We start from the raw sequence: 57671 nt of genomic DNA, 5'->3' as shown, positions 1-57671 counted from the left end.
TTACTTTTGACTGGCTATTTACGGTGTTTTTTGTTGCTTTTTAGCAACACGTAAACCACCTATAAAATATAGTTTATAAAAATCAATTGATTAGGTTTAATAGAAAAGACACAGATCAGTACTTACAGTGTTCGTATTTATATTTTTATAGGCAAGAAAAGTGACAGGCACTGAAATTAACCAGCTGAAAACTAGCAACTGAAATAAATAAAAAATCTATGTTACTGATAATTAATAACAATAAAAATAAATTTAGAGTTCTTTAAGGTAGGTTACGGTATATCCGCTATTTTGTCGCAAAACAGCGAATATGCACAAATTTACACCAGCGGCTCAAGCACTGTAAGGTCAATAAAGTGGTCTTTCATGAAAATTTTCATCTCGTCTTCACTTGCCGTTAGTTGAATACCAAACTGCGCGCTAGTGGCATGGCTTTTAACACTGCATATTTGTCCGCTAAACTCAGTAACACCTTTATTATTTTTATCGAGCATAATATGACACTGAGTATTTTTTAATTCACTGAGATCAGCTTTGCTTTTTACATCAAACATCACCCCAGTTACTGAGATATCTTTAATAACTCCTTGCATCTCGCGTTCGTCATTAAACTTTATTTTTGCAGCTAATAATGTGGGAATACGAGTTTGTGATCGTAAACTAAATAATTGCACTTCAGTTGGGAAATTTAAATAAATAAGCCGTGCCGGGTGCGACGACACTGACATAACCTGCTGACGAAATGCTATAACTTGCCCACCACCGCTTTCAAGCACCGCTCTGACGATCACCACAACACCATCTTTTAAATATTCCCCCGCGTTACCTAAACGCTTTGCTGAGGGGTAATTTAAGATCACAAAACGCTCATGCAATAAACCAACAAATTCAGTTTTAACTCGTTTGCTGGCTGTGGGTGTTAAGATTTCGACATCAACTACGCTACCAGCACTAATATAGGCAAGGTTGTCTAAGTTTAACTGTTGTCTTGTTTTTGCCATTTCCTTTCCAACTATAAATAACCTTGTACAAGTAATCGCTTTTATACAAATTAACCACGCCAGAAGGTCGGTGTAAACAATACTAATAAGGTGAATATTTCTAATCGCCCAAACACCATCGCAATGGTTAATAGCCATTTAGCGCCATCACTAATAGCGCCATAATGCGACGCAACATCCCCCAAACCAGGGCCGAGGTTATTTAAGCAAGCTGCGGTGGCTGAGAACGCCGTTATGTTATCCATACCGGTGCCCATTAACGCTAACATAATAATGACAAATACCAACGCATAAGCAGAGAAAAATCCCCATACGGCTTCAACTACTTTATCTGGTAATGCCTTACGACCAAGTTTAATAGAGTAAATAGCACGAGGATGCACTAACCGATTAAGCTCACGTATTCCTTGCAGATAAAGTAAAAACACCCGAACTACTTTCATACCGCCGCCGGTTGAACCCGCACAACCACCAATAAAGCTCGAAAATATCAGTAAAATAGGCAAGAACAACGGCCATGCTGAAAAATTATCGGTGGCAAAACCCGCAGTAGTACTAATTGATACCGCTTGAAATAATGCCTGATCGAGCGTTTCGTCACCGTTTGCATATATATTATTGGACGACAGTACCGTAAAACACACAATCACCAGCGCTAGTTGAATAAACAAAAACACTTTAAACTCAGGGTCGCGGATATACACCCTGAGATTTCGACTCGAAACAGCCGCGTAATGCAAGGTGAAATTAACGGCAGCGATGATTAGAAATATCACGCAAATAAAGTTGATTAATGGACTGTCAAAGTGTCCCATAGAAGCATCGTAAGTAGAGAATCCGCCTATTGCAACTGTAGAAAATGAATGACAAATGGCATCAAACCAATTCATTCCGGCAGCCCAATATGCCAAAGTACACGCCGTAGTTAACGACACATAAATATACCAAAGATGTTTTGCGGTATCGGCAATACGTGGCGTCATTTTGGAGTCTTTAACAGGCCCGGGAATTTCAGCTCGATACAGCTGCATACCACCCACACCAAGCATGGGTAGTATCGCAACCGCAAGTACGATTATCCCCATACCGCCAAACCATTGTAATTGCTGACGATAAAATAATACCGATTTAGGAAGATACTCAATGCCCGTGAGTACAGTTGCTCCTGTCGTCGTTAAACCTGAGAACGCTTCAAATACCGCATCTGCTAAGGATAAATTAGGTTCTTGTAAAAAAATCAGCGGTAAAGATGCGAATGCCCCTAGAACTAACCAAAATAGCACCACAATTAAAAAGCCTTCGCGTGCTTTCAAATCCCCATGCTCATGGCGGTTAGGGTAGTAAGCAATTAAGCCAATAATTACACTGAATATAAATGCGAGGACAAATGGCACACCACCACCATCTTTATAAATGAGCGATACAATTGCCGGCGGCACCATAGTGATACTAAACAGTACAACCAATTGGCCGAGAATTTTTATGATGGTACGAAATTGCATTGAGCTATCGCTTTTTTATTAAGTAATGATTAGTGCGTGAATGCTATTGTCTTACTCTTTAATACTTAACTCAACCGCGCCATGACTCAAATCATAAATATCTTTTATGGCTTGTGTGGCTTGGCGGCTATCTATAGTGATAACCCATTCAATATTAGCAGTAAATTGCTTTTCTATGTTAAGTACTTGATATTGCGTTTTTAGTAACTGCTCTATCGCTCCTTGCGTGCTGTAATCACTACAGCCCACCAGCTCAACACTAGGAACTTTTAATGTGGTTGTTAAATGTGCCAAGGCATTATTTAGCGAGCCACCATATGCTCTGACTAATCCGCCAGTGCCTAATTTTATACCGCCAAAGTAACGAGTAACCACAGCAGTGATTTCTCCAAGCCCAGAGCCCATTAACACATTAAGCATAGGCTTTCCTGCCGTACCATTTGGTTCACCATCATCAGAGAAACCATAAACATGACTACCACCTGGATTGCCTGCAACATGCGCCCAACAGTTATGACGAGCATCACTGTATTTACTTTCAATCTCACGGATAAACGCTTTTGCCGAGGCTAAATCTGGCGTATGAGCGATATGCACAATAAAGGTGCTTTTTTTTATTTCTTCTTGATGAAAAACGGTTGCTGCTGGGTACTTATATTCTGACATTCTTTAATAAACCCAAATAATGAAGCAAAAAATGGGGCCATATGGCCCCAACTTTTAACACCTGATAATTAATCTAACGATAAATCACGGGTCATATTTTCTAAGCTATCTTCGTGAACAATAATATTGTCCTCGATACGAATACCACCAAATGATTTAAACGCTTCAACCTTTTCCCAGTTAATAAACTGTTTATTGTCAGTTTGCGCTAAATCGCCAAGTAATGAATCGATAAAGTACAAACCAGGTTCAATCGTGAATACTTGGTTTTTCTCAATCAAGCGCGTGCAACGCAAGAATGGATGACCTTCAGGTGGGGCTTGATGTGTACCCTTTTCATCAGCCATAAAACCACCCATATCATGTACTTGTAAACCAAGATGATGACCAAGTCCATGCGGGAAGAAAGTCGACGTAATACCGCGCTCAACGATCTCAGCAGCTGGTAACTTAACAATATTAAAATCACTAAGCACCTGAGCAATACGTTGATGGCAATCTAAGTGCAGTTCACCGTATAACAAGCCTGGTTTCAATGCTTTACCCAATGCAATTTGGTGTTGTGTCATTGCGGCAATTAATTCGGCAAACTCGCCCGACTTTTTAAAATCATAAGTACGAGTTATATCTGCAGCATAACCATGAAAGTTAGCGCCAGCATCAATTAAGAACGAATGATGTGCCTTTGGGGCTTGAGGCTCAAAATGAGTGTAGTGCAAAATAGCGCAATTTTCGTTAAGCGCAACAATATTGCCATACGGCATTTCGTTTTCGCTTTGGCGAGTAGCCATTAAATACGCTTGCTGAATATCAAATTCAGAGCCACCGTTAAAAAAGGTATCACGCGCCGCTTTATGGCCATCAACCGCAATACGGTTAGCTTGGCGTAAGCATTCAAGTTCGTATTGAGTTTTATAAGCGCGGTGGTAATTAAAGTAATTGAGCACCGGCTCTGGATTCATAATGCTAAAGCCTAGCGCTTGGGCTACTTCTAGGTATTCTCCGATATAAGCGTACTTCGCTTTATCGTACGGTAATAGTTTTTCAACTTGATCAGGCTGTAATAATAGCTCGATATCAAAGTAATCAGCCCAAAAATCTCGTGGCTCATCTGGCACTTTGTGCCAAAAGTCGACTGGGCGATAAAAAATTAGTTTTGGCTTATCACTGCCATTTACAACAATCCAACAATGTGGATTATCGATGACCGGTAACCAAGCTTTAAAATGCGGGTTAACTTTAAACGGATAATACATATCGTCTAAAAACTGACGTTTAGCTTGTCCAGAATGGATCACTAAACCTTCTAATCCTTCACGTTCAATAATAGTACGAGTACGCTGCTGCAGTGTTGCAATATGTTCGGCATATAAAACGGCTAATTTATCCATAGAAAACCCATCTGTTAAATTTAACTTATTTCAAGTCTAACATAGACCCTGTTTAACCCCAATGCAGATGCGCTAAAGCACTTGTGCCTTAGCCACCCATCTTCATATCCAATATTGGTGCCAATATATTTCCTTCGCGCCCTAAACGCGTGTGATAAACCTGACGATATGCAAATACATTTTTTACGTACTCCCGAGTTTCACGATACGGGATAAGCTCAATCCATAATTCAGCAGGCATGGCTTCATCTGGTAGCCACTTTCTGATTCTATGGTAACCGGCGTTATACGAGGCTGTAGCTAGTATTTCGTTGCCATGGTTTTTCTTTTTTAAGTATTCTAAATACTCTGTACCTAAACGTATATTGGTCTTAGGTTGACTTAAACGGTTTCCTGAAACAGTACTTTTATTTACATACTTTGCTGTACTTGGTAATAGCTGCATTAAGCCACGCGCATTAGCATGAGAACGTGCATCAGGTGCAAAAGAGCTTTCACGGCGCGAAATAGCAATGCTCCAAGTAACATCTATATGATTACGTTTACTATAACGTTCAAATAAATCTTGAAAAGCAAATGGGAAACGTAACTCTACATAATCCCATGCCTTAATTTGCGCTAAAGTATAAATAGTACTGTCGTACCAATCTAATTCTGCTGCGAGTTTTGAAGCCGCGAGCTTTTCTTCATCGCTAGAAGTGCTTGTTAAATAATTCCATTCGCGACGAGCAGAAGTAAACCGCTCAAGTTCATACATCGCTTTAGCACGTTTAAAACCAGGGGCATTAGCCACCTCATGCATTAATTTGTCGCTCACTAACAATGGTTGATTATTGAGCTCAATAGGTAAACCCAACCGCGCAGCAGCCAAAAATCCATAATAATCACGCTCTTTTGCGACTATTTGCCAAATAGCTTTAGCACGCTGTGTATCACCTCGTTGTTCTAAACTATACGCTAACCAATATTGCTGACCCAGACTAAGATTTTCTTTACCTGTAAAAAACGCCACAATGCCCGACCAATCTTGGGTTTTTAGCATATTGCCTAACTGCCATTGCATTAATTTACGATCTTGGCGATCTTTGGGCACTTTACTCAACCAAAAACGCGCCTCAGGGTGGCCACTTGATGCCAGCGATAAAGCAAAACTATAATAAACATCAGCCTTTTGCTCGTCAGAATAGTTAAACATTTTGTCTAACTTTTCCCATGCCTTAAGCGCCAAGGTTTTATCTCGCCAAATTAAGCGTTTAATTCCATAGTGTGCAATTTCACTTTCTTTAACTGTTTTATGCTTATAGCGGTACATTCCTGCTACTGCACTGGGATCACTGCGAACTTTTCGGTAAAAGTCAGCCAAGTATTGCTCATTTTTCGGTAATAAGGTTTTTAAGTATGGCAGTAAGCTTTGCGAGCCACCTTGTGCCGATAACGTAATGCGTTGCCATATTTGCTCTTGGCTCATATAACCTTTTTTACGCCAAACATTAAATAGTGAATCGCATTCTTCTGGCTGTGATTTCCCGACAGTCCATAAATTTGTTACTTGACTCATTATCGCTTGTTCCGGCGCCCCTAAATCAAGCTGATACTGCAGGTAAGTGCAAGTCAGCTCACTATTTGTAGTCTCGCGATAATTATTAATAAAAGCAGCTTTGCGGTTTTGCTTTTGTAAATTCTGCAGCCATGCTTTGCGCACCGGCCACTCTAAAGGCGTACTTTGATAAATAGTTAAATAACGCTCTATTTCAGATTGATGCTCAATATCAGGATGGCGCTGCCAATAGAGTTGCTCTACATAAGGCTTTAATGGATGGTCTAGCTGTGCAACGACTTCCTTAAACTCTTGATAACTAGCATATTTGACTTTTTTTTCAGCATCTAAAAATGCGTCATGCTCCGTATTAGCGTAGGCAGAAAATAAAGGAAATAATAATGCTGCTGCCGTTACACTTAAAAATTGTTTTTTCATGATGACCTTAAATATTCAAAGGTAAATAAAAGACAAACACTTCGCCTACACCTTAGCACCAAACAAGCTATATTTTAACCAGTAGTAAGACACCACAGTAAATTTTTCGTTGCATTTTTAATTTAAAGCAAGCACACTGATTGAAATGCAAACTCATCGTACCAGTCTTAGTTCACTAACTAGGGAGAATAATAATGTTATATAAAAGCGATTCCTTTGAAGTTGCTTTCATCAAGGATAATATCGCCGAGTTCAAATTTTGTGTTGCAGGTTCTGTAAACACTTTGTCTCAGCAAACCTTGAAAGATTGCGCCTCTGCATTAAAAGAATTAGCCGCAAACAGTGATATCAAAGGCATGATTTTTACCAGTGATAAAGAACACTTTATTATTGGCGCCGATATTTTCGAATTTTTACCTACCTTTACTAAACCAGAAGCTGAATTAGTAACGTGGATCAAAGATGCCACTGATGTTTTTGACGCGCTAGAAGATTTACCATTCCCAACTTTAAGCGCTATAAATGGCTTAGCACTTGGTGGTGGTTGTGAGTGGGTACTCGCTACCGATTATCGTGTTGCTAGCACTGATGCTAAAATTGGCCTACCAGAAGTAAAACTTGGCATCATGCCTGGATTTGGCGGCACAGTTCGCTTACCACGCATTGTTGGTGCTGATAATGCGATGCTTTGGATCACCTCTGGTGCCGAAAACCGCGCAGCTGATGCTTTAAAAGTAGGTGCTGTTGACGCAGTAGTTAGTACTGACAAACTTATAGAGTCAGGAATTTCAACACTTGAATTAGCAATCTCTGGAAAACTAGATTGGCAAGCTAAGCGACAAGTAAAATTACAACCACTTAAATTGAACCGTGTTGAGCAAGGTATGAGCTTTGCAATGGCTGAAGGTATGGTTATGGGTAAAACCAAAGGCCACTATCCTGCTCCTATTATGGCAGTTCGCACTATTAAAGCAGCAGCAAACTGTGAACGCGCCGAAGCAATGGCAATTGAAAATGCCAACTTTGCTAAATTAGCACGCACCCCAGAAGCGGCAGCCCAAACGGGTATTTTCTTAGCAGATCAATACATCAAGGGGAAAGCGCGCAAGCAAGCTAAAACCAGTGATGTAGTAATTAAACAAGCTGCAGTACTTGGTGCTGGCATTATGGGTGGCGGTATCGCTTACCAGTCAGCTTATAAAGGAACACCTATTATAATGAAAGACATCCAACAGGATGCGCTTGATTTAGGTATGGGTGAAGCATCTAAGCTATTAGGTCAAAAAGTTCAACGCGGCCATATGGCGATGGACAAAATGGTAGCAACGTTAGGTAAAATCAAACCAACTCTTAATGATAGCGATTTACAAAGCGCTGATATCATTGTTGAAGCAGTTGTTGAAAATCCTAAAGTTAAACAAGCCGTTTTAGCAGGTCTTGAAAAAGACATGCCTGCAGGCACTATCTTAACGTCTAACACATCAACTATTCGTATTGATGAATTAGCCACGGCTCTTGAAAAACCTGAAAATTTCTGTGGTATGCACTTCTTTAACCCAGTGCCAAAAATGCCACTAGTAGAAATTATTCGCGGTGAGAAAACCTCAGAGCAAACTATTAACGCCGTTGTTGATTACGCCTTAAAGTTAGGTAAATCACCTATCGTTGTTAACGATTGCCCAGGATTCTTTGTAAACCGTGTATTATTCCCATACTTTGCCGGCTTTAGTAAGTTAGTTGTTGAAGGCGCTGATTTTGCCAAAGTAGATAAAGTAATGGAAAACGTATTTGGCTGGCCTATGGGTCCTGCATACTTACTTGATGTTGTTGGTATTGATACGGCTTACCACTGTACTGGCGTGATGGCAGATGGTTTCCCTGAGCGCATGTCACGTGCCGAAAAAGATCCGGTAACAATATTCGCTAACGAAAAGCGTTTTGGTCAAAAGAACAAAGCGGGTTTCTACCAGTATGCTCCGGATCGTCGCGGTCGCTTGAAAAAAGCTCAAGATCCACAAGCCGTTGAGCTACTTAGTTCAATCACTGATGCACCGAAAGAGTTTGATAAACAAGAAATTATCGACCGTTGTATGATACCAATGATCAACGAAGTGCTACTGTGTTTACAAGAAAACATTGTTGCTTCTCCACAAGAAGCTGATATGGCACTTATTTATGGTATTGGTTTTCCTCCATTTAGAGGCGGCGCGTTCCGTTACTTAGATCAAACTGGACTAGCTAACTTTGTTGCAACAGCTGACAAATACGCTCATCTAGGTGCGATTTACCAAGTATCTGAACAAACTCGCAAATGGGCTGAAGAAGGCCGTATTTTCTATAAGGTGGAAGGATAAGACCATGAATACTCCAGTAATTGTAGATTGTATCCGCACGCCAATGGGCCGTTCAAAAAACGGTGTATTTAAACATAAGCGTGCCGAAGATTTAAGCGCCCACTTAATGAAGGGCTTACTTGATCGCAACCCAGCCGTTGATCCAGCATCGATTGACGATATCTATTGGGGTTGTGTACAACAAACTTTAGAGCAAGGTTTTAACGTTGCTCGTAATGCCGCATTACTTGCCGGCATTCCTCACACAGTGCCAGCGGTAACAGTAAACCGCTTATGTGGATCATCAATGCAAGCATTACACGATGCTGCTCGCGCAATCATGACTGGCGCTGGTGATACCTACATCATTGGTGGTGTTGAGCACATGGGTCATGTGCCAATGACCCACGGTAACGACTTTCACCCAGGCTTAGCAACTTCAATTGCACAAGCATCTGGCTCAATGGGCTTAACCGCAGAGTACCTTGCAACTATTCACGGTATTACCCGTGAGCAGCAAGACCAATTTGCATACCGCTCACATCAACGAGCTCATGCAGCAACGGTTGAAGGACGTTTCCGCCGCGAAATCCTCGCAATGGAAGGTCATGACGCAGATGGTTCACTGATTTTAGTTGAAGATGACGAAGTAATTCGTCCAGAAACAACGGTAGAAGGCTTATCACAGCTTCGCCCAGTATTTAACCCTGCATCAGGCTCAGTCACTGCCGGTACGTCTTCAGCTCTTTCTGACGGCGCATCTGCTATGTTAGTAATGAGCGAAGAAAAAGCCAAAGCTTTAGGCTTACCAATTCGTGCACGTGTTAAAGCCATGGCGGTTGCAGGTTGCGATCCATCAATCATGGGTTACGGCCCAGTACCAGCAAGTAAAAAAGCATTAGCACAAGCCGGTATCACTATTGATGATATCGATGTTGCTGAGCTTAACGAAGCATTCGCAGCACAGTCACTACCAGTATTAAAAGACCTAGGTCTTGCTGATGTAGTTGATGAAAAAGTGAATTTAAACGGCGGTGCTATTGCTCTGGGTCATCCTTTGGGTTGTTCTGGTTCACGTATTAGCACCTCGTTAATCCACTTGATGGAAGATAAAAATGCACGCTATGGTTTAGCCACTATGTGTATTGGTTTAGGCCAAGGCATCGCAACGGTATTTGAACGTGTGCAAGATTAATAAAATGTATTAAGTAATACCTTGGTGATAAAAAGCCGCGTCGATTTATAAATCGACGCGGCTTTTTTATAATTAATTTTTTGCAGCTAAGTTATGTCGCTTTATAAGCACAAGTGAAGTGACTTTATTTATCAGGCTGAGGTCGTTAAACTAGCAGCCTTAAACTAATCGTTAAGCGCTAAATAAACAGTAAAGGTTATGCAATGAGTTTTGAGAATCCCGATCACCAATTAGATGCCATTGGCCTACGCTGTCCGGAGCCTGTAATGATGATCAGAAGCGCGGTACGTAAAATGGAAAATGGCGAAACTTTATTAATTATTGCCGACGACCCATCCACCACCCGTGATATCCCCAGTTTCTGCCGCTTTATGGATCACACATTGTTAGAAAAGGAAGTGGATGCAGTACCGTATCGATATTTAGTGAAAAAAGGGTTATAAATCAATAATTAACCATAATTAAAACATTCATTAATCCCAGTAAAAGTTTAATTTCAGCTGCCACTGAAACTCTGTTGCATGTTTATAACCAAATCGTATATCGAAATCTTGATTGATAGGCACTGATAGCTCGATGTTAGTTGCAATACCGCTTAACTGTTGGTGATAAAACTTCTCAATTGATGTTCTTAGTTTTAAATTAGAAGTTACAGTCGTTAAAAATCCTAGCTCTATTGAAGTATCCAGCCATTGTTGGGTGCTTTGTAATTCACCAGCATAACCATTAATCATACCGTAAACTAGCGACTGATTAGCATTTAATAACCATGACTTTCCAACTCCTGCCATGGCAAATGTACTTGAGCAACTAAAGCACTGGCTGCGATTTCTTTCATAACCTACATTTATCTGCCATGCCCAACCGCCTTCATTTGGCCACTGGCTATAGGCTGGGTTAAATGATTCTAGATCTAAAAGATGTAATTTTTCTAGATATAACTGCGAATCAAATAAAGCAACTTCAACATCCAACATCTCTAAATTAGAGTAAGGAACTCTGGCAATATCAGAAGCTAATGAATCAAAATAACTCAATCTGAAACCTAAATTTAGGCTTTGTTCATTTTTATACACAGTTGAAGAAATAGATATATTTGAGGGTTTCTGAGCTGAATGCGGTGCATGTTTATCATAATTAATAAAAGAGGTTTCTTTACCTGGAGGTAGGACTAAACGAGCTTTAATAAGAGCTTTTTTTAACTTTTCAATGTGTTCAACATCATATTTTTTTATTTGTTGCAACTGAACAAACTCAAAAAGAGTTTCAATAATTCGTTTTTTAGTTACCACATCTAGATTTGTAAATGTCGGCTCAAAAAGTATATTTTGCGAATGATAAATAGCTAAAGCCAGCTTGGAGTCTTTCGCTGAAAGATTGTTTTCATATTGATGAAAAACACTACTTCTTGAAGGAGTAAACTCAATCTGTTTTACTAGCTTTTCGTTATTATATTGAGCACTATTTAAGCGAGAAAAAATAGTCGCAGGAATAACCCAAGGCGAAAGCTCATTCGTTAACTGCTCCCCTATAATTAATTCAACAACCCTTGCGATATGAAATGCACAGTTTTCATCCGCAAAATAGTAAGAATACTTAGCCCCCATAATTTCCCATAAATGATTAGTTAAAAAGAGGACGTCTTCTTGGCTAAAGTTAAGCTTATATTCCCATATATCTCTCAGCTCTATTTCACCATAGTTATGTTGATGACGGTAAAATAGTTGATCTGAAAAACCGGCCTCGTAACCGCCAAATAACCCTTTCGTAATATAGACCAAACCGTTTTCATTATCAGGAACTAGTGCGCCATAATTTAAGCTGTAATCTAGTAACTTATTGTGCTCTGGCGTTGATCTATTTAGCTTTAAAAGCATATGACCATAAAGCGAAGCCGGATTACTCATATACCCTGAAGCAAAGACTAAACTTACAGAGTGAATCGGTTGTTTATCTCTCCACTCTATAAGTTCGATGCATTCAACCTTTGGCTCTGAGAATTCAAGCCCTTGTGATAGTAACCACTGATATCTAGCAGGATATTTGCATTGCATTTGTGCGTCTTTATTAAATGCATCAATCGTTGCTTTTAACTCGGATGAAGGGTTATTTTTGCCATTTTTTGAGATAAAAAATGAATCACTCTCAATATAACTTTGAGGAGCTGATGCATTTTTATAATGCCCTAATTTCAACCAGGTTGGATGCTCGGAAAGTGAGCTAGATGAATAAGATGAAAACGTAGCAAACAGTGCTAGTGCTGGTAAGTATTTGATTGTAGTCATAAGTATGAGTAGGTGCTGACACCTACTCTATTAACAGTTAAATAACTGGGCAAGTAGCTGCAAACTGTGTTGTCACTTTGCTTTCAACAATTGCATATAATGCTTGAGGGTCTTGAGCGGGTTTAGTCGCAAAATCGCTACGGATAGCATTTACAATTTGACCATGAGAACTAGCGTCACAACCACGCACATTTAACATTGCAGTAACATACTCACCTTCACCTTCAGCAATTTCTTGCTCAAGTACAGGGAATGTTTGTTGAATAAATAGAGCTGTTTTTGCACCTGCGCCTTCACAGCTACCTACAGATGATATATTTGAAGATACTGCTGTAGTACCTAAATCCCAAATAATATTTGAAATTGCTGCTGCGGTTCCATTCTCTGGGAATATCATTGCGCCGATACCACAATCCTGCCAAGGGTTAACGCCCTCTTTAGCCTGTAATGGAGCAGCTATAAAAGCCCCCGCTAAAACAACTGCTGTTACTGTAGTTTTTAACATCTGTAATCCTATTTTAATTTTTTTTATTCATATAAACGAGCAGAGTATAGTGATATCGAGCTCTTTATAGATTTAAAAGAAGTTTTGATATAATACTCAAAAATGATTGACTACGATTAACGCAAAAAATCAATAACAATATTAACAGGATGTAATTACTTTTGTAAATATAATCAGTGTACTCAAACCTAAATCTCTACTCTCACTTCTTTGTTATTGTTACTTTTGGCTGATCGTTATTATGATAATCGATACTAACGATGTAGCTGCCTTTAATTGCAGGAGTGAAGCTAAAGTAATTATAGGTAGTATTGCAATCTGCTTTGACGCTTTGCCCTAACGTCAGAGATTGACCGGTTGGATCTTGTTCACTGAATCCGCAATTATAACCTGCGCTCCAATCCATATCGGCAATTTTAAATTCATACACTTTACCCGGTGTTGAAAACTTTACTTGTGCTTGATAAAGCGCAGGCGCGACTTGAGTAAATTCATATTGCTTTTCTGCATCCCATAAATTGAAGTCGCCGCGGAGGTACATTGTACGGTCAAGTTCTTGGCCTGGCAGTACATCGCTAAGATCTGGCATTTGTATTTGGCTCGAACAAGCACTCAATAAAGTAACTAGAGCCACTGTTAATATACGTTTCATAGGTATTCCCTCTAATACTAAAAAGCCAGCATAGCTGCTGGCTTTTTAAGCGAAGCTGAATTTATTTCTGTAATACAGAAATATCAGCAATATCTAAAAATAGACCACTCAGTTGACTTAGTAATGCTAAACGGTTTTGCTTAACGGCTTCATCGTCTGCCATTACCATCACGTTGTCGAAGAAGTTATCAACACTTTCACGAATACCAGCAAGCTGGGCAAGCGCTTCTTGATAGTCGCCAGCGGCGTATAACGGCGCTAATTCAGTGGCAAACTTAGCAACTTGTGCCGCTAATGCCTTTTCGGCATCATCGTTTAATAAGCTCTCGTCAACAGTGCCTTGCGTTGTAATATCATTTTTAGCCAGAATATTACTTACCCGTTTATTAGCTGCTGCAAGCGCTTCTGCGGCGTCTAATGTACGGAAGTGACTAACCGCTTTAACACGACGGTCAAAATCAACAGGCTTAGTTGGGCGACGCACTAGTACTGCTTGAATAACGTCTACTTCAATGCCTTCGTCTTGATACCAAGCGCGGAAGCGCCCTAGCATAAATTCAAATACATCGGCTGATACATTTAAGTTAGTTAGCTTATCGCCAAACAGGGTTTGTGATTTTGCGACTAGATCTAAAATATCAAGTGGTAGTTCTTTTTCTACCATGATACGCAGCGAACCAATGGCTGCACGACGAAGCGCAAACGGATCTTTATCACCTTTTGGTGCTTGGCCAATACCAAAAATACCTACTAGTGTATCGAACTTATCGGCAATCGCTACCGCGCAGCTAATTAAGTTTGTAGGTAAATTATCACCGGCAAAACGCGGCATGTATTGCTCGTTTTGGGCAATGGCAACATCTTCGGCTTCACCGTCATGGCGTGCATAGTGCATCCCCATCACACCTTGTACGTCAGTAAACTCCATTACCATTTCGGTCATTAGATCGGTTTTACTTAATAAACCAGCACGCTTAGCAAGTGTTTTATCGGCACCTAATTGCTCAGCAATGTAACCAGCAAGTTCACTAATACGCTCTGACTTATCTTTAAGCGTACCTAATTGCTGTTGGAACAATACGCTATTAAGTGACTCTAAACGGCTTTCAAGAGTTTTCTTTTTATCTGTTTCAAAGAAGAACTGCGCGTCAGCTAAACGCGGGCGCACTACTTTCTCGTTACCAGCAATAACTACGCTTGGGTTTTTACTTTCGATGTTTGAAACAAACAAAAACTTATTAAGTAGCTTGCCGTCTTGATCAAGTAATGGGAAGTATTTTTGATCGTCTTTCATAGTGTAGATCAGCGCTTCGGCTGGTACATCTAAAAACGCTTCTTCAAATGTTGCAGTAAGAGTTACTGGCCATTCAACCAATGAAGTTACTTCTTCAAGTAAATCTTCATCCATAGCTACTACTGCATTAACGGCTGTTGCTGCAGCTTCGATTTGGCTACGAATTTGTGCTTTACGCTGCTGGTAATCAGCAACAACATGTGCAGACTTAAGCACCTCAAAAACATCATCAGCGTGTTTGATTGTGATTTTTTCTGGATGATGAAAACGATGGCCTTGCAGTTGGTTACCCACTGCTTTACCAAGGACTTCGCCTTCAATTAGCTGATCGCCAAATAAAATAGTTGCGGTATGAACAGGACGAATAAATTGTGTTTTATTCGCCCCCCAACGCATTGGTTTAGGAATCGGAAGTTTAGCTAACGCTTTATTTACCGCATCAGCCATCAAGGCTGTGGTTTCTTTGCCTGCTACTTTAGCAATGTGTAACAACCATGCACCTTTATCGGTCTCGAGTGTTTGCGCTTCACTTACTTCAATACCACAACCACGAGCCCAACCCATTGCAGCTTTGGTCGGCTTGCCATCGGCATCAAATGCAGCCTTCGTTGCTGGACCACGTTTTTCTACTTCTTTGTCTTGTTGCTGAGCTTCAAGTGCTGTTACTTGTAAACCTAAGCGACGAGGAGATGCATACCAGCTTACGCCTTGGTGATTAAGCTCTAGGCTCTCAAGCTCTGCAGTTAGATTTGCAGCAAATGCTTCGGCAAGTTTACGCAATGATTTTGGTGGCAACTCTTCGGTGCCAATTTCTACTAATAAATTTTGTGCTGACATGCTTACTTATCCTTACACAACGGGAAACCAAGCGCTTCGCGTTTGTCATAATAACTTTGTGCACACGCTTTAGATAATGCACGAACGCGCAAGATATAACGCTGGCGCTCTGTCACAGAAATAGCGTGACGTGCATCCAATAAGTTAAATGCGTGTGATGCTTTCATTACTTGCTCATAAGCAGGTAATGGTAAGCTTGCTTCAATCAGCTTTTGGCTCTCAGCTTCGCATTTATCAAACTGGGCAAATAAATCTTCAACATTTGCATGCTCAAAGTTATAAGTTGATTGCTCAACTTCGTTCTGATGGAATACATCACCGTAAGTAACACGGCCCATTGGGCCATCAGCCCATACTAGATCGTAGATGCTATCTACGCCTTGAATGTACATAGCTAAACGCTCAAGACCATAAGTGATCTCACCAGTAACAGGAGAGCACTCTAAGCCCCCTACTTGTTGGAAGTAGGTAAACTGGGTTACTTCCATACCGTTTAACCAGATCTCCCAACCAAGACCCCATGCGCCTAGCGTAGGTGATTCCCAGTTGTCTTCAACGAAGCGTACTTCGTCAGTAAGGGTATCAATGCCAACAGCCGCTAATGAGCCTAAATATAGCTCCTGGATGTTATCTGGTGATGGTTTTAATACGACTTGGAACTGGTAGTAATGTTGCAGGCGATTTGGATTCTCACCATAACGGCCATCGGTAGGACGACGACACGGTTGCACATACGCGCTCGACATTGGCTCAGGACCAATAGACTTTAAAAATGTTTGCGGATGAAATGTGCCTGCACCAACTTCCATATCAAGTGGCTGAATAATGACACAGCCTTGCTGTGCCCAGTAATCCTGTAAAGCCAGGATCAAACCTTGAAAGGTTTTAACGTCATATTTTTGCATATTTGGCTTTTAGTATCTGCTGTGATGTAGCGTGAAAATTACCTTCAGTATACCTTGTGCGTAGTCATGTTTTAAGCAGTTTGTGCAATTGAGAAAATAAAAAAGGAGCCTAAGGCTCCTTTTTTGTAATTACTATAATTTAATTATACGTCTAAGTTAACTACACGTAGTGCATTCGTTTCTATGAACTCACGACGCGGCTCAACTTGGTCACCCATCAAGGTTGCGAATAATTGGTCTGCACCAACAGCATCTTCAATGGTTACTTGTAACATGCGACGCGCTGAAGGATCCATGGTAGTTTCCCACAGCTGACTTGGATTCATCTCACCTAGCCCTTTATAGCGCTGGATATATAGCCCACGCTTAGATTCTGCGATCAACCATTCCAATGCATCCACAAAGTTATCAACAGCTAGTGTCTTCTCACCACGTTGAATATAAGCACCTTCACTTAAGATATTGGCAATGTTAGTACCAGTTACTGCGATGCGTTTATAATCACGTGAAGAGATAAAATCATGGCTCAGTACGTGTGCCTTATCAACACCGTGTTGGCGAATATTGATAACTGGGTAATATAAGTTACGCTCAGTATCATGCTCTGTTGCAGCAGCGAAGATAGTTGCATCTTCATCACGTGCGACTAAGTCATCGACTAACGTTTTGGTCCACTCGATTACTTTAGCTTCATCGGCTAAATCAGTTTCGTTTAGCTCTGTTTGATAGATCAAACGTTCCATCACCGTATTCGGGTATTTACGTTTTAAGCGTTCAATAACTTTAACGGTGTTTTGATAATCATGAACGATAGCCTCTAAAGCTTCACCTTCAAGTGCAGATGCATCAGCACCGGTATAAAGTGCGGCACCATTTAATGCTAATGAAGTTAGGTATTCGACAAGTGCTGGATCATCTTTGATATAGCGCTCTTGTTTACCTTTTTTCACTTTATAAAGTGGTGGTTGAGCAATATAGATATAACCACGTTCAACTATTTCTGGCATTTGACGGTAGAAAAAGGTCAATAGTAACGTACGAATGTGCGAACCATCGACGTCAGCATCGGTCATGATAATGATGCGGTGATAGCGTAATTTTTCAGGGTTATACTCATCGCGACCAATACCACAACCAAGGGCTGTAATTAACGTGGCAACTTCTTGTGAAGATAACATCTTATCAAAACGCGCTTTCTCTACGTTTAGTATTTTACCTTTAAGCGGAAGAATCGCTTGATTCTTACGGTTACGACCCTGCTTAGCTGATCCGCCAGCAGAGTCCCCTTCCACTATATATAGTTCAGACAGGGCTGGATCTTTTTCTTGGCAATCCGCTAACTTACCAGGTAAACCTGCTAAGTCCATTGCGCCTTTACGACGAGTCATTTCACGGGCTTTACGCGCCGCTTCACGAGCACGAGAAGCATCAATGATTTTACCAACAACTATTTTTGCATCTACTGGATTTTCTAATAAGAATTCAGTGAATTTCTCAGCCATTGCTTGTTCTACAGCTGATTTAACTTCGCTTGAAACTAGCTTATCTTTGGTTTGTGATGAGAACTTAGGATCAGGAACTTTAACACTAACAACTGCAGTTAAGCCTTCACGGGCATCATCGCCTGTTGCATTACTGGTTGTTTTAGCTTTTTTGTTAAAGCCTTCTTTTTCCATATAGTTGTTAAGTGTACGAGTTAGCGCAGATCTAAAACCGGCTAAGTGAGTACCACCATCACGTTGTGGAATGTTGTTTGTAAAACAGTAAATGTTTTCTTGGTAAGCATCATTCCACTGCATTGATACTTCAACGCTAATACCATCTTCTTCACGTTCATGAGTAAAGTGGAATACACCTTTATGAATAGGTGTTTTATTACGGTTTAAATACTCAACGAAGGCACGAATACCCCCTTCATATTTAAAGTGGTCAGTTTTATTTTCTTCGCGTTCATCATTTAAAATAATACTCACACCTGAATTCAGGAATGATAACTCGCGTAAGCGCTTAGCTAAAATATCGTAATGGAAATCTAAGTTTGTGAAAGTCTCACCACTTGGCCAAAAACGAAGTTCAGTACCTGTGGTTTCTGATTCGCCAATTACAGCTAGTGGCGCATCAGGAACACCCATAGTGTAAAATTGCTCATGTAGCTTGCCTTCACGACGAACCGTTAGCTTTAATTTTTCTGAAAGCGCATTTACTACTGAAACACCAACACCGTGTAAGCCGCCTGATACTTTATATGAGTTATCATCAAACTTACCACCAGCATGTAGTACAGTCATAATTACTTCAGCAGCTGACACGCCTTCTTCTTCATGAATTGAAGTTGGAATACCACGGCCGTTATCTCGAACAGAGACAGAACCATCTAAATGAATTGTGACATAGATGTCATCACAGTGACCTGCTAAGGCTTCATCGATAGAGTTATCAACGACCTCAAACACCATATGGTGTAAGCCTGTGCCATCATCGGTGTCCCCTATATACATTCCAGGACGCTTTCTTACTGCGTCTAATCCTTTTAGTACTTTAATACTCGACGAATCGTAATTCTCAGACATGGTTAATCCCACTTATCTTGTTATTAGGTTGCCATGTTTCACGTGGAACATTTGTAGTTCTCGTTGCATGGGTTCCACCACAGCAGAAATACTTTCAGATTGAATTGTAGAGATAAATATTTGAGAGCTACAGTGCGACAATAACTGTCCTACTTTCTCTTTCGTATCTTCCCCTAACTCTGAAGGTAGATCATCTATTAGCAATATTGATTGCTTTTCTGTCTCTGACTCAATCAAACTATTTTGCGTTACTTTTAACGCATAAAGCAATAGCTTCAATTGACCGCGTGAAAAGGTGTTTTCCACACTATTGCCAGCGACACTAAAACTGAAATCAGCTTTATGCGGCCCTTTATTTGTAAAACCTTGGCGACTATCACGCTCAAAGCTTTGTTCGAGAGCGTCGGCTAGAGATTCATTTTCTTTCCAACCAGCATAAAAACTTATTTCTAAATCGCGTATAAGCGTTAATTCTGCACACATTTTATCAAAAAATTGCTGCTTAAACCTACTTATATACGCAATTCGTAAATTATTTATTTGGTCTGCCAGTCTAACAAATTCTTTATCCCAAAACTTGATTTGATCAAAATAATTCTTAGGCTTACTTTTCAATAATGCATTACGTTGCTTTAATACTTTATTGAAAGATTGCCACAAATAAAAAAAGTCTTGTTCCACGTGGAACAATCCTAAATCTAAAAATTTTCGGCGCTCTTTTGGACCTCCAAAAAACAACGAATAGCTTTCTGGGGTGATCACTTGTACTGGCATTAATTGGGCAAGTTCAGACACTCGACGACTAGACTTACCCTGTATTTTTAATTCTGTCTCACCACTTAAAGTCTTACTAATACCGATTGGAATTGATAAGTTATAAAGTGATTTACGACCATGAATGGTGAATTTTTCTTTATGGTGCGTAATGATACTTTTGTGTTTTGGGGTGCGGAAAGACTTGCCATGAGAAAGGTAATAAATAGCCTCAAGAAGGCTGGTTTTGCCACTGCCATTTTCACCATAAATTATGTTAATACCATTCACTGGCTCTACAGTGAGCGCCTCAATATTCCGAAAATTATTGAGGCTCAAATGACTTAAACTCATAGTGCCTTATAAGCGCATTGGCATAACAACGTACATCGCTTCTTCATCGCCAGCACCTTCTATCAATGCACTACTATTTGAATCAGCAAGCGTAAATAAAACGTCTTCTGTTTTTAATGTATTTAATACATCTAAAACATACGATACGTTAAAGCCAATTTCTAAGTCATCGCCTTGATAGCTCACTTCAACCACTTCCTCAGCTTGCTCTTGCTCTGGGTTGTTGGCGGTAATTTTTAATAGTCCATTCGATAAGTTTAACCGTACACCTCTAAACTTCTCGTTCGATAAAATAGATACCCGTTGAAACGCACTGCGTAACCATTCACGGTTTGCGGTAATCACTTTATCACCACCACGTGGCAATACTCGGCGGTAATCAGGAAAACGTCCATCAACTAATTTACTCGTAAAAGTAAACTCTGTATCTAAAATACGAATATGATTTGCACCAAATTGAATTGTCACCAACTCATCATCAGCAACCATTAGACGCATAATTTCTTGTACGCCTTTACGCGGAATTATTAGCTGACGTTGAGTATTTAACGATTGCGTTAATTGTTTTTGCGCAATTGCTAAACGGTGACCATCAGTAGCCACTGTTTTTATATCAGTATTATCTACTTCAAACGACATACCATTTAAGTAATAGCGTACGTCTTGATTGGCCATCGAAAAGTGGGTGCTTTCAAGTAACTTTCGCAGTTCTAAGCGCGTTAGTTGAAATTCAACTTCACCATCCCACTGCTCAAGATTAGGAAAGTCTTCCGCAGCGAGTGTAGTTAATGAAAAGCGGCTTTTTCCACTGGTCAGTAATAGTTGGTGATCTTGACTGCTCAACGTTAAATCTGAACCGTCTGGCAGACTTTTACAAATATCGAGTAATTTTTTAGCTGGCAAAGTCAATTTTGCATCAGCGGTATCATCGCCAACAAAAACCTTTGCGACAAGTTCAATTTCAAGGTCTGTGCCTGTCATTGAAAGTTCGCCATTTTCAACCTCTAACAAAACGTTAGATAAGATAGGCAAGGTATGCTTGCGCTCAATTGCGCCAGATACTTGCACCAAAGGTTTTAAAAATTGTTCTCTTGATATAGTTATTTGCATAATAAAGTCAGCCCTAAGATGACAATGTTCTTATTAGGTTTTGATAATCTTCTTTCACTTCGTGGCTTTCATCACGTAGTGATTTAATCTTTCTGCACGCATGCAATACTGTAGTGTGGTCGCGGCCACCAAAGGCATCACCAATTTCAGGTAAGCTGTGATTGGTAAGTTCTTTAGACAATGCCATAGCAACTTGACGAGGTCTTGCGATAGAGCGGCTGCGGCGCTTAGATAGCAGGTCTGAGACGCGAATACGATAATATTCAGCAACCGTACGTTGAATATTGTCTATCGTGACCAGTTTGTCCTGCAAAGCGAGTAAGTCACGTAATGCTTCTTTTACAAAGTCGATCGAAATTGGTCGACCAGTAAAGTTTGCATTAGCAATCACACGATTAAGCGCGCCCTCTAACTCACGCACATTTGAACGTAATTTTTTAGCGATAAAAAAGGCCACTTCGTGAGGTAAATTAATTTTACTCTGCTGGGCTTTTTTCATCAAAATAGCCACTCGCGTTTCAAGCTCTGGCGGCTCAATCGCGATGGTTAAACCCCAACCAAAACGTGATTTAAGGCGATCTTCAACCCCTTCAATCTCTTTTGGATAACGATCTGAGGTTAAAATAATTTGTTGGTTACCTTCAAGTAATGCATTGAAAGTATGAAAGAATTCTTCTTGAGAGCGTTCTTTGTTAGCAAAAAACTGAATATCATCGATCATTAAAGCATCAACACTGCGGTAATAACGCTTAAATTCTTCAATAGCATTATTTTGCAGGGCTTTAACCATATCTTGCACAAAGCGTTCTGAGTGCATATAAACAATTTTTGCATCTGGCTTATTTGCCATAATACCATTGCCAACCGCATGTAATAAATGCGTTTTACCTAAACCCGTTCCACCATATATAAATACCGGGTTAAAGGCAGCACCAGGATTATCCGCAACTTGCGTCGCAGCAGCTTTTGCTAACTGGTTAGATTTACCTTCAACAAAACTATCAAAGGTGTAGTTTTCTTTAATGTTTGATTTGTAACCAGACTTAGGAGCAGGCTCAACCACAGCTTTAGCTGCTTTTGGTTGCTGCTTTGCTGCCGGCTGATTCATCGGGGTCGCAGAGCCAGTTGTTGCAGGCGCGATCACTTGCGCATTGTGGATTGGCTTGCTACCTACATCAAAGCGTAACTCTGGCGCTTCATCCTTACAAATCTCAACAAGTAATTCATTAATTCGGTTTAAGTACTTTTCTCTTACCCAATCAAGCACAAAGCGATTAGGTGCATAAATCGTCAGGGTATCTTCGGTACTTTCTGCTTGTAGTGGTCTTACCCACATACTGAACTGCTGCGAAGGCAGTTCATCTTGCAATACATATAAACAACTTTGCCAAACCGACAGATACACAGTTAAACTCCCAAAGACTTAGTATTTATTCCCGGTCATCTTTAGTGGCCGGAAATCATACATTTATTACTATTATTTAGGCAATTTATTAACCCAAGACCGAGTATTATGAATGCACTTTATCCACAAGTACAAGATTGATTTTTTTGAAAAATATGATCTGGCTAAAAAAAACAAGCAAGACGTTGATTTTTAATAGCAATTATTTTTAACTTCAAAGTATGATCATAGCAAAAAAGGGCTTGGATCGCGATCAAATTATGTGATCTATTTTACTTACCCCAAGCTTTTATGCACTTTTTATACAGAGCCTGTGGAAAACTTCTTTAATATAAGGATCCTAGCAGATCCTGCCAACAGATCTATTATCGCCCCTCTATTATAAATGCGATTATGGTTGACTTTAAGGCACTTCATCGATAATATCTCGCGCTCGCAATGGCACCTGTGCCAGGATCGCGACCTGCATAGGATGTTTTAACCTTTAACCGATCGGATGGAATTGTTATGAAAAGAACTTTTCAACCTAGCGTTTTAAAACGCAAACGTGCACACGGTTTCCGTGCTCGCATGGCAACTGTAAATGGCCGTAAAGTATTAGCTCGTCGCCGCGCTAAAGGCCGCAAAGTTCTTTCTGCTTAATATATAAGTGGAAGACTTTAACTTTGGCAGGGAGTTACGTCTGTTAACTCCCTCGCATTACTCTCGCATCTTTAATGAACCCGCTCGGGCCGCAACTCCTTTCTTTACCTTATTAGCAAAACCCAATGACCAAGCAAAACCTCGCTTAGGACTCACTGTCGCTAAAAAACGGGTTAAAAAAGCTTGCCAACGAAACCGTATTAAACGTCTTGCTCGCGAAAGTTTTCGTTTAAACCAACACACTATTGATAATGTCGATATTGTGCTGATGGTTAAAAGTGGTATTGATGAACAGTCAAATGAAGAGCTAACTAAACAACTCACTAAATTATGGCGCAAGATTAACGAACGCTGTAAACCTGGTGCACCAAAACCACCGCCGTTTAAAAAACGCCCCAACAAATCGGCTAAATCCAATAAACAGAGCCAATAGCAATAGAATTACATGGTTAATTAAGGTATCTTTAGCTCACCTTTTAATCATGCATTTAAAATTCCATTTTGGGCGTTTAAATTCATGGTATCCATTCACTAAATATTACGCAGAGGCTTGAACATCATGAGGTTACTAAAACCACTTGTTGCTTTTCCTAAGCGCTGTTTAGTGTTATTAATTCGTGGTTATCAAAAGTGGATTAGTCCGCTGTTAGGTCCGCATTGTCGCTTTAATCCAACCTGCTCTAGTTATGCTATTCAAGCAATTAATTTGCATGGATCTGTAAAAGGGAGTTGGTTAGCGGTTAAACGCATATTAAAATGTCATCCTTTACATTCAGGTGGGGATGATCCCGTACCTGAAAAATTAACCCATATTAACCACCAACACGAGAAATAAGAGCTGTTATGGAATCGCAACGCACGTTTTTATTCATCGGCCTGATGCTTGTATCGTTTTTATTGTTCCAAGAGTGGAATAAAGACTACAACGCACCAAAAGTCGATCCTAGTGCCAACACACAAACACTACAAACTAATTCCCCTGACTCTGATGATTATGTTCCATCATCAACCGATGGTGAATTACCTACTGCAGCAACAACCGCGAAACGTTCAGTTATTGAAATTACGACTGACGTATTCAAAGTTAAAATTGACACCCGTGGTGGTGATATTGTTGAAGCTGACTTACTGCAATACGAAGAAACAAAAGGCAGCGAAACGCCTTATATGTTACTTGGTGAGTTTGATGGTAAACAATATTTCTCTCAAAGTGGTTTAATAGGCTTAAATGGCCCAGATGCATCTGCAGAAGGTCGCCCGGTTTATCACTCTGAGCAAAAAACATTTGCTTTAACAGGTGACGAACTTCGCGTACCACTTACATTTACTGATAGCAAAGGTGTTAGTTTTACTAAAACGTATGTATTCAAAAAAGGTCAATACGATGTTGCTTTAGAATACTCAGTAAATAACACCACCGCAGAGCCAATTCAAGTACAGCTGTATACGCAAGTAAAACGCACAGTACAAGATAAAGGCAGCTTAGTTGACCAAAACTACTTAGGTGCTGCCTATGGTTCTGCTGAGGAAAAGTACGAGAAATATAGCTTTTCTGATATGGCCGACAAAAACCTTAGCATTAATACGCAAGGTGGTTATATTGCTTTTATTCAGCACTACTTTGTAAGTGCGTGGGTTCCTTCGCAAGAACAGCAAAATACCCTTTACAGCTTAATTGCTAAAGGCAACGCAGCAATTATTGGTGCTAAAGGTGAGCCGATAAATGTACAAGCGAACCAACAAGCAACTCTTGGTGCAACTTACTATATGGGCCCTAAAGAGTCGGATATACTTGAAGCTATTCATCCGAACTTAGATTTAACTGTCGATTACGGTTGGTTATGGTTTATCTCACAGCCGTTATTTATACTATTAAAATGGCTACATAGCATACTAGGTAACTGGGGTGTGGCAATTATCGCCATTACTGTGATTGTTAAATCAGCAATGTACCCACTTACCAAAGCGCAATATACGTCAATGGCTAAGATGCGTGCCCTACAGCCTAAAATGGCTGCATTAAAAGAAAAGTTTGGTGATGACCGTCAAAAATTCGGCCAAGCAACCATGGAAATGTACCGCAAAGAGAAAGTAAACCCTATGGGTGGCTGTTTCCCTATTTTGCTGCAAATGCCAATTTTCTTAGCGCTATTTTATGTATTCTTAGAATCAACAGAACTGCGTCATGCTGAGTTTATTTTTTGGTTAACTGACTTATCTGCGAAAGACCCATACTACGTACTACCAATCTTATTTGGTGCCAGTATGTTTATTACTCAGAAGCTACAACCAATGACGGTAACTGATCCGATGCAACAAAAGATGATGACCTTTATGCCGGTTATCTTCTCAGTGTTCTTCCTTTGGTTCCCATCTGGTCTAGTACTTTACTGGTTAGTATCAAACCTTATCTCTATCGCACAGATGCTGATCATCTATCGCGGTATGGAAAAGCAAGGAATAAAAGTCAGGGGCTAATTTGCTCAGTTACTTAAATTAAGGCGACCATTGGTCGCCTTTTTTATTGCCCGCTATTCGCCAGTCATAACTGCATAGGTTACAATACGCCCATACCATTACTCTTTAAGTTGGCAAATTATTAGCATGATCAATCAAGACACAATTGCAGCACAAGCAACCGCACCTGGTCGTGGTGGCGTTGGTATTATTCGCGTTTCTGGCAGTTTAGTAAAAACCGTCGCCGAACAGATTATTGGTCGTTGCCCTAAGGTGCGTTACGCCGATTACGTGCCATTTAACAGTCTTGCTGGCGAGCAACTTGATCAAGGTATTGCTATTTATTTTGCCGGGCCAAACTCTTTCACTGGCGAAGATGTACTTGAACTACAAGGCCATGGCGGTCCTGTAGTACTGGATATGCTACTTAAAGAAATTAGCCAAATTGAAGGTGTGCGATTAGCAAAGCCAGGCGAGTTTTCTGAGCGCGCCTTTATGAACGACAAAATGGATTTAACCCAAGCAGAAGCAATTGCTGACTTAATTAATGCCACTTCAGAACAAGCAGCCAAAAGCGCCTTACAATCACTCCAGGGCGAGTTCTCTAAGCACATTGATACCTTAGTTGAAAAAGTCATTCACTTGCGTATGTACGTTGAAGCGGCCATTGATTTTCCCGATGAGGAAATAGACTTTTTATCTGACGGTAAAGTCTCTGGTGATCTAAATGCCATTATCACCCAGCTAAGCAATGTGACCAATCAAGCAAAACAAGGCAGCATTATGCGTGAAGGTATGCGCGTGGTGATTGCTGGGCGCCCTAACGCAGGCAAATCTAGTTTACTAAATGCACTTGCAGGGCGTGAAGCCGCTATTGTTACTGAAATTGCCGGCACCACCCGTGACGTACTACGAGAACACATTCACATTGATGGCATGCCGCTACATATTATTGATACTGCAGGCCTGCGCGAAAGCCCAGACCGCGTTGAGCAAATAGGCATTGAACGCGCATGGGATGAAATAAAACAAGCCGATCGCGTGTTGTTTATGCTTGATGGCACTGATACCAAAGACACTGACCCACATGCTATTTGGCCAGAGTTTATGGCCAAACTACCTGCCGGTATGGGCGTAACCGTGATCAGAAATAAAGCCGACTTATCGGGTGACGAAGTCGGTATGAGCGAAAACCAGCAATATCCAGTGATCAGCTTAAGTGCTAAAAATGCTGATGGTATAGAGTTAGTTCGTACTCACTTAAAAGCATGTATAGGTTTTCAGGGAGCTACCGAAGGCGGCTTTATGGCCCGTCGTCGTCACTTGGATGCACTCGATAGCGCAGCTCATCATTTACAAACTGGCAAAGACCAATTAGAGATGCATATTGCCGGTGAGATCCTAGCTGAAGAACTACGTTTAACACAAAACTACTTAAACGAGATCACCGGTGAATTTACCTCTGACGATCTACTTGGCAAAATTTTCAGCTCGTTTTGTATCGGTAAATAACAAGGTAAACCAAAGGAAACAAACATCCAATAAAAGCTAAAATATCTAATTTATTCATAAATTTAATATATTTTTAATCTTTCAATAGTTTCCTTTAGTTACATAATATGGGTCTTGAACGGCCCACCACTCTCTTTGTTATGAGCCACTATTGGTCCACCAAAGATGAAGTTATTATAGATCGTAAACGAAAAGAGGCGATGACCACCCTACCAAGTCTATTTCAATAAAGGAGAATAGGTTGGGAAACTGGGAAAGTATAATAAAAACATATAAACATAAATTTATTTAACTTCCCTCTTTCCCGCTTTTATTTGAAAAGCCAGTTGTATCCAGGAGGTGTAAAAGCGTCGAGTGCTTGCCACTCAGAGCACCGCATACCTCTTGGATAACCTTCACTACGCAGAGAAAAGCCAGTCAAGCTAGAAATCGCCCGCAGGGTTGCGAAGCAAGGGGGCCCCGCTTGCGGGGTTCCGATTTATTGCTTTACAGGATTTGAAAGAAGTGGTTCCGGCCCTAATGTTGATTTTTCATTTCTACTTAAAAAATCAGAAATCATTTATTGTGGTAATCCACCGTATATAGAGTTCCATTTATAATAAGTGCTATGGTGGCAGACATTAGGTTACGAAATTTAATTACCTTACTAAAATAGAAATGTATAGGACCTCGTAATACACTCTTAATTAGTCACTTCCACCACAGCTGGAGCAACAACTTCAGCCTGTATGATAGTTTTTAGAGCTGAATACAAATCCACATCGACCTCAGGGACAGACAATGATACTACTAACGCATATCTAGCTTTAGAATCATACCTTTCATGGGCTTTGCGCGTTTTCCACCATCCTTTAGCGGGATAGATTGCTATCTTACCCCTAGCAGCCAAATCAGCAGCGCTGCCACGCCAAACATCTTTATGGATAGAGCCTTTATGTCGTTGCTGCTTACCTATGAGCCAATTACTATCCTCAATAGTATCAGGCTTCTCACCTTCAGCCTGTGCGTTAATCCTGCGCATAAATTGAGCATCTGACTCACCATGGTGCTTGACATCAAATCTTAACTGATGACTTGCATAGTTGTATTTATCTAGGACATTACGACTTGAAGGGTTAGGTTCAATAAAGTATGAAAGTGTAATCGTCAACTCAACATTAGCCTCACCAATTTTTAGCAACTCTTCTTGCGGCCATGGTAAAGCATGTAAGTGCATATCCTTCGTTCTTGTATCTTTAGAGCGAGGCTTAAAGAAAGGTTGTAATTCATCTTGAATCACAATTGATAGTGAGTTATTGGCACTTTTTATCGCCCTTTCGATATTCGGCACGCCAAACCCTACCTTCCTAATTAGCTTCACCATATCCGACTTCTTTATAGTATCACCGCGTTGTGCAGAAATTAATGCGTACATTGCATCAGTCCAATCTGCTGAATGTACCGCTAAAGCTCTAACAGTTTCAGGCCAAATATCATTATACTGAGTTTTAATCTGCGCAGAGAACCTTGCTGCCAAAGCAGTAGCAGCGCTGGTAGCGTGAGTTGTTGTAAAGTGCCGCTGAGAATAATCACTATTCGCTGTCAAAAGGTGCAAGTCGGGTTCATCACCACAAAATCCATCCTCAGCTCTCGCTAAGTTTCCACCTTCAAACACAACCTCGGGCTTGAATGGAGCATTATTTTTATCCCAGCCTAGTGACGTTGTCGTGTATGGAGACAACCCCCCGGAAGGGGCTAAAGGCACTAAATCTCCTGAAAACGACAGCTGGTCTTTTTCTGTAAATGCACCAACAGTGAGCACATTCCAAGCCTGAGCAGGGTCATGCACATTACTTAAGTAATTGGCATTAGGGTAATCTACATTTACATCTAACTTGGCATTCCCTGCACATACAGTGAACAAGCGTGGGGTTAGGCCTTCACCTGAGTAATCGACTGCTAACATATCCATTGCACTAGACCATGATGACGGGCGTCCTCTATCTGTTCCTATTCCTGACGAAAGCGACATAGAGAAAACTCTAGACCTTTCAGGCTTATATATCTCCATTTCAGATACAGCATTAGTTGTCACAATACCCAGAGGTTTATCAGCATTATCTCCATTGAATCTCATGGTTTTGACCGATTCAAGTCTATGACCAACCACTTCAACACTAGTTGAGCTCAACCGATCAGTCATATCTCCCCACATAGCAAGGCCAGCCATTTCGGTTCCGTGACCCAGTGCATCTGTAGGGTCGCTGTCTTCTGTAATAGTTCTCTGATCAGAAATAGTTGAAAAAGGAGCTAGTAACGGGTGCTCGACATTAACTCCTGAATCTATAATACAAACATAAGGTGATTCATCGGAGGTGTTAGAGTTAAGACGCTGTAAAAGTTCTTCTGTCCACTCCTCTTGTTCCTCACTCGGCATAGCAGCAAAGAATTCCGCAGTAACTTTCGGGAATCTAATCTCAGCGACTCGAAACAATAAAGCTGCGCTTTCTTCCAGTTTTCTTTGACTCGCTTGCAATTGAATAACTGTATGCTCAGGGAATCGCAACTTATGCTCCGACACCCTCATTTCAGCTATATTTGCCAATCGAGTAAAATCAGCCAAGATTTCTTGATAGTGGTTGTGCGTTTTACGTGTCTTTCTTGGTGTAGCTAACCACACTTCCCACCACACTATTTCATCTTTATCTTCAGGTAACAATGTTTCATCATCAGCCCAAATTGCAGCAAAAGTAGCTCGCTTGATATTTTTTATTGAATCAATAAGTTTCTGGTGATCACCAGCCCTCCCACCAGACAACACCCTACGTTCCTCATACTCGTTTAGCTTCTTCTGGTAAAAGCTCAGTTTACCTTCAGGAACGAACGCTGTTGCAATTGTGGTTTTTTTGCCATCCTCTAGCTCCACGGACTTGACATTATGCAGCACAATGCCCTGAGGATCATTCGCCAAACTCTCTACTGCCATCACCACATCAGGGAAGCTTTCAAACTCAACCTGAATACCCACTCCCATACTCAGCTCAGTTGAAGCTACAGAGCGTTTCAGTTCTGAGAATTCGTTTGCAACAAATTGAATACTTTGACGTAGGTGAGCACTATGAATAGCTCGGTCCTTGGCGGATATTGTTAATGGCCCGCCGCCACCTCCACTCGGTGAGGTGAACTCGTGAGAACTAGCAGAAGAATTAAAAAAGAAGTGGGGTTTATCAAATTCGTTTCGAGCCATTAAAGTTCCTTTTTATTCCATAAAGTGTTGGCTAATACTCTTTCTGTCTTCAATTGCCTGCTGAAGCATTGTAATAGTAATTGAGTTATGATCATGAATAAGCATTTCTTTGATTGCATCATTTGCAGCTAAAGTAATTTCAGCATTACTTAACCCACCTGCTATCGCTGAAAGCTTCTTCCATGAGAAGTTATTAGCGACATAAGAATGCAACCGCGTTTTGAAAAGCTTGATAATTTCCTCTTCTGATGGAAGTTGATACTTAATGACATCATCAAAACGGCGGAAAAGAGCGTGATCTAATGCTTCAATGTGATTTGTAGCGCAAACGATAACACTATTAGAGTCATCTTGTTCAATCATCTGCAAAAAGCTATTGAGGATACGCCTAGCTTCACCTACATCATTACTTGATCCACGATGAGAACCCAAAGCATCAAACTCGTCAAAAAAGTAGACCCCTCTAACTTCTCGAATAGCATCAAAAATCTGGCGTAGCTTAGTTGAAGATTCCCCTAGGTACTTTGTAATTACCCCATCAAGGCGCACCTCAAACAAAGGAAAATTTAGCTCGCCCGCCAAAACAGATGCAGTAAAGGTTTTACCTGTTCCTGGCTTACCTGCAAGTAGCAACTTTCTACGGGGGGAAAGACCATGATTTTTTAAGGTAATAAGATGTTTTTGCTCTTTAACCAACCTTTCAAGCCGACTTTTAACAGAACTTGAGACAATAAGGTCAGAGAAGCGAAGTTTGGGGTGGGTTGTAGTTAATAGACCTGAAGTGTCCTTAACACTACTAGCAATCGAGATAGGTAGGTTTTTAGCACTATTCTTTTTTGCCTGCTCAACTAACCCTTTGAGCTCTTGTGCAAGTTTTCCATGACCATTTCTCGCTTCATGAGCGGCAACCTGAAGTGCGACAGATAAAAATCTGTCGTCATCTTTGTCGATATGAGATTGCATTAAAGCTTTAATTTGAGTCGAGCTAGCCATAGGTACTTTTTAAAATCAGTTAATGTTTACCATGTAATCATACATTGAAAAGTCAATTTCTTCTATCATCTGATTATCTAATCATCGTTTAACATAAACAAGAATAGCTACAACTTGAGGGATGGTATTAATAAAACATTTAAATTAGTGGGTCCATTATTTGTTATTTGAGAATAATAATAGGAAAGCAGCACACACCAATTCTTAAGAAAAACAGCCCAATATAATGGGCTGCGCGTGTAGGAACTACACGACTATCCTCTAAGACTACAGACGATAAATCTTAACGTCTGATGGATTACACGTCTCCAGGGTCGCCCCCTGATGCACCATAGCCCTGTTTCATGCACCCAGGTGTGGGCCGTTACTATCGATAACGAATCGCGGTGTGCGCTGCCGGTTACAAAGATAAACCGCTTTTAAAAATAATGCTTGGAAAAACCCTGGTGAAATTGCCGGGGCTTTATTTGAAGGCGAATTGGCGACGAGTCGTCCCTACTCGAAAGAGGTAGGGACGACTCGCAGAGTCGCCCGTCGAGGCCACTGCTCATGATGCCTCGACATCCAATCCGCCCTGAAAAATTGCAGGGCCAAAAGAGGGATGGAAATTTGAGCGCGTCAAAAAGGTGTTGCAATCTCTGATCACTGTGATAATTTTAAATATGAACTAGCTTGAAATGAGCATCAAGAAAAAGGGCGTATTAAATGCCCGTAACACGTTCCTGAGGAGCTGCATTCGCAGCATTATGGGTCACACGACCACCCCCTATAAATAACAGTAGTTCGCGCTGTATTTCAACATAACTCACACTAAAATTTACGTTCAGTGCCGAACTTGGCCAGCGTAGTCACCGTAATCTTTTTATAGTCATAATGAAATTCACTTTTGAGATCATTATGAATAAATACCAAACCTTTCATCAATTACATAAACAAGAGCAATTATTTTTATTACCAAATGCGTGGGATCCATTAAGCGCTCGTATATTAGCTGATGCTGGTTTTGCTGCTATCGCCACAACAAGTTGGGGGATGGCCCAATCTAGAGGTCAAGAAGATGGCGAACAATGCTCATTTGAGGAGTTTATAAGTCAGCTAAAACCAATAATCGATGCTGTTAATATTGCTGTTTCCGTGGATATTGAATCAGGTTACAGTAATGACGTAAACACTATTTGTCAGCATGTTTTGGCCGTAGCCAAATTAGGTGCTGTCGGTATTAATATTGAGGATTCAGATAAAAAAACAGCTCAGTTACGCTCCCTAGAACACCAAGTAGAGATCCTTAAAGCGATTAAAAACACTCTTAAAAAGTATGGTTTTTCACAGCTATTTATCAATGCTAGAACTGATTGCTACAGCCAAAATATGGCTTCTCTTGAACATGTAATAACTCGATCTTTGGCTTATCAAGACGCTGGCGTTGATGGTATTTTTATCCCTGGATTATCCGATTTAACAGCAATAAAGCAAATAACAACGACACTTAAGGTGCCACTTAACGTGATGGCACAGCCATTAAAAAGTGATTTTCTTTGCGATAATAGTAGTAATAGCAGTTCATTATTTGCACATGGCGTGCAAAGATATACGCTTGGTAATGCACTATTTGATGCCACAAAAGCCTATATTTTTACCGCTAGCAGTACTTTTAATAGCACAAAAAGTAGCGATCATTTATTCTAATCGGAGTTTTAAAAGCTATTTATACAAAATTAAAATCATAATTAGTGATAAAAATAGTAACTAATTTAGAAATTGATCAGCACAAGCTCAAATTGTTATCCACAATTTGGGCTTTTTTGATCATTTTTAACTTAGAGGCATATAAAAAGTACTCAATTTATTAGCTCAAACAGTATAAATCGAGCAATAAACCCACTAAATCAACTTTAATTGCCATTAATTACTTATTTAGCACCCTACTTGAAATATTTTTTGGCATTTCATAAATTAATTTATAGCCAAAACGATCGTTATCAACAGGCGATCTATCCACATTCTGATCACTCGTTTTAAAACTCTTAATGAAACGAAAATTCACCACTCATAAAACATAAAATCAATAGCTTAGTAAAATAAAAATAAGATCTTATGTTTTTACTACCCAGCTTTCCCACTTTTTATCAACAGCTTGATCAGAAGATTACATATTGGAATACTTTATTTTATTTATACATATCAAATGATTACGAATTTAAAATAAAAAACATCAAAAATTGTACCTTAAATACTTATACAAACTTCCATTCAAGGCTTTACTGCTGAGTAAACTCAGTTATCATAAGCCTATAAGTAAGCCGTTGTGTGATCAAATAGAATTATGAACTCCGTTAATATCATTATAGGCAGCCAAATGGGATCTGCTGAGTATGTAGGTGAGCAACTAGCAGAGCAGTTAGTTACTCAAGGGATCACTACAGAAGTTCATGATCAACCTAACTTTTCACAGATAAACCAAGAAAATACTATCTGGTTATTGTGTACTTCTACTTATGGTGCTGGTGATTATCCTGAGAACCTTTTATCCTTTGTTGAAGATATTAATCAAGTCAATGATTTAAAAGGATTAAAGTTTAGTGTTATTGGCTTAGGTGACACCAGTTATGATACCTATAACCTCGCTGGCCGTAATCTAGAACAACTTTTAGTAAGTAAAGGCGCGCACTGTATAGCAGAGCGCTTAGAGTTGAATATTCTTGATGAAGAACTACCAGAAGACACCGCATTAGCTTGGTTACCAAGCTGGATCGAGCAAATAAACCGTATTTAATTAAGATCACAGTTTAGATCCAAATTTAAAGTTACCCACAATTTACTGAGTATTTAGATCAGATTGTGGATAAGCTATGATCTAACTGCGTTTTAAGACTATGTTATCCATTGGATAAGATCTGATCCAATACCCCCTGTGTATAAAGAGCCTTTTTGATCAGAGCTTATAATCAGTTAGATCCGATCATATTAACACCTTTAGATCCGATCTAACTTTATGTTTTAATAAGTAAACTAAACCTTATCAACAGAAATCATGCTCAGTAGTAGTAACAGTAATAAAAGATCTCTTTAAAAGATCCTTTATATTATTAGAGATCATTTACTTAGATCTTGGCCACAGTTTAATCATTTATCTTCTGTAAATTTATAGGTAGAATACGCTCCCCCTTGAAAGTTTGCTGGTTGATTAAGTAGGATCCCGAAATGATTTTTCACGAAAATTTTGATGTTATTGTTGTTGGTGGTGGACATGCAGGTACAGAAGCTGCGTTAGCTGCTGCACGTATGGGTATGAATACCCTACTGCTGACTCATAATATGGATACCCTTGGTCAGATGTCATGTAATCCAGCAATTGGTGGTATTGGCAAAGGTCATTTGGTTAAAGAAATTGATGCACTAGGTGGTGCAATGGCCCAAGCAATTGATAAAGGCGGTATCCAATTCCGTACTTTAAATTCTTCAAAGGGACCTGCAGTAAGAGCTACTCGTGCACAAGCAGATCGCGCTTTATATAAAGCTGCTATTCAAGATATTTTACAACACCAAGATAACCTGAAGATCTTTCAGCAATCATGTGATGATCTGATTGTTGAAAATAATAAAGTAACAGGTGTTGTTACTCAAATGGGACTGCGTTTTAGCGCACCTTCTGTAGTATTAACCGTAGGCACTTTCCTTGGTGGCCAAATTCACATAGGCTTAGAAAACTTCAAAGGTGGTCGCGCTGGTGATCCACCTTCAATTGCATTAGCAAATCGTTTACGTGAATTACCATTTCGTGTTGATCGCTTAAAAACTGGAACGCCACCACGTATTGATGCCCGTACAGTTGATTTTAGTAAAATGGAACAACAACCTGGTGATGCTATAACACCGGTGTTTTCATTTATGGGTAAGCAATTAGATCATCCACAACAAATTTCTTGCTTCATCACATACACCAATGAAAAAACTCATGATGTGATCCGCAATAATTTACATCGTTCACCTATGTACTCAGGTGTTATTGAAGGGATTGGTCCACGTTACTGTCCTTCTATTGAAGATAAAATTGTTCGTTTTGCAGATAAAGACAAACATCAAATTTTTGTTGAGCCTGAAGGCCTAACATCTTATGAGCTTTATCCAAATGGTATTTCAACTAGTTTGCCATTTGATGTGCAATTAGAGATTGTGCAATCAATCACTGGCTTTGAAAATGCACATATTTGCCGTCCAGGCTATGCTATCGAGTACGACTTTTTTGATCCACGCGATTTAAAGAAATCATTAGAGACCAAATTTATTGATGGTTTGTTCTTTGCTGGACAGATCAATGGCACTACAGGCTATGAAGAAGCCGGTGCACAAGGCTTAATTGCCGGTATGAATGCAGCATTGCAAGTGCAAGGTAAAGAGCCTTGGACACCACGCCGTGATGAAGCTTATGTCGGTGTATTAATCGACGATTTAACTACACTAGGTACCAAAGAACCGTACCGTATGTTTACTAGTCGTGCTGAATACCGTTTGTTACTACGTGAAGACAACGCTGATATTCGTTTAACAGCAAAAGGTCGTGAACTTGGTTTAGTTAACGATGAACGCTGGCAAGCATTTAATGAAAAAATGGATATCATTGCAAAAGAATCTCAACGGATCAAAGAAACTTGGATCCATAAAGATCACGCTGTAATTGATCAAGTTAATGGCTTACTTAAAACACCATTAACCCGAGAAGCAAGTTTAGAAGAATTATTACGTCGCCCTGAGATCCGTTATAACGATCTAATGGCGATCGAAGGATTAGGATCTGAGTTTGATCATGCAACAGCGTTAGAGCAAGTTGAGATCCACACTAAGTACGCAGGTTATATTGCTCGTCAGCAAGAAGAGATCAATAAGCAACTTCGTCATGAGTTAACTATTTTGCCTAAAGATTATGATTACTCGATCGTATCGGGTCTATCAAATGAAGTGGTTGCTAAATTAACTGAGGCGCGTCCTGATACAATCGGTCAAGCATCACGTATTTCAGGTATCACGCCTGCTGCTATTTCGCTATTATTAGTTTATCTGAAGAAGCAAGGCTTACTACGTAAAATTGCGTAGTCATTAAGGAATACTGTGTTACAGCAACAATTAACTACTTTGTTAGCGCAAACTGATATTGCGCTAACTGAAAAACAACAGCAACAATTGGTTCAATATGTTGAGTTACTCAACAAATGGAACAAAGCTTATAATTTAACCTCAGTGCGTTTACCTGAGGATATGATGATTAAGCATATTATGGATAGCTTAGTTGTTGCACCTCACCTACCCGGTCATCATTATATTGATGTTGGTACGGGTCCTGGCCTTCCGGGTATCGTATTAGCTATTGCATTACCTGATACACAATTTATTTTATTAGATAGTTTAGGTAAACGCGTGCGTTTTTTAATGCAGGTAAAACATGAGCTAGGTCTGAAAAATGTAACCCCAGTGCAGTCTAGAGTTGAAGATTATCAACCAAGTGTTAAATTAGATGGTGTATTGAGTCGTGCTTTTGCATCTTTACAAGATATGGTTGACTGGTGTTCGCACTTGATTGATCATTCAGGTAAGTTTATTGCCTTAAAAGGCGTATTTCCAAGTGAAGAGCTAGAATCTTTACCTGCAGGTGTTAAGTTCGAGCAAAAAATCACCTTGGAAGTACCAAAATTAGATGCGCAAAGACATTTAATTATTCTTTCTAAAGACTAGGGATCAGAGATACTGTGGCAAAAGTCATCGCAATAGCAAACCAAAAAGGTGGTGTGGGTAAAACCACCACAGCAGTTAATCTCGCGGCATCAATGGCTGCAACTAAACGTAAAGTGTTGCTTATTGATCTCGATCCGCAAGGCAATGCAACCATGGGTAGCGGCGTAGACAAATACGGCGATGTGGCAACAATTTATGATTTATTAATCGAAGATAAACCAATTGAAGAAGTTGTTACTAAAGAAACCTCTGGTGAATATCATTTAATTGCTGCCAATGGTGATGTTACCGCCGCCGAAGTTAAACTGATGGAGCTTTATGCTCGAGAAGTACGACTACGCAATGCCCTTGAAAAAATATCTGATCAATATGAATTTATTTTTATCGACTGCCCACCATCGCTGAACATGCTTACGGTGAATGCAATGGCGGCCGCGGATTCAATTTTAGTGCCTATGCAATGTGAATATTATGCGCTTGAAGGCTTAACCGCATTAATGGACACAATTACGCAATTAGCCAAGTTAGTTAATCCAAAACTACAGATTGAAGGGATTTTACGTACTATGTACGATCCGCGTAATCGTTTGGCCAATGATGTATCTGAGCAGCTTAAACAACATTTTGGCGATAAAGTATACCGCACCGTGATCCCACGTAATGTACGTTTAGCTGAAGCGCCGAGTTTTGGTGCACCCGCAATGTATTATGACCGGGCATCAAGTGGCGCTAAAGCGTATTTAGCACTTGCCGGTGAAATGTTACGCAGAAAAGAAAAAATATCCCCAATCGTCGCCTAACTTGAGGTAAAAAGAACATGTCTGCTAAAAAACGCGGTTTAGGCCGAGGACTCGATGCTTTATTAAGCTCGTCAAAACCAGCACCGAGTGCCCGCACTGAACAACCCAACGTGAGTGAGCAGGATGTAATTGTTCAGCCAACTAGTAGTGAATTGCAAAAGCTACCGATTGAGTTTTTACACTCAGGTAAATATCAGCCACGTAAAGACATGTCCGAAGAAGCGCTTGAAGAGCTAGCAAGCTCAATTCGATCGCAAGGGATTATTCAGCCAATTGTAGTTCGTCCAGTAGCAGAAAACAGTTATGAGATTATTGCTGGTGAACGTCGCTGGCGTGCTGCACAAATAGCTAAGCTAGACGTAGTACCATGTATCATTAAAGATGTGCCTGATGAAGCTGCGGTGGCCATCGCATTGATTGAAAATATTCAACGCGAAGATTTAAATGCCATGGAAGAAGCGGTTGCATTGCACCGTTTGTTAACTGAGTTTGAATTAACTCACCAACAAGTGGCAGATGCCGTAGGCAAATCACGCACGACGGTAACTAATTTATTACGACTAAATAACCTTAATGATGATGTTAAAATATTGTTGGAACATGGCGATATTGAAATGGGTCATGCGCGTTGTTTATTAGCCCTTGAAGGTGAAGCACAATCTGATGCTGCTCGACTGGCTGTAGCAAAGGCTTTAACTGTACGCGAAACAGAAAAATTAGTTCGTTCAATTATTGAACCTGCCCCTAAAAAAGAAACTTTCGAAAAAGATCCAGATGTCAAGCAGTTAGAACAACAATTAGCCGAAAACTTGGGTGCAAAAGTTGAAATTAACTACAACAAAAAAGGCAAAGGAAACTTAGTTATTTCGTATACTAACTTAGAAGAGTTAGATGGAATTTTAAGCCGTATAAATGCAGAGAATTCCGAGCATTAATAAATATCATGTCCAAAAAGAGACATTCGTCGCAAATTTGCACCACAATACACCGACTCAAGTTGCAAAACTGGTAGGAATCAGTATAATTTCGCCAGTTTTCATGCCCTGACAATTAGATTGCCACTAAGGTTAACTAAACGTGACAAATAAGTTAGCGAGGCCATATCGGCTTGCCGCATTAAAATTAATATGTCTTCAGGGTGTTGTAGCATTAGTTGCTGCTGTAATCATTTTTGTTGGTTGGGGAGTAGATGCCGGCCTTTCAGCTATCGCTGGAGGCACTGTAGCGGTGCTCCCTAATTTTGTATTTGTTATCTATGCATTCCGTTATATGGGTGCTAGTAAAGCAAAACAAGTGTTTGCCTCGTTTAAACGCGGCAACGGATTAAAATTTTTGCTAACAATCTTTTTGTTTGCGCTGATATTTAAACTGTATCCGGTAATCTTTTTGCCATTTTTTTGTAGTTTTATATTAGTGATGTTCGTTGGATTGTTCGCGCCAGTTTTTTTTAATCATTAACTTTTGGGATATAACATGGCTGCAGGTGAAGAGCTAACTCTAACGGGTTACATCAAGCACCACCTAACCAACGGTCAGGTGCGTCTATCCGACGACCCTAACAATTGGTGGATGGTACTTAATGTCGATACCCTCGCATGGTCTATCGGTTTAGGATTGATCTTTCTATGGATCTTCAAGCGCGCTGCGAATAAAGCAACGCTTGGTGTTCCTGGTAAATTTCAGTGCTTTATCGAGATGGTCGTAGAATTCGTTGACTCTAACGTGAAAGATACCTTTCACGGTAAAAGTAAACTAATTGCCCCTCTTGCTCTGACAATTTTTGTCTGGGTATTCTTGATGAACTTAATGGATTTAATACCTGTTGATTTCCTACCAACTGCTGCGGCATTGATTAGTGGTGAGTCTTGGGATGTTATTTCAAGCGGTCAATCGCATACTTATATGAAAGTGGTACCTACAACCGATCTTAACTTAACGTTAGCAATGGGTTTAGGTGTATTCGCACTTATCATCTTTTATTCGATTCGCGTTAAAGGCGTTATGGGTTTTGTTAAAGAACTTACATTACAACCGTTTAACGTTAAGAACCCAGTGGTTCAAGCACTATTTATTCCAGTAAACTTGTTACTAGAGCTAGTAACCTTGTTTGCTAAGCCAATCTCATTGGCACTACGTTTATTTGGTAACTTATACGCAGGTGAATTGATCTTCATTCTGATTGCAGCGATTGGCTTATTCCAATTACCACTGCATTTCGTATGGGCTGTGTTCCACATTCTCGTAATCGTATTGCAAGCATTCATTTTCATGATGCTAACAATTGTATACCTGAGCATGGCGTCAACTGATCATTAATCAGACGTCAGTTCAATAAAGATTTTTTTACTTAAACTTTAAACTTTGAAAATTAATCGGAGAAAACAATGGAAATCGTACTAGGTCTTAAATATATCGCTGTAGCGTTACTTATCGGTTTTGGTGCTTTAGGTACTGCTATCGGTTTTGGTAACTTAGGTGGTAAATTCCTTGAGTCTGCTGCTCGTCAACCTGAGCTTGCACCACAACTACAAGTTAAAATGTTCATCGTAGCGGGTCTTATCGATGCTATCGCGATGATCGGTGTAGGTATTGGTCTATACATGTTGTTCGCACTTTAATATTGAAAAAATACTTTATCCGCGATCAACTATTGACTAAGGAGGAGTGGTTGTGAGTTTAAACCTTACTCTACTCGGCGAATTAATAGCATTTATCGTTTTTGTTTGGTTCTGCATGAAGTTTGTGTGGCCACCACTTAACGGTGCTATTGAAGCTCGCCAGAAAAAAATTGAAGATGGTTTAGCGGCCTCTGATAAAGCTGAAAAAGATCTTGAACTTGCTCGTAAAAAAGCAACTGCAGAACTTAAAGAAGCTAAATCACAAGCTGCTGAAATCATCGAGCAAGCTAAGAAGCGTGCAACGCAAATCGTAGACGAAGAGACATCTCGTGGTCACGACGAGCGCGAAAACATCATTGCTCAAGGTCATTCTGAAATTGAAGCCGAGCGTAACCGTGTTAAAGAAGAACTGCGTAAGCAAGTTGCTACTTTAGCGGTTATCGGCGCACAGAAGATTCTAGAGCGCGAAATCAATGAAGCCGCGCACAGCGACATTGTTGAAAAACTTGTAGCTGAGCTTTAATAGGAGGGTCTGAGCATGTCTGAATTGACTACAATCGCTCGCCCATACGCTAAAGCGGCCTTTGAATTTGCCGTTGAAAAAGGCGTAGTTGAGAGTTGGAATGATATGTTGTTTTTTGCTTCAGAAGTGGCGAAAAATGAACAAGTCGCTCAATTCCTAACTGGAAGCGCCTCTGCTGATAAGCAATCAGAAATTGTTATTTCTGTTTGTGCAGAGCAACTCAACGAATACGGTCAAAACCTTGTAAAGGTTATGGCTGAAAATGGACGTTTGACCGCCCTACCAGCTGTTGCACAATTGTTCTCTGCTTTTAAAGCAGATTACGATAAAGAGATTGATGTTGACATCACCTCTGCAACAACCCTTGCTGCAACGCAGCAAGAAACACTGGTAGCGGCACTTGAAAAACGTTTCGCACGCAAAGTTAAGCTGAATTGTAGTGTTGACGAATCACTTGTTGGTGGCCTTATGATTAAGGCTGGAGACACAGTAATCGACGGCACTGTTCGCGGTAAATTAAACCGTTTAGCCACTACACTACAATCGTAATTGGGAAGAAGAGCATGCAACTTAATTCCACTGAAATTTCTGATCTGATCAAACAACGTATTGAGAAGTTCGAAGTTGTAAGTGAAGCTCGTAACGAAGGTACAATTGTATCTGTTACTGACGGTATCATTCGCATCCACGGTCTTGCTGACTGTATGCAAGGTGAAATGATTGAGCTTCCAGGCAACCGTTATGCTATCGCACTAAACCTTGAGCGTGACTCAATTGGTGCAGTAGTAATGGGTCCATACGCTGACCTTACAGAAGGCGTAAAAGTATACACAACTGGTCGTATCTTAGAAGTTCCTGTTGGTGCTGGTTTACTTGGTCGTGTTGTAAACACACTAGGTGCACCTATCGACGGTAAAGGCGCTTTAGATAACGACGGTTTTGAACCTGTAGAAAAAATTGCACCGGGTGTAATCGAACGTAAATCAGTAGATGAGCCAGTACAAACTGGTTATAAATCTATCGATGCGATGATCCCAGTGGGTCGTGGTCAACGTGAACTTGTGATCGGTGACCGCCAAACAGGTAAAACTGCACTAGCAATCGATGCAATTATCAATCAAAAAGACACAGGCGTTAAGTGTGTGTACGTAGCGATTGGTCAAAAAGCATCTACTATTGCTAACGTAGTACGTAAATTAGAAGAGCACGGTGCACTTGCAAATACTATCGTAGTTGTTGCATCTGCTTCTGAGTCTGCGGCACTTCAGTACTTAGCACCGTTCGCGGGCTGTACTATGGGTGAATACTTCCGTGACCGTGGTGAAAACGCATTAATCGTATATGATGATTTATCTAAGCAAGCAGTTGCTTACCGTCAAATCTCATTGCTACTTAAGCGTCCACCAGGTCGTGAAGCATACCCAGGTGACGTATTCTATCTTCACTCTCGTCTTCTTGAGCGTGCATCGCGTGTAAACGCTGAGTACGTTGAAAAGTTCACCAATGGTGAAGTGAAAGGTAAAACAGGTTCATTGACGGCATTGCCAATCATTGAAACTCAAGGCGGCGACGTTTCTGCGTTCGTACCGACTAACGTTATCTCTATCACCGATGGTCAGATCTTCTTAGAAACTGACTTATTCAACTCAGGTATCCGTCCGGCAGTAAATGCTGGTATCTCGGTATCGCGTGTTGGTGGTGCTGCACAAACTAAAATCGTTAAGAAACTAGGTGGCGGTATTCGTCTAGCCCTAGCTCAGTATCGTGAATTAGCTGCGTTCTCGCAGTTCGCGTCTGACCTTGATGATGCAACTCGTGCTCAACTTGAGCATGGTGAGCGTGTAACAGAGCTAATGAAGCAGAAACAGTACGCGCCAATGTCTGTTGCTGAAATGTCTTTGTCGTTATTTGCAGCAGAGAAAGGTTACCTTCAAGATATCGAAATCGTTAAAATCATGGATTTCGAAGCTGGGTTACTTTCTTATGCAAACAGCACATACGCAGAGCTTATGGCTCAAATCAATGAAACTGGTAACTACAATGCCGAGATCGAAGCGCAGCTTAAAGAACTTCTAGAGAAGTTTAAATCTACGCAAACTTGGTAATTTAGTTATAAATGGTGCGCTTTAGTTCGCTAAAGCACACCTTGATTCGGAGAAAGAGTCATGGCCAGCGGAAAAGAGATTAAAAGCAAGATCGGTAGTATTAAAAATACTCAAAAGATCACTAGCGCTATGGAAATGGTTGCTGCGTCTAAAATGAAAAAGGCACAGGAACGAGTGGCTTCAAGCCGTCCGTACGCTGAAAATTTACGCAAAGTGATCGGTCATGTTGCTAATGCTAACCTTGAATATCGCCATCCATATATGGAAGAGCGTGAGGTCAAGCGCGTTGGTTATATCGTCATTTCTACCGACCGTGGTTTATGTGGTGGCTTGAACTCTAATGAGTTTAAGAAAGTATCTTTAGATATCAAAGCGTGGAAAGAAAAAGGTGTTTCTGCAGATTTCGCAGTTATGGGCTCAAAAGCCGGCACTTTCTTTAACCGTTTTGGTGGAACAGTACTTGCCAAAAAATCAGGGTTAGGCGATGCGCCTTCTATTACCGACGTAATTGGTCCGGTAAAAGTAATGCTAGAAGCATTCAATGAAGGCAAATTAGACCGCTTGTATGTGGTTTACAACAAGTTTGTAAATACCATGAAGCAAGAGCCAACAATCGATCAGTTGTTGCCTTTGCCAAAAGACGAAAGCAAAGAACTTGCACACCGTTGGGATTACATTTACGAACCAGATCCAAAAGCAATTTTGGATACATTAATGGTTCGTTTTGTGGAATCTCAAGTATACCAAGGTGTAGTTGAAAATGCTGCCTCTGAACAGGCCGCCCGTATGGTTGCAATGAAAGCTGCAACTGATAACGCAGGCGACCTTATGGATGAGTTACAGCTTGTTTATAACAAGGCTCGCCAAGCGGCAATCACACAAGAAATTAGTGAGATTTGTTCTGGTTCAGCAGCAGTTTAATGCTTCGGGCAAAGATTAACGAGAGGAATAGACATGAGTTTAGGTAAGGTCGTCCAAATTATCGGCGCCGTTGTGGATATTGAATTTTCACAAGACAGCGTGCCAGCCGTATATGACGCGTTAAAAATAACAGATGGCGATTTAGCTGGTTTGACTCTAGAAGTTCAACAACAGCTAGGTGGCGGTGTGGTACGTACTATCGCACTAGGTACTACTGACGGTTTACGCCGTGGTGCATTAGTATCAAACACAGGTGAAGCGATTCAAGTTCCAGTTGGTAAAGCAACGCTTGGTCGTATCATGAACGTACTTGGTGAGCCAATCGATGAAGCTGGTCCAATCGGCGAAGAAGACCGTATGTCTATTCACCGTGCAGCGCCTTCATACGAAGAGCAATCAAGTTCAGTAGAACTTTTAGAAACTGGTATCAAGGTAATCGACCTTGTATGTCCATTCGCTAAAGGTGGTAAAGTTGGTTTATTCGGTGGTGCCGGTGTTGGTAAAACCGTAAACATGATGGAACTTATTCGTAACATCGCAATCGAGCACAGCGGCTACTCAGTATTCGCCGGTGTTGGTGAGCGTACTCGTGAGGGTAACGATTTCTACCATGAAATGAACGATTCAAACGTACTTGATAAAGTATCGCTTGTATACGGTCAGATGAATGAGCCTCCAGGTAACCGTTTACGCGTAGCGTTAACAGGTCTTACTATGGCTGAAAAGTTCCGTGACGAAGGTCGCGACGTACTTTTCTTCGTAGATAACATCTACCGTTACACACTTGCTGGTACTGAAGTATCTGCACTTCTTGGTCGTATGCCATCAGCGGTAGGTTACCAGCCTACACTTGCTGAAGAAATGGGTGTACTGCAAGAGCGTATCGCATCTACTAAGACGGGTTCAATCACTTCAATCCAAGCGGTATACGTACCTGCGGATGATTTAACGGATCCATCTCCAGCAACAACGTTTGCTCACTTAGATGCAACAGTAGTACTTTCGCGTGATATCGCGTCACTTGGTATCTACCCAGCGGTAGACCCACTTGATTCATCTTCACGTCAACTTGATCCATTAGTAATTGGTCAAGAGCACTACGATACAGCACGTGGCGTTCAGACAGTTCTTCAGCGTTATAAAGAACTTAAAGACATCATTGCAATCCTAGGTATGGACGAGCTTTCTGACGAAGATAAGCAACTTGTATCTCGTGCACGTAAAATCCAACGTTTCCTATCTCAGCCATTCTTCGTGGCAGAGGTTTTCACAGGATCACCGGGTAAATACGTGTCACTTAAAGACACAATTGCTGGCTTCAAAGGCATCTTAAACGGTGAATTTGATGATATGCCAGAGCAAGCGTTCTACATGGTTGGCTCTATCGAAGAAGCTCAAGAAAAAGCCAAAAACATGTAATTAGGAGGGTAGTATGGCAGCTATGACTGTACATCTTGACGTAGTAAGCGCAGAGCGGAAGTTATTCTCTGGTCTGGTTGAATCGATTCAAGTAAGCGGTAGTGAAGGTGAACTAGGTGTAAACCCAGGACATGCGCCACTATTGACTGCCCTTAAACCTGGTATGGTACGTTTAGTAAAGCAATTTGGTCACGAAGAAGTAATGTATGTTGCTGGTGGTACTCTAGAAGTGCAACCGAACATAGTGACTATTTTGGCTGATGTAGCGGTTCGTGGTGAAGACCTTGACGAACAAGCAACAGAAGCAGCTAAACGTGAAGCTGAAGCGCAAATGGCGAATTCTTCAGCCGCTGAATTAGATTATCAACAAGCAGCAGTACAACTTGCAGAAGCAATTGCACAGCTACGCGTTATTCAGCAATTACGTAAAAAGTAAGCCTATCTGGTTTTCAAAAAGCCCACTTTATGTGGGCTTTTTTGTGCTTGAAATATACTGCATTGTTATTTTATTAGAACGCTATCATTTTTCTAAACTCTACTTTTACAGCTCTTTATCATTATTTTTACTTATATCCTTCATCGATCCCCGTTACAATATAACTAATACAAAGCAAGTTGTGATTTCAGCTTAGATTCAGTGGCTACTGCTAGATTGCCATTGAGTAAGTGCACATGATGTGACTTACGTAATCTTTTTGAATTTACACGCGCTTATTTATTTCAATAAAACAAAGAAAGAAGGAAATTGTTTTAATGTCACTTACTACTGTAATTCTTGCTGCGGGTAAAGGTACTCGTATGCGCTCTGCTCTACCTAAGGTGCTGCATAAAGTTGCCGGTAAACCTATGGTGCAACACGTTATCGATAATGCTAAAGCACTCGGTGCGACATCTACTAACTTAGTTTTTGGTCATGGCGGCGAATTATTACAACAACAACTTGCTGACAACGATGTAAACTGGGTACTTCAAGCTGAGCAGCTTGGTACTGGCCATGCGGTGGCACAAGCAAACCCACATATTAATGATGAAGACACTGTATTGGTTTTATACGGTGACGTACCATTAACAAAGCAATCAACCCTTGAGCGTTTACTCGCTGCCACACCTGAAAACGGCTTAGCCGTGCTTACTGTAAATTTAGCTAACCCTAATGGTTATGGCCGCATGTTACGTGTTGATGGCAAGCTAGTTGGGATTGTTGAGCAAAAAGATGCAAGCGCAGAGCAATTACTTATTAACGAAGTAAACACTGGCATCATGGCTGTAAATGGTAAATTACTCAAAAGCTGGTTAGGCAACTTATCTAACGAAAACGCGCAAGGTGAATACTACCTCACAGATATAGTCGCCATGGCGCACAGTGAAGGTGTAGAGATAAGCTCAGCACAACCAGATCATCCAATGGAAGTTGAAGGTGCAAATAACCGCGTACAACTTGCAGGTCTTGAGCGTGCTTATCAAGCATGGCAAGCCGAACAGTTAATGCTTAATGGTGCAACGCTTGCCGATCCTGCTCGCATTGATGTACGCGGCGAAGTGACAACGGGTGAAGATGTACTAATTGATGTAAACGTTATTTTTGAAGGTAAAGTTACTCTTGGTAATAACGTTGAAATTGGCCCTAACTGCGTACTTAAAAATTGTACGATTGGCGATAACGTGATTATTAAAGCTAATACCTTAATTGATGATGCAAGCGTAGCCGACAAGTGTACTTTAGGTCCTTATGCTCGCCTGCGCCCAGGTGCCATTATGGAAGAAGACTCGCATATTGGTAACTTTGTTGAGATGAAAAAAACCCGTTTAGGCAAAGGCTCTAAAGCAAATCATCTTTCTTACTTAGGCGATGCTGAAATTGGCGAAAAAGTAAATATTGGTGCCGGTACTATTACCTGTAACTACGATGGCGTAAATAAAGCCAAAACCATTATTGGTGATAATGCCTTTATTGGCTCTAACTCATCGCTTGTTGCACCGGTAAACATTGGCGCAACAGCAACTGTTGGTGCAGGTTCTGTGATCACTAGCACCGTTGAAGATGAACAGCTAGCAATCGCACGTTCAAAACAGCGCAACTTAACCGGTTGGAAACGCCCAGTTAAAAAGTAAGCGCAGTAGTGTTTACCTTAGCTAGAAAAGCGAGTTTATACTCGCTTTTTGCTTTTTATTTAGCTGTAACATACTGCTATTAACTCCTGTTGCATCCGTTGAACTTTAATTTGCTGAGGTTGTTTTGGGCAATTAGCGCACTTTGCAACATTACCTATTTGGTAATGCAAACAACATGTTTTTCGCGTTAATGCTAATGAGTCTGAGCAAGCTGTAAGCATAATAAACTCCCCCGCCTCTGAGATATCGAGAGCATGCAACCAGTGCGCTGCCATTACTTGAATATTAAACTGCGGCTTTCGCTTTGCATGAAGTAGTAGTATTGCTAATAGCGTGTCAGCTAATAAGGGCATCGCCAAACGCTCATTAAGCCTTGCAACGAGGTTTAAATCTGTGAGTAACTTAACAACATAGCGTTTCAAATGGGCAGCCATATCCGTTACTGCCTGTTGCTGGTTTTGATGGTACTGCGCTTTTATAGTGGATAGTTGCAGCCCTGCAATAACACCTTGCTGATAGTGTTGCTTAAAGTTTTGCAAAGAAAAGCTCATATTAAGTTCATGAACGCTGATAAGCGCTAAATAGACAGGTTGCCAATACAGCATTCCCCAGCTTTTGATTGCCCAATAACTGCGCCCAGCAGCGGGGTATTGCTGCTGCCAATACTGGTGTAACCTTGCAACCAGCAATGAACTCGATTGTATATCGAGCCAATCTGTTGATTGTTCTGGTACTTTTAAAGCACTGTGGTAGCCCTTAGCAAGCTTTAACAGCTTACTAAGGGCGAGTTGTTCAGCGTTCATAACGAGTTTAAATACTTAAAATGAGGCGTTTAAACTAAGCTCAACACTGCGCTCAGCGCCCATCCAACAGCCATTTATATCAAAACAAGCACCCACATAACGTTTGTCTGTTAAGTTACTCACGGCTAAACCGATTTTATAGCTGTCGTTAAAACGATAGCTAGCGGCAGCATCAAGCAAGGTATAACCCGGTACTGTATCGGAATTTAAGGCATCTAACTGACTTTCACCGACATAACGTACACCGCCATTAAATTCCAGTGCATCGTTAAAGAAGTAATTTAACCACATTGAGGCTTGTTGCTCTGCTACCCAAATTGGTGTTTTACCTTCCAATGCCGGGTTTTGTGGATTATCTATTACCTCAACATCCATATCTGTTAGATTTACAGTAACATCAAGAGTGTCAGTGAGTTGCTGATAAACACTGATCTCAAAACCCTTCGATTGTACTTCACCATTTTGTGTGTATTTCATAAAGTCTGGAGTGTTAACCACCACATCTTGTTTGCGCAAATCAAAAAAGGCCGCGGTTACTTTAGTTGTTGCATCATTGTTGTGATATTTCATCCCGACTTCAATTTGCTCTGCGGTCGTTGGTTTAAATGCTTTGCCAGTTAAGGTATCTACCCCCGAAGTGGGCTCGAATGATTCTGAGTAACTGGCATAAGGAGCAATGTTATTATCAAAGGTATAAATTGCTGCAATACGAAAAGTGGTATCGCTTTGATCGATTTCTTGACTACTAGATATACCGCTTTTCGTATCATCTGTAACACTGTAGTAATTATCATAACGAAGGCCAGCAATCACTGTCAGCGCATCGAGCTTTATCTCATCTTGAAGATAAAAACCGCGTTGAGATTGCTCTAAACGGCTAAATTGACGATAGCTATCTAAAGCGGCTGTAGTAGCTGCATTAAACTGGCTGTGATCTGGATTTGATAAATCAAGTGTTGGCGTATTTGCACCAAAAGTGTCGGCATAGTCAAATGTAGAATCAAGGGTTTGATATTCAAAGCCAAATAATAGCTGATGATTAGTATTCGCTAAACCAAATTGCACAGCGAGTTGGTTATCAATCACGAAGCCTTCAGCGTCTTCAATGGTTTTATAGGCAGTACGAGTTAAAATTTTATCTGCATCCGCTAAGCCGAAGTCATAGCTATTTTGTTGCGTGGCATCGGCATTGGTATAACGAAAGTTTTGTAAAAACGAAATTGAATCTGAAAATTCATGATTTAATTTATACCCGATCATAGTGACTTCACGAGCAAACTCAGCCCAGTTTTCATCGCCAGCATACGCATCAGCATCTAACTTACCGTAACTGGCTTCGTAAAGTGTGCCTTTCGCGGGTAATGGCGTTGATGGCACCATTTTAGGATCGTCTTGATAATATAAGTTAAGGTTTAAGCTTGTTTGCTCACTTATCTCAAAAGTTACTGAGGGCGCAATGGTGATTCTTTCTTCTTCGGTTGTTTGCTGTTGGCCGTCGCGGCTACGGGCAATTGCAATAAAGCGATAATTAACGCCGTCGGTAATAGCGCCTGTGCTATCTAAAGCTAATTCAGCCAAGCTATTGCTACCAATTCGGGCTCTAATATTGTGCTCAGAGGATGCTTGTGGCGTTTTTGCTGTTTGGTTAACCATGCCACCTGGAGGTGCCGATCCGTATAAAACCGATGCTGGGCCTTTTAAAATTTCGACACTTTGTGTTGCATACGCATCTACTTGTGGAGCTAAGTTATAAGCTAGGTTGTATTGCAGCGGTAAACCATCGTAAAAATTACGGTAACTTTCAAAACCACGAATCGTATATTGGTCAAAAATCGTTACTGTACTGCGATTTTCAGGTGTGATCCCAGAAACATAGCGCAATGCTTCATTAACGGTATCTACTTGGCGTAACTCTAGTAATTTATTGTCGTAAACCTCAAAACTCATAGGCGATTCAATCGGCGTCAAACTCGATTTGGTCCCTGTTGAACGATAACTTTTTCCATATACTTCAATACTTTCTATGTCGTCTGCGGCTGGCTTTTCTGCAGCAAACCCATAGTTACTCATTAAACATAATGATATTGCAGATAGTCCAAACATTGATTTTTTTAACACAATCACTCCTTAAATTTTACTAGAATTAAACCATTGACACTTTATTGGAAACGCGATTAGTATACATTCTCATTTAGATTTATCAATTGTTTTCAATTAAAGGTGATCGTGCTCATGGTTCAGTTAAATGTGTTACTGGCGGATTCACAGCAGCAAGCTTCAACTAATGAAGCAAGTTCAATGCTTAATTCAATGTTTAATAAGGAAAATATAGATAATTTTAAAATAGGTCTTGAGCAGGTTATGCAATTGTTGGAGCAAACAATCGCAACACAACAAAAACCATTTAGCGGTATATTACCGCAGGAGCTAGCTAAAAAATTTATTGGTATTGACCTTAATCAACCGCTGTTTGATATACCGGACGCACTAGAAGAAGTTGCTCAGCTTTATCTTAAAGATGCTGTTTATTTTAATAATCCACGCTATCTCGCGCATTTAAATTGTCCGATTGTTTATCAAAGTATCCTTGCTGAATTGCTCGCTACTTCGATTAATACTGCTGTAGAGACCTGGGATCAAAGTGGTGGTGCCACTTTTATTGAACAAAGTATCGTAGATTGGACACTCTCAAAACTGGCGCTTGGTGAGCAGGCTGATGGCGTATTTACCAGTGGTGGTACGCAATCTAATTTGATGGCGATGTTGTTAGCTCGTGATTTTCAGTGCCAGTTATATGCAGGGCATACTAATAAACAGCAAGGTTTACCACACGACTTTAGGCGACTAAAAATTTTCACCTCAAAAGTTAGCCATTTTAGTATTCAAAAAGCCGCCGCAATTTTAGGACTTGGTTACGATGCTGTTGTAAGCGTTCCGTGTGATGAATATTTTAGAATGGATATGACCGCTTTAAATCAGGCGATCGAACACTGTCAGCAACAAGGCGATATCGTTATGGCCATCGTTGCAACAGCTGGAACAACTGATTTTGGTAGTATCGATCCATTAACGCAGATAGCTGAAATAGCTAAGCGCTGTGGTGCGTGGCTTCATGTTGATGCTGCTTATGGCGGGGGCTTATTAATAACGCCCAATAATAAACACAAGTTAGCGGGTATTGAATGCGCAGATTCGGTCACTATTGATTACCATAAGTCATTTTTTCAGCCTGTTAGCTGCAGTGCTTTTTTTGTAAAAGATAAGCAACATCTATCAGTTGTTACTTATCATGCCGAATATTTAAACCCATTAAGTCAGCAACAAGCGGGAACGCCAGATCTATGCAATAAGAGCATTCAAACCACACGACGTTTTGATGCGTTAAAGTTGTGGTTTTCACTGCGTACGGTAGGAGCTCAAAACTTAGGTGTAGCATTTGAACAAGTGATGCATTTAGCACGACAAGGTTATTTGTTATTAGCCTCTGAAGCAGATATTGAAATTATTCATCAGCCGCAGTTAAGTACACTGGTATTTCGTTTTGTTGGCGATAGCGGTGCTACAGATAGTGAATTGGACGCCGTAAATAAATATATTCGTAAACAGTTATCTCGCCAAGGTGAGGCGTTGATCGCGGCAACTAAGGTAGCAGATAAACAATATTTAAAGTTCACCTTACTGAACTGTGCCACCACTATCAATGATATCCAGCAAGTTGTAAGGCTTATAAAGCAATATGGTTATCAATACTTAGCAAGTGATTTAGCGAACGAACATGCTCCTTTAAGTCTTGCACTGGAGGAAGTTAGCTATGGATAAGTCCATTTATGATGTTATTGGTATTGGTTTAGGGCCATTTAATTTAAGTCTGGCATGTTTAACTGCGCCACTTGAAGGAGTCAGCAGTCTCTTTTTAGATAAAAAAGCTGAGTTTAATTGGCATCCAGGCATGATGCTTCCTGAGGTAAGTTTACAAACCCCCTTTATGTCTGACTTGGTAACGCTTGCTGACCCAACTAGCCCTTATAGCTTTTTAAACTATATAAAGCAGCAAGGTCGACTGTATTCTTTTTATATTAGGGAAAACTTTTTCTTACTTCGCCAAGAATATAATCAGTATTGCCAGTGGGCAACAAAGCAGCTGCCTAATATACGTTTTAATTCAGAGGTTCAGCATGTTGAGTACAGCCAAGACGAAGATATTTATATAGTACAAACAGCAGAACAAGTGTATCTAGCTAAACATTTAGTGTTAGGCACCGGGCCGGTGCCACGTCATCCTCAATGTGCTCAAGCATTTAAGTTGCAAGAGGGGGTTATTCATTCTAGCAACTACTTAGCCAATAAAAGCCAATTACAGCAAAAACAGTCGATCAGCATTATTGGTAGCGGGCAAAGTGCCGCTGAGATTTTTTATGATTTATTACAAGAGATTGATCAGCATAATTATCAACTAAATTGGCTTACTCGTTCTTCACGGTTTTACCCGCTCGAATACACTAAATTAACGTTAGAAATGACCTCACCAGAATACGTTGATTATTTTTATCAATTACCAGAACAAAAACGCCAGCAGTTAAATCGTCGTCAGCATAATCTCTATAAAGGTATTAATAGCGAATTGATCAACAATATTTTTGATTTGCTTTATAGCAAACGGCTAACAGCTAAATTGCCAGTAAGCTTGCACACAAACTCGGCATTGATTGATATGACCTACCTGAGCCACCAGCAGGGTTTTGAACTTAGCTTAGAGCAAACTGAACAGCAGCAAGGTTATTCACTAAACACCCAAAGCGTTATTTTTGCAACGGGTTATCAGTCTTACCAACCGAGCTTTTTAGCTGGGATCAGTCATTGCATTGATAGTGACGACGCGGGGCTTTATCAAGTTGCTCGTAATTACTCAATAGACAAGCAGCATCAACGTATTTTTGTACAAAATACAGAGCAACACACCCATGGTTTTGTGACTCCTGATTTAGGCATGGCATGTTATCGCAACTCTTGTATTATTCGTGCGATCACCGGACATGAATATTATCCAATAGAACGTAAAATAGCTTTTCAGGAGTTTGCTGCGCCCAATTATGAGTTAAGCGACGAAGTAGAGCAGTTTCGCGCATGAGTAAGCAGTTTAAAGTTTTGTTGATCGCGGTAACGGTATTTGCAGTGCTCAGTGATTCAATGTTATTGCCGTTTTATCCTACTTTCTTTAGTGCGGTATTTAATATAAGTGACCCTGCCTATGTTGGCACTTACATTGCTGCCAGCTGCTTTGTTGTCATGGTATGTTTTCCTATTTGGGCCTTCATTAGTAAATACATTAATGTGCTACCTTTATTGGTTTATAGCCAAATTGCTGCGGGTGTATTTAGTGTCAGTAGCTTTTTTGCTAGCGACTTAAATTGGTTTTGGTTTTCCTCCATGGCTATGTTTGCTTTTAAAGCCAGCTATTTACTGGTTTATCCATACTTAATGAGCTTGGAAGCGAAAAAAAATCACGTTGCGACGATTGCAATGCTTAGTGTTGTGGTGCACTTTGGCGCCATACTTGGCGCACTTGCTGGTGGCTTTGTGTTATCGGCTCTTCCTGGCAAAGCCGCATTTTTAATAATGGCTCTAAGCGATTTTACTCAGGTTTTTGTGTGCGCCTATCTCATAAGATTAGCGCCTAGTAAAAATCAGTCGCCTCCAGTAGCAAAAACATCAATCACTTCATCAAGTCGTTGGCCTGTATATCAACTTGGCATTGTTATGTTGTGCTTTTACTTTAGTGCTTTTTTGATCCGGCCTTTTTTTGCGGCATATTGGCAAAGTATTAGCGACACCTCCAGTATCGTCCTAGCGAGTGTTGTGTTTTCTATCCCTGCTTTTATGGCATTGCTTGCGCTGTGCTTTAATCATTGGCGGCAGCACACAAATCGCAACCCCATCAACTTATTAGTTGTCTTTATGTTGATCATTACAGGCGTTGCATTACAAGCCAGCCCTCTTTACTTAGTAGTGATCGCAGGACGCTGCCTGTTCGGTCTATCGCTATTCATTATTATTGTGCGTCTTGATCTGCTGCTTTACCAAGTGAGTACGCCAGACAAGTACGCTGAAGATTTTAGTAAAGTCAGTTTTTGCCAAAGCTTAGGTGTACTTTTAGCTTCTTACTGCGCGGGTTTGCTGGTTAAAAGCTCTGGTTTAGTAATACCTTTTTGGGTCGCCGCTGGTGGGCTCGCTATATCAGCTTGTTGTTTATGGCTACTGAGCAAGCAAAGTCGACGCCATACTCCTTGCGCCAATCTGGCATCGACCACGAGGGCTCAATAATGTCCATTACAACAGCTGTTTTTTGTCAGCAGTTTACTAATATCGCAGAGCTTAGCTTAAGGCCATTTAGCCTAGCACAAGATCTCGCGTTAATTCACCAGTGGGTTACTCAGCCTCATGCGCAGTTTTGGGGCATGCAGGAATTTACTATTGAGCAGTTACAGCAAGAATATCAAAGCCTGTTAGCACATAGTGATATTTATATCGGCTACGCAAACAATAGCGCGTGTTTTTTAGTTGAGTTATATGACCCTCTATTAGATGAAATAGGTAATCATTACCCCGTCAAAGCAGGTGATATTGGCATGCACATTCTGATTGCCCAAAGCAATAACAAGGTGCATGGCTTTACTTGGTCGGTGTTTCAACTGGTGATGAATTTCATTTTTGCTAATGACAAAAATCAGCGCGTTATTGTTGAACCCGATATTCGCAATAACAAAATTCATTGTTTGAATACTAAAGCCGGCTTTCGTTATCAATCTGCGGTTAGGTTAACTCATAAAACCGCACATCTCGCATTTTGCACGCGTGATAACTTTTATCACGCATTAAATAAGGATAATACTATGAAGCACATTCCGCTGAGTCCAGAGCAAGCCGTCAGTCATTTAACGCCACAGCTATGGCGGCATGTAAATAGGTTACATGTTCGCAAAGCTTTGAGTGAGTTTGCTCATGAGCGGCTGATAAAACCGCAATTGACCAATGAAGATGCAGATTGGCAATATTTTGAGCTCAGTACAGACAAAGAAACCATTGTTTATCGCTTTAAAGCCAAGCTGGGGTATTTGAATCACTGGCATATAGCAGCAGACTCAATTGAAAAACAAATAGATAACCAAGTAGCCGAGCTCGATTCAATCGCCTTTATTTGTGAGTTACAACATAGTTTAGGTATCAGCCAAGCTATGCTGCCTACTTATTTAGAAGAAATAGCCAGTACTTTATATGGCAGTGCTTATAAGCATCAGCTGCCAGCATTGACTGCTGAGCAGCTCACCACTGCGGATTTTCAACAGGTAGAGAGTGCGATGACGGAAGGTCATCCTTGCTTTATAGCAAACAATGGTCGAATAGGGTTTGATACCAATGATTATCGCCAATACGCACCAGAGACTGGCGCGCACTTACAGCTGGTTTGGCTAGGTGCGCATAAAGATAGAGTGGTGTTTTCGACCACCGATGATTTAGATTATCAAACACTCATAACGCAAGAGCTATCGACGCACACCATAGAGTCATTTAAGCAAAAGCTATTAGCGCGTGGAGTAAATAGTGACGATTACTTTTTTTTCCCCGTTCATCCTTGGCAGTGGTTTAATAAACTCGCGTCGTTATTCTCTAACGATATTGCTGATCAGCATTTGGTTTGCTTAGGATACAGTGAAGATGAATATCAGCCGCAGCAGTCTATTCGTACTTTTTTCAATAAAACACATCCGCATAAACGCTATGTAAAGACCGCACTGTCAATTTTGAATATGGGATTCATGCGTGGTTTATCGCCTTATTATATGAGTGCAACTCCCGCAATTAACGATTGGGTAGCACAAGTAGTATCACAGGATCCGTACTTAGCTGAATCCGGTTTTACAATTCTGCGTGAGGTTGCAGCAATTGGTTATTATAATCACGCTCTAGAAGCCGCAACCGATCAATACAGTCCATATCGAAAAATGCTTTCTGCACTTTGGCGTGAAAGCCCAATGCCAAAGATAAAGAGTAATCAGCGCTTAATGACCATGGCGTCGCTGCTGCATATAGATAATCAAGGACAAGCGTTATTACCTGCTTTGATAAAATCAGCCAAGATAGGTACTCATATATGGATTGCTAAATATCTAAAAGCATACTTAGATCCACTCCTTCATTGTTTCTACTCCCATGACTTAGTATTTATGCCTCATGGTGAAAACTTGATCCTGTTACTTGAGAACAACATTCCAGCCAAAGCAATAATGAAAGATATTGCCGAGGAGATAGCTATTCTTAATAAAGATTTAGTACTGGCGGATAATATTCAACGCTTAACTGTGGATGTGCCCGATGAATTAAAAGTGCTGTCAATTTTTACAGATGTGTTTGATTGTTTCTTTAGGTTCGTGGCTGATATCCTTGATCAGCAAAACGACTATTCAGAACGAGACTTTTGGCAACAAGTTGCAGAGTGTGTAATTAGTTATCAACAATCACACCCAGAGCTAAAAGAGAAGTTTACTAAGTACAACCTATTTAGTGCTGATTTTACACTGTCGTGTTTAAACCGGTTGCAGTTAAGCAATAACCAACAAATGATAGATTTGGCGGATCCGGCAAAAAATCTAAAATTTGAAGGAAAACTAATCAATCCGATAGCCGTATTTAATCCCATTAAAAAAGATAACAGTGTAACTGTTTAATAATTACTATTTAGCTATGAGATGGTTCGGGTCTGTATGCGCAGCTTGATTGTTCTCATAGCTGATAATTTAAGCGAAAATAGAGCTGCATGGCCTTGTTTGTATGCCTTTTGAACAAATCTTTAATTAATTTAATAAAACTGAAATAAAGCGTTGACGGCCTCAAGAATATCCCTATAATGCGCATCCACTGACCCGGCAGGCAGCAATGAAAAGCGCTGAACAAACGGTAAGTAAGTCGAGTAAAACTTAGCTTTGAAATATTTTATTAAGAAACTAAAAATTAAGTGTTGACAAAAAAATAGGAAAGCGTAGGATTCGCTTCCCTTGAGTCGCTAAGGCAACTCAAACGTTCTT

46 protein-coding genes are annotated in these 57671 nt (G+C 40.5%); 28 read left to right on the top strand and 18 right to left on the bottom strand.

All coding sequences use genetic code 11. The features are described 5' to 3' along the window. Window positions 1-320 precede the first annotated feature (320 nt). From FW757_RS18775 to FW757_RS18755, 5 genes are all read right to left on the bottom strand, one after another. Window positions 321-1001, bottom strand: a complete 681-nt coding sequence (locus FW757_RS18775) for a flagellar brake domain-containing protein (protein WP_446441568.1) — start codon at window positions 999-1001, stop codon at window positions 321-323. Window positions 1002-1051: 50 nt separating this feature from the next. Next, window positions 1052-2503 carry a TrkH family potassium uptake protein gene (locus tag FW757_RS18770; protein WP_182718503.1) on the bottom strand — a complete coding sequence of 484 codons (1452 nt, stop codon included), beginning with the start codon at window positions 2501-2503 and terminating at the stop codon, window positions 1052-1054. A gap of 51 nt (window positions 2504-2554) precedes the next feature. After that, window positions 2555-3169: a YigZ family protein gene (locus FW757_RS18765; protein ID WP_182740625.1), complete on the bottom strand. Its 615-nt coding sequence runs from the start codon at window positions 3167-3169 to the stop codon at window positions 2555-2557. 68 nt (window positions 3170-3237) lie between these two features. Next, entirely contained in the window at window positions 3238-4560 is a 1323-nt protein-coding gene (pepQ, locus tag FW757_RS18760) for a Xaa-Pro dipeptidase (RefSeq protein WP_446441567.1), read from the bottom strand. An 88-nt stretch (window positions 4561-4648) separates the two neighbouring features. Then, window positions 4649-6535 (bottom strand): transglycosylase SLT domain-containing protein, encoded by a 1887-nt coding sequence (locus FW757_RS18755; protein WP_182740623.1) that lies wholly within the window; start codon window positions 6533-6535, stop codon window positions 4649-4651. A gap of 194 nt (window positions 6536-6729) precedes the next feature. On the opposite strand from FW757_RS18755, the gene fadB reads away from it, so the two are divergent. From fadB to tusA, 3 genes are all read left to right on the top strand, one after another. Continuing rightward, the gene (fadB, locus tag FW757_RS18750; RefSeq protein WP_446441566.1) at window positions 6730-8889 is read left to right on the top strand and encodes a fatty acid oxidation complex subunit alpha FadB; all 2160 of its coding nucleotides are present in this window, start codon (window positions 6730-6732) and stop codon (window positions 8887-8889) included. A 4-nt stretch (window positions 8890-8893) separates the two neighbouring features. Beyond that, window positions 8894-10063: an acetyl-CoA C-acyltransferase FadA gene (gene fadA, locus FW757_RS18745; RefSeq protein ID WP_149983177.1), complete on the top strand. Its 1170-nt coding sequence runs from the start codon at window positions 8894-8896 to the stop codon at window positions 10061-10063. Window positions 10064-10266: 203 nt separating this feature from the next. Beyond that, window positions 10267-10506 (top strand): sulfurtransferase TusA, encoded by a 240-nt coding sequence (tusA, locus tag FW757_RS18740; protein WP_182718508.1) that lies wholly within the window; start codon window positions 10267-10269, stop codon window positions 10504-10506. 30 nt (window positions 10507-10536) lie between these two features. Here the strand turns inward: tusA and FW757_RS18735 are convergent, their stop codons facing one another. From FW757_RS18735 to dnaA, 9 genes are all read right to left on the bottom strand, one after another. Next, the gene (locus tag FW757_RS18735; protein ID WP_182797905.1) at window positions 10537-12348 is read right to left on the bottom strand and encodes an Lnb N-terminal periplasmic domain-containing protein; all 1812 of its coding nucleotides are present in this window, start codon (window positions 12346-12348) and stop codon (window positions 10537-10539) included. Window positions 12349-12385: 37 nt separating this feature from the next. Further along, entirely contained in the window at window positions 12386-12853 is a 468-nt protein-coding gene (locus FW757_RS18730) for a DUF3015 family protein (RefSeq protein WP_149983174.1), read from the bottom strand. Between the two features lie 202 nt (window positions 12854-13055). Beyond that, complete coding sequence (locus FW757_RS18725) at window positions 13056-13505, bottom strand: hypothetical protein (RefSeq protein WP_182718510.1); 450 nt, start codon at window positions 13503-13505, stop codon at window positions 13056-13058. A 61-nt stretch (window positions 13506-13566) separates the two neighbouring features. Next, window positions 13567-15636, bottom strand: coding sequence for a glycine--tRNA ligase subunit beta (glyS, locus tag FW757_RS18720; protein WP_182718511.1), 2070 nt, complete (start codon window positions 15634-15636; stop codon window positions 13567-13569). A 2-nt stretch (window positions 15637-15638) separates the two neighbouring features. After that, a complete protein-coding gene (gene glyQ, locus FW757_RS18715; protein ID WP_182718512.1) occupies window positions 15639-16541 on the bottom strand; it encodes a glycine--tRNA ligase subunit alpha in 903 nt (300 codons plus the stop codon). Window positions 16542-16684: 143 nt separating this feature from the next. Next, the gene (gene gyrB, locus FW757_RS18710; RefSeq protein WP_149983171.1) at window positions 16685-19111 is read right to left on the bottom strand and encodes a DNA topoisomerase (ATP-hydrolyzing) subunit B; all 2427 of its coding nucleotides are present in this window, start codon (window positions 19109-19111) and stop codon (window positions 16685-16687) included. 12 nt (window positions 19112-19123) lie between these two features. Beyond that, the gene (gene recF, locus FW757_RS18705; protein ID WP_145241717.1) at window positions 19124-20218 is read right to left on the bottom strand and encodes a DNA replication/repair protein RecF; all 1095 of its coding nucleotides are present in this window, start codon (window positions 20216-20218) and stop codon (window positions 19124-19126) included. 6 nt (window positions 20219-20224) lie between these two features. Beyond that, window positions 20225-21328 carry a DNA polymerase III subunit beta gene (dnaN, locus tag FW757_RS18700; protein ID WP_149983170.1) on the bottom strand — a complete coding sequence of 368 codons (1104 nt, stop codon included), beginning with the start codon at window positions 21326-21328 and terminating at the stop codon, window positions 20225-20227. A gap of 13 nt (window positions 21329-21341) precedes the next feature. Next, entirely contained in the window at window positions 21342-22733 is a 1392-nt protein-coding gene (gene dnaA / locus FW757_RS18695; RefSeq protein ID WP_145241713.1) for a chromosomal replication initiator protein DnaA, read from the bottom strand. 507 nt (window positions 22734-23240) lie between these two features. Between dnaA and rpmH the strand changes: the two genes are divergently transcribed. The 5 genes from rpmH (at window position 23241) to mnmE (ending at window position 27344) form a co-directional block, all read left to right on the top strand. After that, window positions 23241-23375, top strand: a complete 135-nt coding sequence (rpmH, locus tag FW757_RS18690) for a 50S ribosomal protein L34 (protein WP_004335215.1) — start codon at window positions 23241-23243, stop codon at window positions 23373-23375. Window positions 23376-23382: 7 nt separating this feature from the next. Beyond that, the gene (rnpA, locus tag FW757_RS18685; RefSeq protein ID WP_145241711.1) at window positions 23383-23808 is read left to right on the top strand and encodes a ribonuclease P protein component; all 426 of its coding nucleotides are present in this window, start codon (window positions 23383-23385) and stop codon (window positions 23806-23808) included. Window positions 23809-23934: 126 nt separating this feature from the next. Beyond that, window positions 23935-24210 carry a membrane protein insertion efficiency factor YidD gene (gene yidD / locus FW757_RS18680; protein WP_064668255.1) on the top strand — a complete coding sequence of 92 codons (276 nt, stop codon included), beginning with the start codon at window positions 23935-23937 and terminating at the stop codon, window positions 24208-24210. Window positions 24211-24218: 8 nt separating this feature from the next. Beyond that, window positions 24219-25853: a membrane protein insertase YidC gene (gene yidC, locus FW757_RS18675; protein ID WP_145241709.1), complete on the top strand. Its 1635-nt coding sequence runs from the start codon at window positions 24219-24221 to the stop codon at window positions 25851-25853. A gap of 126 nt (window positions 25854-25979) precedes the next feature. Continuing rightward, entirely contained in the window at window positions 25980-27344 is a 1365-nt protein-coding gene (mnmE, locus tag FW757_RS18670) for a tRNA uridine-5-carboxymethylaminomethyl(34) synthesis GTPase MnmE (protein ID WP_145241707.1), read from the top strand. Between the two features lie 682 nt (window positions 27345-28026). On the opposite strand, the gene FW757_RS18665 is transcribed toward mnmE, so the two are convergent. Beyond that, the gene (locus FW757_RS18665) at window positions 28027-30570 is read right to left on the bottom strand and encodes a S8 family peptidase (protein ID WP_446441565.1); all 2544 of its coding nucleotides are present in this window, start codon (window positions 30568-30570) and stop codon (window positions 28027-28029) included. 12 nt (window positions 30571-30582) lie between these two features. Further along, window positions 30583-31563, bottom strand: a complete 981-nt coding sequence (locus FW757_RS18660; RefSeq protein ID WP_446441564.1) for an AAA family ATPase — start codon at window positions 31561-31563, stop codon at window positions 30583-30585. Window positions 31564-32460: 897 nt separating this feature from the next. On the opposite strand from FW757_RS18660, the gene FW757_RS18655 reads away from it, so the two are divergent. The 16 genes from FW757_RS18655 to glmU all read left to right on the top strand — a co-directional run bounded on the left by FW757_RS18655 (window position 32461) and on the right by glmU (window position 47788). After that, window positions 32461-33249 carry an isocitrate lyase/PEP mutase family protein gene (locus tag FW757_RS18655; protein WP_446441563.1) on the top strand — a complete coding sequence of 263 codons (789 nt, stop codon included), beginning with the start codon at window positions 32461-32463 and terminating at the stop codon, window positions 33247-33249. Window positions 33250-33886: 637 nt separating this feature from the next. Continuing rightward, the gene (locus FW757_RS18650; RefSeq protein WP_145241703.1) at window positions 33887-34336 is read left to right on the top strand and encodes a flavodoxin domain-containing protein; all 450 of its coding nucleotides are present in this window, start codon (window positions 33887-33889) and stop codon (window positions 34334-34336) included. Window positions 34337-34764: 428 nt separating this feature from the next. Then, window positions 34765-36654 carry a tRNA uridine-5-carboxymethylaminomethyl(34) synthesis enzyme MnmG gene (mnmG, locus tag FW757_RS18645; protein WP_145241701.1) on the top strand — a complete coding sequence of 630 codons (1890 nt, stop codon included), beginning with the start codon at window positions 34765-34767 and terminating at the stop codon, window positions 36652-36654. Between the two features lie 15 nt (window positions 36655-36669). Continuing rightward, complete coding sequence (rsmG, locus tag FW757_RS18640) at window positions 36670-37290, top strand: 16S rRNA (guanine(527)-N(7))-methyltransferase RsmG (RefSeq protein ID WP_182718517.1); 621 nt, start codon at window positions 36670-36672, stop codon at window positions 37288-37290. Between the two features lie 14 nt (window positions 37291-37304). Then, window positions 37305-38090, top strand: a complete 786-nt coding sequence (locus FW757_RS18635) for a ParA family protein (protein ID WP_145241697.1) — start codon at window positions 37305-37307, stop codon at window positions 38088-38090. Window positions 38091-38107: 17 nt separating this feature from the next. Further along, window positions 38108-39025, top strand: a complete 918-nt coding sequence (locus FW757_RS18630; RefSeq protein ID WP_145241695.1) for a ParB/RepB/Spo0J family partition protein — start codon at window positions 38108-38110, stop codon at window positions 39023-39025. Between the two features lie 142 nt (window positions 39026-39167). After that, the gene (locus FW757_RS18625) at window positions 39168-39548 is read left to right on the top strand and encodes an ATP synthase subunit I (RefSeq protein WP_145241693.1); all 381 of its coding nucleotides are present in this window, start codon (window positions 39168-39170) and stop codon (window positions 39546-39548) included. Between the two features lie 15 nt (window positions 39549-39563). Beyond that, on the top strand, window positions 39564-40406 hold the full coding sequence (gene atpB / locus FW757_RS18620) for a F0F1 ATP synthase subunit A (RefSeq protein WP_145241691.1): 843 nt from the start codon (window positions 39564-39566) through the stop codon (window positions 40404-40406). A 68-nt stretch (window positions 40407-40474) separates the two neighbouring features. After that, window positions 40475-40708, top strand: a complete 234-nt coding sequence (gene atpE, locus FW757_RS18615) for a F0F1 ATP synthase subunit C (protein ID WP_009838908.1) — start codon at window positions 40475-40477, stop codon at window positions 40706-40708. 52 nt (window positions 40709-40760) lie between these two features. Next, window positions 40761-41231: a F0F1 ATP synthase subunit B gene (atpF, locus tag FW757_RS18610; RefSeq protein ID WP_145241689.1), complete on the top strand. Its 471-nt coding sequence runs from the start codon at window positions 40761-40763 to the stop codon at window positions 41229-41231. Between the two features lie 15 nt (window positions 41232-41246). Next, a complete protein-coding gene (gene atpH / locus FW757_RS18605; protein WP_145241687.1) occupies window positions 41247-41780 on the top strand; it encodes a F0F1 ATP synthase subunit delta in 534 nt (177 codons plus the stop codon). Between the two features lie 14 nt (window positions 41781-41794). Then, window positions 41795-43336 carry a F0F1 ATP synthase subunit alpha gene (gene atpA / locus FW757_RS18600; protein ID WP_145241685.1) on the top strand — a complete coding sequence of 514 codons (1542 nt, stop codon included), beginning with the start codon at window positions 41795-41797 and terminating at the stop codon, window positions 43334-43336. A 60-nt stretch (window positions 43337-43396) separates the two neighbouring features. After that, window positions 43397-44257, top strand: coding sequence for a F0F1 ATP synthase subunit gamma (atpG, locus tag FW757_RS18595; protein WP_145241683.1), 861 nt, complete (start codon window positions 43397-43399; stop codon window positions 44255-44257). Window positions 44258-44290: 33 nt separating this feature from the next. Further along, window positions 44291-45676, top strand: a complete 1386-nt coding sequence (gene atpD, locus FW757_RS18590) for a F0F1 ATP synthase subunit beta (protein WP_145241681.1) — start codon at window positions 44291-44293, stop codon at window positions 45674-45676. Between the two features lie 13 nt (window positions 45677-45689). Then, window positions 45690-46112, top strand: a complete 423-nt coding sequence (locus FW757_RS18585) for a F0F1 ATP synthase subunit epsilon (RefSeq protein ID WP_145241679.1) — start codon at window positions 45690-45692, stop codon at window positions 46110-46112. Window positions 46113-46429: 317 nt separating this feature from the next. Further along, the gene (gene glmU, locus FW757_RS18580; RefSeq protein WP_182762620.1) at window positions 46430-47788 is read left to right on the top strand and encodes a bifunctional UDP-N-acetylglucosamine diphosphorylase/glucosamine-1-phosphate N-acetyltransferase GlmU; all 1359 of its coding nucleotides are present in this window, start codon (window positions 46430-46432) and stop codon (window positions 47786-47788) included. A 59-nt stretch (window positions 47789-47847) separates the two neighbouring features. Here glmU and FW757_RS18575 read toward each other — a convergent pair whose 3' ends face one another. Both FW757_RS18575 and FW757_RS18570 read right to left on the bottom strand, forming a co-directional pair. Further along, complete coding sequence (locus FW757_RS18575; RefSeq protein WP_182762622.1) at window positions 47848-48591, bottom strand: siderophore ferric iron reductase; 744 nt, start codon at window positions 48589-48591, stop codon at window positions 47848-47850. A gap of 15 nt (window positions 48592-48606) precedes the next feature. Next, window positions 48607-50694 (bottom strand): TonB-dependent siderophore receptor, encoded by a 2088-nt coding sequence (locus tag FW757_RS18570; protein ID WP_182740445.1) that lies wholly within the window; start codon window positions 50692-50694, stop codon window positions 48607-48609. A gap of 129 nt (window positions 50695-50823) precedes the next feature. On the opposite strand from FW757_RS18570, the gene FW757_RS18565 reads away from it, so the two are divergent. From FW757_RS18565 to FW757_RS18550, 4 genes are read left to right on the top strand one after another with little or no spacing between them, the layout of a single operon-like run. After that, a complete protein-coding gene (locus FW757_RS18565) occupies window positions 50824-52410 on the top strand; it encodes a pyridoxal phosphate-dependent decarboxylase family protein (protein WP_259400366.1) in 1587 nt (528 codons plus the stop codon). Next, the gene (locus FW757_RS18560; protein WP_182718521.1) at window positions 52403-53719 is read left to right on the top strand and encodes a lysine N(6)-hydroxylase/L-ornithine N(5)-oxygenase family protein; all 1317 of its coding nucleotides are present in this window, start codon (window positions 52403-52405) and stop codon (window positions 53717-53719) included. Before FW757_RS18565 ends, FW757_RS18560 begins: the two co-directional genes overlap by 8 nt. Then, window positions 53716-54912: an MFS transporter gene (locus tag FW757_RS18555; protein ID WP_145241671.1), complete on the top strand. Its 1197-nt coding sequence runs from the start codon at window positions 53716-53718 to the stop codon at window positions 54910-54912. The genes FW757_RS18560 and FW757_RS18555 overlap by 4 nt, the downstream gene beginning before the upstream one ends. Further along, window positions 54912-57314 carry a GNAT family N-acetyltransferase gene (locus FW757_RS18550; RefSeq protein ID WP_446441562.1) on the top strand — a complete coding sequence of 801 codons (2403 nt, stop codon included), beginning with the start codon at window positions 54912-54914 and terminating at the stop codon, window positions 57312-57314. The genes FW757_RS18555 and FW757_RS18550 overlap by 1 nt, the downstream gene beginning before the upstream one ends. The last annotated feature ends 357 nt before the right edge of the window (window positions 57315-57671 follow it).

It is taken from the genome of Pseudoalteromonas sp. 1181_04, assembly GCF_052850545.1.
This window is presented reverse-complemented; position numbering and strand designations above follow the sequence as displayed.

Coding starts and splice junctions, on each gene's coding strand:
- FW757_RS18775 (WP_446441568.1), bottom strand. CDS start 1,001: ATGGCAAAAACAAGACAACAGTTAAACTTAGACAACCTTGCCTATATT.
- FW757_RS18770 (WP_182718503.1), bottom strand. CDS start 2,503: ATGCAATTTCGTACCATCATAAAAATTCTCGGCCAATTGGTTGTACTG.
- FW757_RS18765 (WP_182740625.1), bottom strand. CDS start 3,169: ATGTCAGAATATAAGTACCCAGCAGCAACCGTTTTTCATCAAGAAGAA.
- pepQ (WP_446441567.1), bottom strand. CDS start 4,560: ATGGATAAATTAGCCGTTTTATATGCCGAACATATTGCAACACTGCAG.
- FW757_RS18755 (WP_182740623.1), bottom strand. CDS start 6,535: ATGAAAAAACAATTTTTAAGTGTAACGGCAGCAGCATTATTATTTCCT.
- fadB (WP_446441566.1), top strand. CDS start 6,730: ATGTTATATAAAAGCGATTCCTTTGAAGTTGCTTTCATCAAGGATAAT.
- fadA (WP_149983177.1), top strand. CDS start 8,894: ATGAATACTCCAGTAATTGTAGATTGTATCCGCACGCCAATGGGCCGT.
- tusA (WP_182718508.1), top strand. CDS start 10,267: ATGAGTTTTGAGAATCCCGATCACCAATTAGATGCCATTGGCCTACGC.
- FW757_RS18735 (WP_182797905.1), bottom strand. CDS start 12,348: ATGACTACAATCAAATACTTACCAGCACTAGCACTGTTTGCTACGTTT.
- FW757_RS18730 (WP_149983174.1), bottom strand. CDS start 12,853: ATGTTAAAAACTACAGTAACAGCAGTTGTTTTAGCGGGGGCTTTTATA.
- FW757_RS18725 (WP_182718510.1), bottom strand. CDS start 13,505: ATGAAACGTATATTAACAGTGGCTCTAGTTACTTTATTGAGTGCTTGT.
- glyS (WP_182718511.1), bottom strand. CDS start 15,636: ATGTCAGCACAAAATTTATTAGTAGAAATTGGCACCGAAGAGTTGCCA.
- glyQ (WP_182718512.1), bottom strand. CDS start 16,541: ATGCAAAAATATGACGTTAAAACCTTTCAAGGTTTGATCCTGGCTTTA.
- gyrB (WP_149983171.1), bottom strand. CDS start 19,111: ATGTCTGAGAATTACGATTCGTCGAGTATTAAAGTACTAAAAGGATTA.
- recF (WP_145241717.1), bottom strand. CDS start 20,218: ATGAGTTTAAGTCATTTGAGCCTCAATAATTTTCGGAATATTGAGGCG.
- dnaN (WP_149983170.1), bottom strand. CDS start 21,328: ATGCAAATAACTATATCAAGAGAACAATTTTTAAAACCTTTGGTGCAA.
- rpmH (WP_004335215.1), top strand. CDS start 23,241: ATGAAAAGAACTTTTCAACCTAGCGTTTTAAAACGCAAACGTGCACAC.
- yidD (WP_064668255.1), top strand. CDS start 23,935: ATGAGGTTACTAAAACCACTTGTTGCTTTTCCTAAGCGCTGTTTAGTG.
- yidC (WP_145241709.1), top strand. CDS start 24,219: ATGGAATCGCAACGCACGTTTTTATTCATCGGCCTGATGCTTGTATCG.
- mnmE (WP_145241707.1), top strand. CDS start 25,980: ATGATCAATCAAGACACAATTGCAGCACAAGCAACCGCACCTGGTCGT.
- FW757_RS18665 (WP_446441565.1), bottom strand. CDS start 30,570: ATGGCTCGAAACGAATTTGATAAACCCCACTTCTTTTTTAATTCTTCT.
- FW757_RS18660 (WP_446441564.1), bottom strand. CDS start 31,563: ATGGCTAGCTCGACTCAAATTAAAGCTTTAATGCAATCTCATATCGAC.
- FW757_RS18655 (WP_446441563.1), top strand. CDS start 32,461: ATGAATAAATACCAAACCTTTCATCAATTACATAAACAAGAGCAATTA.
- FW757_RS18650 (WP_145241703.1), top strand. CDS start 33,887: ATGAACTCCGTTAATATCATTATAGGCAGCCAAATGGGATCTGCTGAG.
- mnmG (WP_145241701.1), top strand. CDS start 34,765: ATGATTTTTCACGAAAATTTTGATGTTATTGTTGTTGGTGGTGGACAT.
- FW757_RS18630 (WP_145241695.1), top strand. CDS start 38,108: ATGTCTGCTAAAAAACGCGGTTTAGGCCGAGGACTCGATGCTTTATTA.
- atpB (WP_145241691.1), top strand. CDS start 39,564: ATGGCTGCAGGTGAAGAGCTAACTCTAACGGGTTACATCAAGCACCAC.
- atpE (WP_009838908.1), top strand. CDS start 40,475: ATGGAAATCGTACTAGGTCTTAAATATATCGCTGTAGCGTTACTTATC.
- atpH (WP_145241687.1), top strand. CDS start 41,247: ATGTCTGAATTGACTACAATCGCTCGCCCATACGCTAAAGCGGCCTTT.
- atpA (WP_145241685.1), top strand. CDS start 41,795: ATGCAACTTAATTCCACTGAAATTTCTGATCTGATCAAACAACGTATT.
- atpG (WP_145241683.1), top strand. CDS start 43,397: ATGGCCAGCGGAAAAGAGATTAAAAGCAAGATCGGTAGTATTAAAAAT.
- atpD (WP_145241681.1), top strand. CDS start 44,291: ATGAGTTTAGGTAAGGTCGTCCAAATTATCGGCGCCGTTGTGGATATT.
- FW757_RS18585 (WP_145241679.1), top strand. CDS start 45,690: ATGGCAGCTATGACTGTACATCTTGACGTAGTAAGCGCAGAGCGGAAG.
- glmU (WP_182762620.1), top strand. CDS start 46,430: ATGTCACTTACTACTGTAATTCTTGCTGCGGGTAAAGGTACTCGTATG.
- FW757_RS18575 (WP_182762622.1), bottom strand. CDS start 48,591: ATGAACGCTGAACAACTCGCCCTTAGTAAGCTGTTAAAGCTTGCTAAG.
- FW757_RS18570 (WP_182740445.1), bottom strand. CDS start 50,694: ATGTTTGGACTATCTGCAATATCATTATGTTTAATGAGTAACTATGGG.
- FW757_RS18565 (WP_259400366.1), top strand. CDS start 50,824: ATGGTTCAGTTAAATGTGTTACTGGCGGATTCACAGCAGCAAGCTTCA.
- FW757_RS18560 (WP_182718521.1), top strand. CDS start 52,403: ATGGATAAGTCCATTTATGATGTTATTGGTATTGGTTTAGGGCCATTT.
- FW757_RS18555 (WP_145241671.1), top strand. CDS start 53,716: ATGAGTAAGCAGTTTAAAGTTTTGTTGATCGCGGTAACGGTATTTGCA.
- FW757_RS18550 (WP_446441562.1), top strand. CDS start 54,912: ATGTCCATTACAACAGCTGTTTTTTGTCAGCAGTTTACTAATATCGCA.